This is a genomic window from Bradyrhizobium sp. CCBAU 25360 (assembly GCF_028128695.1).
GTDB classification, from domain to species: domain Bacteria; phylum Pseudomonadota; class Alphaproteobacteria; order Rhizobiales; family Xanthobacteraceae; genus Bradyrhizobium; species Bradyrhizobium ottawaense.
In genome coordinates, this window is sequence record NZ_LBJA01000001.1 from 57672 (window position 1) to 115342 (window position 57671).

Here is a 57671-nt window from a genome sequence, read left to right on the forward strand (position 1 = left end):
CAACGAGGTGCGGCCGCCGATGTGCCAGGACAGCCCCTGCTCCGTCAGCTCGAAGCGATGCGCCGAGCCGATCAGCGACGCCTTATAGGCATAGCTCGTGACTGACGTGACCTCGGCTTCCAAGACCTGCATCTCGATTCATCAATCCCGCCCGCGATCCGCTTGCGCGATCGCCCTCGCCCATCCTACAAGCGAGGCATGGCTGAGACGACCTTTTTTCCGCGCCGCCTGATTCTCGGCGCCGCCGTGATATCGGGCGTGCTGCTCGCGCTCGCGGTGCACATGCTGGGCGCGCGCTATGGGCTCGACCTCGGCGGTCTCTGGCGCTCCGACACGCACGAGTTCATACCCGCGGGCGCGGCGATCGCGTGGTGGCTGATCGCGACGGTCGGCTTCTCCGGCGGCTATTTCACGGCGACATTGATGCAGAGCGCCGCCGACGGCCAGATCCCGCAACGGATGCGGCAGTTCCTGATCGCGGTCGGCGTGCTGCTGCTCGCCGGTGCGGGCCAGGTGGCCTCGGCGCCGAGCCCGGTCCCGACCGTCTCGGGCGTGCTGGCCGGGCTCGCCGCGCTGTGCCTCGGCGCCGTCATGGCATTCTGCGGCGCCCATTTCGCCCTGCGCCGCGGCTAGAGCATCATCCGGAAAAGTGCGAAGCGGTTTTCCGAATAGATCATGCTCAAACAATAGGGTCCTCAAGCCGATGCAAGCAGCCGCGGGCGACCCAGCATGATCGTCACGTCGGAGGCGGGCCGCGGCTTGCTGAACAGATAGCCCTGCGCCTGGGTGCAGCCCTCGCGCCTGAGCAGCTCGAGCTGCGCGTCGTTCTCGACGCCTTCCGCGGTGGTGACGATGCCGAGGCTGCGGCCGAGACCGGTCACGGCGCGGATGATCGCCATGGAATCCTCGCGCGTCGCCAGCTCCGACACGAAGGAGCGGTCGATCTTGATCTTGTCGAACGGGAAGCTGCGCAGATAGCTCAGCGACGAATAGCCGGTGCCGAAATCGTCCAGCGAGATGCGCACGCCCATGGCGCGCAGATCATGCAGCGTGGTCAGCGTCGCCTCGCTATTCTGCAGCAGCACGGATTCGGTGATCTCGAGCTCGAGGCGGCGCGCGTCAAGTCCCGAAGCTGCGAGCGCCGCGATCACGGATGCGATCAGGTTCGGATTCTTGAACTGCACCGGCGACAAATTGACGGCGAGGTCGACATCGTCCGGCCATGTGGCGGCATCGGTGCAGGCCGAGCGCAGCACGAATTCGCCGAGCTGGACGATCAGTCCGGTCTCCTCGGCCAGCGGAATGAAGTCGATGGGCGCGATCAGGCCACGCTGCGGATGGTTCCAGCGCAGCAGCGCCTCGAAGGCGACGACGCGGCCGCTGGCGACGTCGCGGATCGGCTGATAATACGCCTCGAACTCGTCGCGCTGCACCGCCGCGCGCAGGTCCATTTCCAGGAGGCGCCGCGCCTGCGCGCGGGCATCCATGCCGGTCTCGAAGAAGCGATAGGTGCCGCGGCCATCCGCCTTGGCGCGGTAGAGCGCGAGGTCGGCGTTCTTCAACAATTCGCTCGGATCGCTGCCGTCTTGCGGCGACAGCGAGATGCCGATCGAGACGCCGATCACGATCTGATGGTCGTCGATCTCGTAGGGCGCCGAGATGACCTCGACGAGGCGGCCGGCAAGCGATCTCGCAGCGGTTTCCTCGGAGCGGCCGATCTGGACCACGGCGAACTCGTCGCCGCCCAGTCGCGCCACCGTGTCGCTCTCGCCGACCGTCGCCTTCAGCCTGCGGCCGACCTCCCTCAACAGCGCGTCGCCGATGGGATGGCCGAGCGAGTCGTTGATGTCCTTGAAGTGGTCGAGATCGAGACACAGCACCGCGAGCTGATCGCCCGACCTGGTCCGGCGCAGTCCCTGCTCGAGCTGCTCGTGGAACAGCACGCGGTTCGGCAGGCTGGTCAGCGCGTCATGGCGCGCCATGTGCGAGATCTTGGCCTGCGCCTCCAGCCATTCGGTGATGTCCTCGAAGGTCGCGACCCAGCCGCCGCCCTGCATCGGCTGGTTGACGACCCGGATGGAGCGGCCGAACCGGCTGACGATGTCGGTCGTGGTGCGCCCCTCGCGCGCGTCGGCCACGAGGCGGGCGAAGAACTCATCCGCGTCGCCCTGCCACTGGCCCTTGGCCTGCTCGTCCCTGAGCACGTCGACCAGCAGGCGGCCAGTCAGCGCAATGTCGGTGCGGCGGAGCATGGCGGCATAGCGCTCGTTGAACAGCATGACCTTGCCGTCCGCGTCGAACATGCACAGACCCTGCGACATGTTCTCGAGCGCCGTATCCAGCACCATTTGCTGGGCGCCCAATTCACTCCTGGCGCGGCGGTCGAGCAGCGCGGCCACGAGCGCGATCGCGATGATCGCAACCGCCGCACTGGCCGTGAGGAAGGACAGCGACGCCGGCGGGATCGACAGACCGCCGATCGCGAGCGTCGGATCCGGCGTCAGCAGCACCGCGCCCATTGCGGTGAAATGATGCGCGACGATAGCGACGGTCAGCAGGACCGTCGCCGTCAGCGCATGGAAGAGGTCGTCGCGCCGCGCGGCCACGAACAGTGCAAGTGCCGCAAAGACAATTCCTGACAGCACCGAGGCGGCGACCGTGCTTCCGATCCAGTCCACGCGCGCCGGTATCTCCAGCGCCGCCATGCCGGTGTAATGCATCGCCGCGACACCGGTGCCGACGATGGCGCCGCCGAGAACGATCCCGACCGCCCGCGAGGACGACACGGCGATGCTCAGCCCCACGAAGGTCACGGAGATCGCAAAGACCAACGACAGGATCGTCACCGGGATGTTGTAGGCGCCCGCGCCTCCCGGTCCGTAGGCCAGCATCGCGATGAAATGCGTCGCCCAGATGCCGCAGCCGCTGACAGCGGCGTCGAGGCCGAGCCAGGCCAGACGGCCGACGCCTTGCGTCGCGCGCGCCCGGTGGAACAGGCTGATGGCCGCCGCGCTGGCGAGCAGGCACACCGCGCCGCCAAGCGCGACGAGCCGCCAATCGTGCTCTTCGGTGAGACAGTAGAGAATTTGATGCATCGCAGGCCTCTGATGGACCCGCACTTGACCCGATCAATATGGACAGGTGGTAACCGGCTACGCGCCTGTTGCGGCAATGGTGAACGGAAGATGTGTTCATTCACTCGGATTGTTCATCCTCGCGCCGGCGCACCGAGGCCGATCGCGATGGCGGCGAGCAGCAGGACGGACGCGGACACGACCAGCGCTAGATGCAGGCCCGCCATGAACGCCCCCTCCGCGGCCACCAGTGAGCCGAACAGCGCGACGCCGAGCACGCTGCCCGTCTGCCGCGTCGCGTTCAGAACGCCCGCCGCGATGCCGGAGCGCGCTTTGTCGACGCTGCCCAGCAAGGTCGAGGTCAGCGGCGGAACCAGCAGCCCAAGTCCGCCACTGATCGCGATCATCTGCGCGCAGATCGCCCAATAGCTGGTGTCGGCTTCGATCCACAGCAGGCCGAGACAGCCGACCGCCGACACGCTGGCACCGACGACGATGGTCGGGCACGGGCCAATGCGCTCGGCGAGGCGCGGCGCCAGCAGATTGACCGGCAGCACCGCCGCCATCATCGGCACGAAGGCGAGCCCGGTCCACCACGCCGACAGCCCGTTGATCCGCTGGAAGTACAGGCTGAGCACGAAGATCAGGCCGTAGATCGCGATGTTGACGAGCAGGCCGACCAGCGAGGTCAGCGCGAACAGCCGGTGGCCGAACAGCGACAGCGGCAGCATCGGCTGCGCCGCGCGGCTCTCGCGCCAGATGAAGAGCGCGACGAGACCGGCGGCCCCGACGAAGGCTGCGACCACGACCGGATGATCCCACCCGAGCGCACCGCCTTCGATGATCGCGCCGGCCAGCGCCCCCAATGCCCCGATCGCGGCCAGCTGGCCGGGCAGGTCGATCTCGCGCGAGCGGGCCCGCGTGGTCTCGCTGGCGTATCGCCAGCTCAGCCACAGGCCGGCGAGCCCGATCGGCAGATTGACCAGGAAGATCGCGCGCCAGCCGACCAGCGTGATCAGCGCGCCGCCGACGAAGGGGCCGGCGGTGAGCGCAAGGCTCGCGCCGGCAGCCCAGACCGCGACGGCACGGCCGCGCGCGCGGTCGTCCGGATAGGCATGATTGAGCAGCGCGAGGGAATTCGGCACCAGGATCGCCGCCGCCAGCCCCTGCACCAGCCGCGCGCCGATCAGCACGGTCGCATCGGGAGACAGCGCGCAGGCGAGCGAAGCCGCGGTGAAGATGGCGAACCCCGCCATGAAGACGCGCTTGGCGCCGATGCGGTCGCCGAGCGCGCCTGCCGTCAGGATGAAGGCGGCAAACGCGATGGTGTAGGCGCTGACCACCCATTGCAGCTCGGCAACGCCGCCGCCGAGCGTCCGGCCCATCGCATCAAGCGCGGTGTTGACGATGGTGACGTCGAGCTGCACCACGCCGTAGCCGAGGCTCATCGCGGCGAGCGTGAGCGAGGTCGCAAGACGCGAACCGGCACGCGACGCGCCGGCTCCGTGGTCGAAGGTCTCATATTTGATGGTGCTTGCGCGCATGATGCCACCTCGGTTGCAGCCCCATGCGGAATATACGCTTCTAGCCTGCCGCCATGCTTCGATAACGACCGAACGATGACGTAGTGCATGCATGCAAACGCCGCGCGGATCACCGCGCGGCGCCATGCTGGTCAAGCCTAAGCTTAGCTGGCCGCGCGCAGGTTCACCTTGCTCTCTGCGAGCTTGGTGAGCTTCTGGTCGGTCGCCTTCTCCTCCTCCAGCGTCTTGGCGAGCACGGTCGCGCAGTCGTTGCGGCCGAGCTGCTTGGCCCAGGCGATCAGGCTGCCGTAGCGTACGATCTCGTAATGTTCTGCGGCCTGCGCCGCGTTGATCAGGGCGGCGTCGAGCACCGCCTTGTCGGCGACTTCGCCGGCGGTCTCGTCGGCTTCCTCGATGATGCCGTCGATCGCCGGACAGTCGACCGCCTTCACGGGGACGCCGTGCATCTTGAACACTTCTTCGAGCCGCGCGACGTGCTGCTTGGTTTCTTCGAGGTGCGTCAAAAAGCCCTGCTTCAGCTGCGGATCGGTGGCCTTACTGGCCATCTTCGGCAGCGCCTTGGTCAGCTGCTGCTCGGCGTAATAGATGTCCTGGAGCTGATGCACGAACAGGTCGTTCATGGTTTTGATGTCTTTTGTGAACAGTCCCATCGTTCCGTCCTCTTCCGGTTTTGTGGAACACGAAGGCAGCGGCTTGCACGAAAAGCCGCTTATTCCACCATGTTCGGTTGCTGATGGGGCCCCAACGAGCACGCGGTATCGACGTTCCAAAAAAGACCCGGCTGGCTTGCGCTGGAACAATGCGGACGGCGCCGGCATCTGAAATCATGTCGGCATACGAAACGCGCGGGGCCGAGCCGGTTTCACGACTCATATGCTTAACGCGCCGCCGATGTGAACCGCGTATGACAAAAGTGACCGGTCCGACGCAGAACCAATTGTTGTCAAGGGCTGCACAAGCCGGTGTTTTTGCCTTAAATGAGCTGGATCATGCCCAGCGATCGATGCCTGCTTTTGGCCGTGATCGTACCCGACTGGCCAATGTCTGGCCGGGTCGGTCTTGCCCCCCGCCGGGAGGATGAATGCACGGACTGCTGCCCGCGCTGAAACGCGGCTTCAAGAGATGGATCGGCTGGCGACGGCTCGGAGTTGCCGCGAGCATCTTCATTATCGCCTTCGCGATCACCTCGCTGGTGCGGACCCTCAAGGGCATCGATACCGGGGTCATCCTGACTGCGTTAACCGAGATTCCCCGCGGCAGCATCGGGCTGGCGGCGATCTGCGTGTTCTTCGCGTTCTGTACGCTGACCTTCTACGATTTTTTTGCACTGCGAACGATCGGCAAGAAGCACGTTCCGTACCGCATTGCGGCGCTCTCCAGCTTCACGTCCTATTCGATCGGCCACAACATCGGCGCCACGGTCTTCACCGGCGGCGCAATCCGCTTCCGGATCTATTCGGATTACGGGCTGAACGCGATCGACGTCGCCAAGATCTGCTTCCTGTCGGGCCTGACCTTCTGGCTCGGTAACATCTTCGTGCTCTCGATCGGCATGGCGATCCATCCGGATGCGGCGTCCTCGATGGACCAGCTCCCCTCCTCGATCAATCGGCTGATCGCGCTCGGCGGCCTTGCCTCGATCGGTGCCTATCTGGTCTGGCTCTGCATGGGCGAAAAGCGGCGCGAACTCGGCCAGAAGGGCTGGAAGGTCGTGTTGCCGTCGGCGCCGCTGACGCTGGTCCAGATCCTGATCGGTGTGGTCGATCTCGGCTTCTGCGCCACGGCGATGTACCTGCTGATGCCGGCCAATCCGCCGATCGACTTCATGTCGCTGGCCGTGGTGTTCATCCTGGCGACGCTGCTCGGCTTCGCCAGCCATGCCCCCGGCTCGATCGGCGTGTTCGATGCCGCCATGCTGCTGGCGCTGCCCGAATTCGGGCGCGAGCAGCTTCTGGCGACGCTGCTGGTGTTCCGCATCCTCTATTTCGTGATCCCGTTCGGCCTCGCCATCTCCATCATGGGCACGCGCGAGCTCTGGATGAACGTGGTCGAGCCCTGGCAGGAGCGGCGGCGGCTGGCGGAGGCCTGCGCGCAGGCCAATCTGCCCAAGCAGGTGACGCCGATGGAGCGCGAGCGGATACTGCGCCAGGCCAACAAGCGGTAGGCCACGATCTGGACCCGGAGGGGTTGCGGGCGGCGGAGCAATGCTCTCTTATTTCCGCCTCAACTTTGCCGTTGAAGACGCGGGCCATGACCCCTGTATTCCTTCGTACCCTCTCCGCAGGCGCCCTGTTGCTTGCCGGGATTCTGACGGCCATGCCGCCCGAGCGCGCGAGCGCTCAGGACGCCGGCGCCCTGCAGATCAATTGGGAGGTGCGTAACCGCTTCCGGCTGTTCCGCGAGGAGCGCGACTTCCTGCTCCATGTCGAGAACGCGCGCAACCGCAGCATCCTGGCGGCCGAGCAATCGCTGGAGCTCCAGAGCGAAGGCCGCGGGTGGGCCCGCAACATGGTCAATCGGCTCTGCATCGACCTCCAGGGCCGGGTCAACCAGCCCTGCACCCGCGACAACACCAAGGAAAACTACCTCACCCCGATCGATCACCCCGTCACCGTCCGTCTCGTTGGCGCGGTGCCGGTCGGCGCCACCTGCGCCTGGTCGTTCGACGACGGCGACGGGCCGCAGCAATCGACCTTCGACTGCGCCGAGCCGATCAATTTGCGCGTCCGCTACGGCAAGCAGACGGTCGCGACCGTCGACGTCTCCTCCGGCTCCGATCCGACCCAGCGCGTCCAGACCGAGATCCAGGTGCGTGACATCTTCGTCGCCGGCCTCGGGGACAGCATCGCGTCCGGCGAAGGCAATCCGGACCGGCCACTGGCGCTGTCGGACGAAGGATTTTGCTTCCGCTCCTATCTGGGCACCGCCGGTGCGCAGTACTACCGGCCGAGCCGCCACGGCTTCAAAGGCGGCCGCGCCTGCGAGGCGCCGGACACGCTCGCCAACTGGCAGCGCTACAGCGCGCTCTGGTTCAACTCGCCCTGCCACCGCTCGCTCTACAGCTACCAGACGCGCACCGCCCTCGCACTCGCGGTGCGCTACACCCACATCGCAGTGACCTACCTGCCGCTCGCCTGCACCGGCGCCAGCATCGGTGACGGCCTGCTCGGCTCGCAGCGCGCCCGCGAATGCCCACCCGGCAAGACCGGTGTCTGCAACACCAGCGTGAACGCACAGGTCGCCGAGTTGCGCGAGGCGCTCACCGCGGCGAAGAAGCGCCAGCCCGATCGCACGCTCGACCTCGTGCTGCTCTCGGTCGGCGCCAACGACGTCTATTTCTCCGGCCTCGTCGCCGACGTGATCGTCGAGACCGCGACCGAGCGCGCGCTGTTCCGCCGCTCCGGCGTGATGGCGAGCGTCGACGATTCCCGCGATGCGCTGGCGCGCGAACTGCCGCAGAATTTCGTCAAGCTGCGCGAGGCGCTCAAGCCGCTGGTCGGCGGCGACCTTTCGCATGTCGTCTATGTCTCCTACGCCAACCCCGCGCTCGCCGACGGCGGCGTACCCTGCCGCGGCGGCCGGGCCGGCTTCGACATACATCCGGCCTTCAACGCCGATCCGCAGCGCCTTGCCCGCGTCTCGACCTTCGTCGATACCGAGTTCTTGCCGCAGCTGAAGGGGCTTGCCACCTGCAGCCGCGGCGCGCTGTGCCGCGATCCCGAAGCCGACCGCATGACCTTCGTCGATGCGCATCAGGCGGCGTTCGCCGATCACGGCTTCTGCGCCCATTCGGGCAACGACCCCGAATTCGACCGCAGCTGCTTTGCGGAGAACGGCCAGAGCTTCAATCCTGATATCGTGAGCGCGGCGAGCCAGCCGATGCTGTGCGGCCGCGGCGCCTCGGAATACCGCGCCTATTTGCCCCGCGCGCGCTGGATCCGTGACGCCAATGACAGCTATTTTGCCGCGATGACCTATCCGCAGGGATTGCCGGCGGCGAGCCAGCCGACCGACATTCACGACGCGACCTGGGGCGTGCTCTCCGCCGTCTATGGCGGCGCGGTGCATCCGAGCGCGGAAGGGCATGCGGCGATGGCGGATGCGGCGCTGCCGGCCGCGAGCGCGGTGCTCGGGCTCGATGCCGTGCCGCCGGGCGTCACGCGCGGATTTCTGCCGCAGCTGTTGCCGAGCGCAAAGCAGTAGAAGCGCGATCCAGTACGCCGTGACGGCAGTGATTGAATCGAGACGCCTCGACGTACTGGATTCCCCGCCTTCGCGGAGAATGACGGCGGAGTGCGTGGTGTAGCGCGCTGCCACAAACTGCACTCGCGCAATCTCACTCCCTTACCATCGTTCCCCGCTACCTGCCGTTTCATCAATCCAAAAACGGTATCGATCGATACCCCCTTGAACTTGGACACTTTGCCGCGCGCGCCTCTAGGAGTCGGATCGAGGAAACATTTCGACTTGAGGAGGCGCCTGATGAGCGCAGTGGTGTCCGCAGCGGACGTGAGGAGGTCTCGCGTCAGGCTGTTCATCGTGACCATGTTGTTCCTGGTCACCACCGTCAATTATGCCGACCGCGCCACGCTGTCGATCGCAGGCCCCGCGCTGTCCAAGGAGCTGCATCTCGATCCCGTCGCCATGGGCTGGATCTTCTCGGCGTTCGGCTGGTCCTATGTCGCGGCGCAGGTACCGGGCGGCTGGCTGCTCGACCGTTATGGCTCGCGTCTCGTCTATGCCTTCAGCATCATCATCTGGTCGCTATTCACGCTGATGCAGGGCTGGGTCGGCTTCCTCAGCGCCGGCACGGCTGTTGTCGTGCTGTTCGCGCTCCGCCTCCTGGTCGGCGTCGCGGAGGCGCCCTCCTTCCCCGCCAACGCCCGCATCGTCGCGGCGTGGTTTCCGGGCAGCGAGCGCGGCACCGCGTCGGCCTTCTTCAACTCGGGACAGTACTTCGCGACCGTGATCTTCGCGCCGCTGATGGGCTGGATCGCGCACGCCTATGGCTGGCGCTTCGTGTTCTTCGTGATGGGCGCGCTCGGCATCGTCATGGGCTTGGTCTGGCTCAAGACCATCTACGGCCCGAAGGAGCATCCTTCGATCAACGATGCCGAGTTCGACTACATCAAGGAAGGCGGCGCGCTGGTCGATCTCGACGCGCCCAAGGATGATCTGCCGCGCGCGCGTGCGCCCGAGGCCGGCTCCGGATGGGACCACATCCGCCAGCTGCTCTCCAACCGCATGATGCTCGGCGTCTATCTCGGCCAGTATTGCATCAACACGCTGACCTATTTCTTCCTGACCTGGTTCCCCGTCTATCTGGTCAAGGAGCGCGGCCTGTCGATCCTGCAGGCCGGTTTCGTCGCGACGCTGCCGGCATTGTGCGGCTTCATCGGCGGCGTGCTCGGCGGCATCATCTCGGATGCGATCCTGCGCCGGACCGGCTCGCTGACCATGGCGCGCAAGATCCCGATCGTCGGCGGCATGCTGCTGTCGATGTCGATCATCGCCTGCAACTATGTCGACGGACAGGCGCTGGTGGTCGGCTTCATGGCGCTCGCCTTCTTCGGCAAGGGCATCGGTGCGCTCGGCTGGGCGGTCGTCTCCGACACCTCGCCAAAGGAAGCCGGCGGCGTCTCCGGCGGCCTGTTCAACACCTTCGGCAATCTCTCCTCGATCACCACGCCGATCGTGATCGGCTACATCCTGGCCGCGACCGGCTCGTTCAACGGCGCGCTGGTGTTCGTGGGCCTCAACGCGCTGGTGGCGGCGTTCGCCTATCTCGTCATCGTCGGCAAGATCGAGCGGGTGACGCTCAAACGTTCCTCCTGAGGGCTCCCGATGGGAGCTTGACCAGGCAACTCAACGGCGGCCCAAAAGCCGCCGTCTTTGTTTTGGGGATGATCGATGCTAGAAGTACCGGGGAAACGCCTTATCCATCTAAGGCATGTATCGATGTTCGACCTCAACCAGCTCCGCTGTTTCGTCACGGTGGCGGAGGAACTGCATTTCGGCCGCGCCGCGACGCGGCTGAACATGACCCAGCCGCCGCTGTCCCGGCAGATCCAGGTGCTCGAGCACATCATCGATGCGCCGCTGCTGGAGCGCACCAGCCGCTCGGTGCGCCTCACCCCGGCGGGGCGCAGCTTTCTGCCGGAGGCGCGGCGCATCCTCAAGCTTGCCGAGAGCGCCTCGCAGGTCGCCCGCCGCATCGCGCTCGGCAAGACCGGCTCGCTGAAGATCGGCTTCACCGCGGCCGCGGCCTATGGCTTCCTGCCGGAACTGGTCGCGGCCTGCCGCGCAAAACTACCCGAGGTCGACTTCTCGCTGAAGGAGATGGTGTCGGGCGACCAGTTCGAGGCGCTGACCTCGGGCCAGATCGACGCCGGCCTGCTCAGGCCGCCGATCGCGCGCCCCGAGCTCACCAGCCGCCGCGTCGTCGCCGAGCCCCTGCTCGCCGCGATCCCGAAGAAGCATCCGCTCGCCAATGCCGACAGCATCACCATCAAGGATTTCGACGACCAGCCCTTCGTGATGTATTCGCCCTATGAGAGCCGCTACTTCCACGATCTCCTGGTGGCGCTGTTCACCCGTGCCGACGTGCTGCCGCGTTACGTCCAGCATCTGAGCCAGATCCACTCGATCCTCGCCATGGTGCGCGCCGGCCTCGGCCTTGCCATCGTGCCGGCGGCGGCTGCGAGCCTGAAGATTTCCGACGTGCGCCTGCGCCCGCTGAAGCTGCGCACGCGCGTCCCCGTCGAGTTGTTCATGGTCTGGCGCCGCGACGACGAGAATCCGCTGCTGTCGGCGCTCGTCAAAATCGCGGGCGAACTGGCCTCTGCGGAGCCCGCGGAAGATTGATGCTGATTTCGCATCGGTCGATATAGGCTTTGGCTTGGACCCGCATCGAACGGTCTCCTAAACCACGGCGCATGGACGCGCAGCCTTCTGCTTGCGTCCTCCACAACACGCAATGAGGGAGCCGCGCCCATGAGCAAGATGACCCCGCAGGAAATGGCCCAGAAGATCGGATCTGGCCTCCTGTCTTTCCCCGTCACGCCCTTCAAGGCTGACTACTCCTTCGACGAGGCGACCTATCGCGCCAACATGGACTGGCTGTGCGGCTATGATGTCGCAGGCCTGTTCGCCGCCGGCGGCACCGGCGAATTCTTCTCGCTGACGCCGACCGAGGTCCCTGAAGTCGTCAAGGTCGCCGTCGACGAGACCAAGGGTCGCGTGCCCGTGCTCGCCGGCACCGGCTATGGCACCGCGATCGCCCGCGAGATCGCAATCGGCGCGGAGAAGGCCGGCGCGGACGGCCTGCTGCTGCTGCCGCCCTACCTCACCCACTCCGAGCAGGAGGGCCTTGCCGCCCATGTCGAGGCAGTCTGCGCCGCCGTGAAAATCGGCGTCATCGTCTACAACCGCGACAACGCGATCCTGCAGCCCGACACGCTCGCGCGGCTTGCCGAGCGCTGCCCGAACCTCGTCGGCTACAAGGACGGCATCGGCGACATCGAGCTGATGACCCGCGTCTACACCAAGCTCGGCGATCGTCTCACCTATGTCGGCGGCCTGCCGACCGCCGAGACCTTCGCGCTGCCCTATCTCGACATGGGCGTGACGACCTATTCCTCGGCCGTGTTCAATTTCGTGCCGGAATTCGCCACCAACTTCTACGCCGCGGTGCGCAAGCGCGACCATGCCACGATCCAGGCCGGGCTGAAGGACTTCATCCTGCCGCTGATCGCGATCCGCAACCGCAAGAAGGGCTATGCCGTCTCGATCATCAAAGCCGGCATGAAGGTGATCGGCCGCGACTCCGGCCCGGTCCGCCCGCCGCTCACCGACCTCACCCAGCAGGAGATCGCCGAAGTGACCGCGCTGGTGAAGAACCTGCCCGCCATCCGATCGACACAACAGGCGGCAGAATAGGGCGACAACAGCGAGGAGCGAGCGATGGCCGTGACCGATATCTCTGGCGCCCCTGTCGTCACGGCGATGCAGGTGATTCCGGTCGCGGGCCGCGACAGCATGCTCCTCAATCTGAGCGGCGCGCATGCGCCATTCTTCACCCGCAACATCGTCATCCTCACCGACAATGCCGGCCACACCGGCGTCGGCGAGGTGCCGGGCGGGCAGAAGATCTGGCAGACGCTGCAGGACGCGCGCGATCTCGTGATCGGCAAGACCGTCGGCGCGCTCAACAACATCCTCGCCGACGTCCGCACCGCCTTCGCCGACCGCGACGCCGGCGGCCGCGGCAAGCAGACTTTCGATCTTCGCGTCATGATCCACGCGGTCACCGCGATCGAATCCGCACTGCTTGATCTGCTTGGCCAGCATCTCAACCTGCCCGTCGCCGCGCTGCTCGGCGAAGGCCAGCAACGCAACAGCGTCGAGACGCTCGGCTATCTCTTCTTCGTCGGCGACCGGCGCAAGTCGAAGCTGAACTACGTCCAGGGCGAGACCGGCAAGGCGGAATGGTTCAATCTCCGCCATCAGGAGGCGATGACCCCGGAGACCGTGGTGCGGCTCGCGGAAGCCACCCACGACCATTACGGCTTCGCCGACTTCAAGCTGAAAGGCGGCGTGCTGCGCGGCGAGCAGGAGATCGAGGCCGTCACCGCGATCGCAAAGCGCTTCCCGAACGCGCGCGTGACGCTCGATCCCAATGGCGCCTGGTCGCTCGACGAGGCGATCCGCCTCTGCAAGGACATGCACGGCATCCTCGCCTATGCCGAGGACCCCTGCGGCGCCGAGGCCGGCTTTTCCGGCCGCGAGATCATGGCCGAGTTCCGCCGCGCCACCGGCCTGCCGACCGCGACCAACATGATCGCCACCGACTGGCGGCAGCTCTCCCATGCGCTGCGTCTCGGCGCGGTGGACATTCCGCTCGCCGATCCCCATTTCTGGACCATGCAGGGCTCGGTGCGGGTGGCGCAGACCTGCCGTGACAACGGCCTGACCTGGGGCTCGCACTCCAACAACCATTTCGACATTTCGCTGGCCATGTTCACCCATGTCGGCGCCGCCGCCCCCGGCAAGGTCACTGCGATCGACACCCATTGGATCTGGCAGGACGGCCAGGCGCTCACCAAAGAGCCGCTCCAGATCAAGGGCGGCAAGATTGCCGTCCCTGATAGCCCGGGCCTGGGTATCGAAATCGACAGGGCCGCCATCGACGCGGCGCATGACCTCTACAAGCAGCATGGACTCGGTGCCCGCGATGACGCTATTGCCATGCAGGACCTGATCCCCGGCTGGACCTTTGACGACAAGCGTCCGTGCCTCGTGCGTTAGACAAACTTCAGGCATGATCCCGGAAAAGTGGGCACCGGTTTTCCGATAGGGATCATGCCCCTTAAACGACTTGGAGGAATGAGATGACTGCGATCCTGAAGAACTTCATCGGCGGCGAATGGGTCGACGGCTCCGGCGTCACCAGGAACATCAACCCCTCCAACACCAACGACGTCGTCGGCGAATACGCCAAGGCCGACAAGGCGCAGACCGAGAAGGCCATTGCAGCCGCCAAGGCCGCCTTCCCCGCCTGGGCGCAGTCGACGCCGCAGGTTCGCTATGACGCATTGAACAAGATTTCCCTCGAGATCCTCGCCCGCAAGGAAGAGCTCGGCCGCCTGCTCGCGCGCGAGGAGGGCAAGACGCTCCCCGAGGGCATCGGCGAGGTCGCGCGTGCCGGCCAGATCTTTGCGTTCTTCGCCGGCGAGGCGTTGCGCCTGATCGGCGAGAAGGGCGCCTCCGTGCGTCCCGGCCTCGACGTCGAGCTCACCCGTGAGCCGGTCGGCGTCGTCGGCATGATCACGCCCTGGAATTTCCCGATCGCGATCCCGGCCTGGAAGATCGCGCCCGCGCTCTGCTACGGCAACACCGTGGTATTCAAGCCGGCCGAGCTGGTGCCGGGCTCGGGTCACGCGCTGGCCGAAATCATCACCCGCTCCGGCATTCCCGCCGGCGTGTTCAACCTCGTGGTCGGCTCCGGCTCGGTGGTCGGCCAGACCCTGCTCGACCACCCCGACGTCGCGGCGATCTCCTTCACGGGCTCGGTGCAGACCGGACGCAAGATCGCGCAGGCCTGCGTGCTCTCGAACCCGATGAAGAAGTTCCAGCTGGAGATGGGCGGCAAGAATCCGCTGGTCGTGCTCGACGACGCCGACCTCAAGACCGCCGTCGAGGTCGCCGTCAACGGTGCCTATTTCTCCACCGGCCAGCGCTGCACCGCCTCCTCCCGCCTGATCGTCACCGAAGGCATTCACGACCGCTTCGTCGCGGCGGTGGCCGAGCGCCTGAACGGCCTGTCGGTCGACGACGCGCTCAAGGCCGGCGTGCATATCGGCCCCGTCGTGGACCAGAGCCAGCTCGACCAGGACCTGCGCTACATCAAGATCGGCCAGGACGAGGGTGCGAAGCTGTCGTTTGGCGGCGAGTTGCTCAAGCGCGAGAACCCCGGCCACTACCTGCAGCCGGCGCTGTTCACCGAAGCCAACAACAACATGCGCATCGCGCGTGAGGAGATCTTTGGCCCCGTCGCCGCCGTCATCCGCGCCAAGAACTACGAAGAGGCGCTGGCGATCTCCAACGACACCGAGTTCGGCCTCGCCTCCGGCATCTGCACCACCAGCCTGAAATACGCCTCGCACTACAAGCGCAACAGCGAGTCCGGCATGGTGATGGTCAACCTGCCGACCGCCGGCGTCGACTATCACGTGCCGTTCGGCGGCCGGAAGGGCTCGAGCTACGGCGCCCGCGAGCAGGGCTCCTACGCGCGCGAGTTCTACACGACGGTGAAGACGGCTTATACGTTCCCGGGCTGACCACCGGGAAGATATCGTAGGGTGGGCAAAGCGAAGCGTGCCCACCGCTTACGTTCGGTATGAAGCATGGTGGGCACGGCGCGTTGCGCCTTTGCCCACCCTACGGCTTCGGAGGCAAGCGCAGATGGACCAGGACGTCGCAGCGAAAGAGCAGCCCCGCTACATCAAGCTCAACGAGCGCGACAATGTCGCGATCGTGGTCAATGATTTCGGGCTTCCCGCCGGCTCCCGCTTTGCCAGCGGCCTGACACTGCGCGCCTTCGTGCCGCAGGGGCACAAGACGGCGCTGGTCGACATCGCGCAAGATCAGCCGATCGTCCGCTACGGCGAGATCATCGGCTACGCGCTGTCGCCGATCCTGGCCGGCGAATGGGTCGACGAGGCACGCATTCGCATGCCGGATGCCCCCGACCTCGACAAGCTCGAGATCTCCACCGCAGTCCCCGCGCCGCTGCCGCCGCTCGAAGGCTTTACGTTCGAGGGCTATCGCAATCCGGACGGCTCGGTCGGCACCAAGAACATCCTCGGCATCTCCTCTTCCGTGCAATGCGTCAAGGGCACGATGGAATATGCAGTCAAGCGCATCCGCGCCGAGCTGCTGCCGAAGTACCCGAATGTCGACGACGTCGTGCCGCTGACCCATGCCTATGGCTGCGGCGTCGCCATCACTGCGCCCGACGCGGTGATTCCGATCCGCACCCTGCAGAACATCGCGCTCAACCCGAATTTCGGCGGCGAGATCCTCGTCGTCGGCCTCGGCTGCGAGAAGCTCGCACCGGAGCGGCTGGTGCCGGAAGGCGTCAGCCATGCCATCGTGCGCATGCAGGACGAAGCCTTCGACGGCTTCGGCGCCATCGTCGATGCGATCATGACGCAGGCGGAGGCGCGGCTGAAAATTCTCAACAAGCGCACCCGAGAGACCTGCCCGGCCTCCGATCTCGTCATCGGCCTCCAATGCGGCGGCAGCGACGCCTTCTCCGGCGTCACCGCCAATCCCGCCGTCGGCTTTGCCGCCGACCTCCTGGTGCGCGCCGGCGCCACCATGATGTTCTCTGAAGTCACGGAAGTGCGCGACGCCATCCAGCTGCTCACGCGCCGCGCCATCAACGAGGACGTCGGCCGCGCGCTGGTGCGCGAGATGGCCTGGTACGATTCCTATCTTGCCCGCGGCGGCGCCGATCGCAGCGCCAACACCACGCCTGGCAACAAGAAAGGCGGCCTCGCCAACATCGTCGAGAAGTCACTGGGCTCGATCGTCAAGTCCGGCTCGAGCGCAATCACCGGCGTGCTCTCCCCCGGCGAGAAGGCGACGCAGAAGGGCATGCTGTTCGCGGCGACCCCCGCCTCCGACTTCATCTGCGGCACGCTTCAGCTCGCCTCCGGCATGACGTTGCAGGTGTTCACCACCGGCCGCGGCACTCCCTACGGCCTTGCGGCCGCGCCCGTCATCAAGGTCGCGACCCGCAGCGAGCTGGCGCGGCGCTGGAAAGACCTGATCGACTTCGACGCAGGCCGCATCGCCACCGGCGAGAAGACCATCGAGGAGACCGGTTGGGACCTGTTCCGCCTGATCCTCGATGTCGCCTCCGGCCGCACCAAGCCATGGTCGGACCGCTGGGGCATCCACAACGATCTGACGCTGTTCAATCCCGCGCCGGTGACCTGAGGCCGCCAGCCGGCTTCACTGACCACCGATCAGATGCATGTCGTCCAGCGTGACGGGCAGGCTGCGCGTGATGAGATCCGCAATCGCCGCGCGCAGCCGTTCGCTCGAAGCCGGACCGTCAAACGTCCCGTCCACCGGCCCGCTCGGGCCGGCGATCCCTATGGTCCCGGTGTTGTCGAGCGGCGCGGCCGCCCTCTTCTCGATCACGTCGAACGTCTTGCCGTCGATGACGCGGACCTCGTACAGCGCGTGGATCAGGCCGTAGTCCGCAAGCAGCGTCCGGTATTCGGCGATCCCGACCCCCTCGACGTTACGACCGTTTCCGAGTTTCGATTTCGCGCGGGTAATGACGATGTACGCATCCAGTCCCTGGGGCGTGACGTCGGTGCGAACCAGCTCCTTGAACGGATCGCTCCGCAGCAGATTGACGGGCGTGACCGCCGAAGCTCTGACAGCAGCGAAGGCGGCGCGGGTGTAGTTGACGGCCTGAACGCGATAGCGTCCGCCTAGCAGCCGGGTGACCTGCTGGACGATCAGCTCATCCAGCCCCCATGCACTGATCGAGGCGCTTTGCCCGGTGGAGCCGAGCTTGGTAAGGCCTGCCTGTGAAAGGCTCATCTCTTCGCCGATGGCGGAGACGATGCCCACCGTCTTGATCGCCTGGAGCCGGCTCGCCCGCGTCTCGAACGCCGCCGCGGCGCCGAGGGCGACGCAAGCGGCTGCGAGGCCAATCCATAGAAAAGCAGTGCGACGCATGGTGACCTATCGGATCCTGAAATCGAACGAATACGACGCGCCGAGACCGACGGTGGTCTGGTTCGACGATCCCCGCAGCTTCACCAGCGGACTGTCCGCGGCATCGCCCAGCAGCTTCTCGTACTCGACATAGGCATGGACCTCCCACTGCGGATTGATGCGATAGGAGACCTGGCTGCCGAAGCCGACCGAGTGCGCGCCGCCCCTGGCGTTGTATGACGGCAATCCCGACGCCAGCGCCTGCGCGGCGTCGACGCCGAAATAGGGAGCGGTCGCCTTGGTGCTTTTCCAGGTGAAGCGCGGGCCGGCCGAGATCGTCAACCTCTGAATCAGCGGCACGATGACGTCGGCAGAGATGTCGGCGACGGTGCCGGTATGGCCGCCCACGCCCCGGCGCAGTTCGCTGCGCAGGCGGAGCCAGTCGACCGGATAATATTCGACGAAGCCGCCAAGCTCGTAGGCGGCCTTGACGTCGCCAAGGCCGGTCAGCTCGGCATATTTGTCGGCCTTGCGCGAGGCGACGTATTTGAACGCAGGCCCTGCGCGAAAATTGCCGACGTCGAGCAGCGCGATGCTGGCGCTGTCGCGCGGCCCGCGAAACTGGTCGATCGATCCGGCGCGGCGAATGGAGAAGATCGGGATCGGCATGAACCTGCCGTTCTTCGATCCGACGAAGTCAGGCATGTACTCGCCGCCGATGCCGACCATGACCGTCCAGTTGCCGGAAGGCGAAGGCAGCATCGGCAGCTCGAAGGGCGGCGCCGGCAGCGTGAACGCGGTCTGCGCCGATGCGGATTGAGGGATCGCCATGATCGCGCCGAGTGCGGTGAGCAAGGTGGTCGTGAGCCGCACATTCACCGTGAGGCGAAGAGCGGCGTCGTCAAAATGCTTCATTACAGGGCCCCGGACCGGCCTTCCTGGCCTGGTCGACTCGTGTGGTTGGAGCTCCAGTATGTGGTCCGGCAAAATTGCCCCAAGATTGCAAGCCGAAAACCGCCGCCCCACCATGCTCCCGGCGCGCACCTGGCGACGGCCGCCGAACCAACATTGCCCGAACATTGCCGCGCGGCGCTCACGCCGCCAAACTTTGACCGCCGGTGCCGGCCAGCGCCGTCACCGCTGCCTTTTATTCGCCAAGCTCGCTGCCTTTATGGGAACCCTGCGCAGGAGCCGAAACGCCAGACTTCGGCCAGGGAGCGTCACGCTCGGGGTTTTGTTGCCCAGCAGAGTCAAGGACGACCCGCGTGCGTTCCCTCGTAATCGAAGACGAACCGCAGATCGGCGCCTATGTCAGCCGCCTGCTCGGGCAATTGCACGGGATCGTCGATCTCGTCGGCTCGATTGCCGATGCCCGCCAGGCGCTGGACAATTTCAAATATGATCTCGCGATCGTCGACCGCATGCTGCCCGACGGCGATGCGCTCCAGGTGGTCACGGCGCTGAGCCGATCGCCGGAACGCCCCGCCATCATCATGTTGACCTCCAAGGACGCCAAGGAGGATGTCGTCGACGGCCTCAACAGCGGCGCCGACGATTATCTCGGCAAGCCGTTCGAGCCGCAGGAGCTGATCGCGCGGGTGCGCGCGGTGCTGCGGCGACCCCGGCTGCTCGCCCCTTCGGTGCTGTCGCTCGGCAATGTGGAGCTGCATCTCGGCAGCAACGAGGCGGTGGTTGCCGACACCAAGATCCTACTGCGGCGGCGCGAGGCGCTGATCCTCGGAGCTCTCCTGATGCGGCGCGACCGCGTCATCACCCGCGCCGCCCTGATCGAGGAGATCTATGGCTTCGACGACGAGATCGAATCCAACACGCTGGAAGCTCAGGTCTCGCGGCTAAGGAAGAAATTGCTCGAACTCGGCGGCGATGTCGAGATCCGCAGCATGCGAGGCATCGGCTACATCCTGCGGCTGGCGCCGCCGCGATGACGTCGATCGCCCGAACGTTTGCGCTGTCGCTCGGCATCGCCGCGACAATGATCTTCCTGATCATGGTCGCGATCTTCGTCTCGAGGTACCCGCTGGAGGAACGCGAGTTCAGGGCCTGCCGGGTCGTCGCCGCTGTTCTCGATCGCGCTACCGAGATCGATGGACGAAACCTGACGATACGCCCGACTTCCGCACTCGCGGAGTTGAAGGCCGACAGCCCGAACCTCTGGTACGTCGTGTCCGCAGGCGACATGGTCAGCGAGTACGGCAGCGAACGCCGGCCGGCCCTCCCCTTCGCCTTTCCCTATCACGGGCCTGTCGGCTCATCGGTCTTCAACACACTCGACCAGAAGAGCACCTTCTGCCTCGCCGTCGCGCAAAGGGGCTCATTGCAGCTCGCGATGATGGTCGGCGAGCCTCAGGTCCGCTTCGGACGAATGGCCGGGAACTTCCTCGTCAACAGGATTTTTTCGATCATCCTAGTAGCGCTGGCCTTTGCGGCGACCGTCGCCATCGGCTCGGCGCTTGCTGCACGTTTCGTCTCGCGCGGGATCGAACGGGTGGCGCTTCGCGCGCTCGCGATCGACCCGTCGGCACCGCAAGGTCTGATCTCCCTGTCCGAGGTCCCTCGCGAATTGAAGCCGTTGGTCGAGGCGCTGAACCGCGCCTTCGGCGAGATCGACGCCTATATCAGGATGCAGCGCCGCTTCCTCGGCAACGCCGCCCATCAGCTGCGCACACCGCTGACGCTGCTGCGCGCGAAGGTCGAGGACGTGTCCGAGCCGGCCCTGAAGGTCGAGCTGGTGCGCGACATCAGGCGCCTGACGTCGCTGGTCTCCGCCATGCTGGACCTGGCGCGGCTGCAAAATCATGCGATCGAAAAACGGCCGATCGATCTCGCCCAGATCACGCTGGACGTGCTGGCCGATTTCGGCCCCTCGGCACTGGACGCCGGCATCGAGCTCGCGCTGGAACAGGCCGAGAAAGGTCCGCTCCTGGTGCAGGGCGTGGATGCCGCGGTTCGCAGCGCGCTTGCCAATCTCGTCGGAAACGCGCTCATCCACGCCCATGGCGCGCGACGCATCGTCGCCACGCTCCGCCGCGACGGCGTCTCGATCGACGACGACGGCGCGGGCCTGCCCGATGGCGCGGAACACAAACTGCTCGAGCCGTTTCAGACCGGCAACACCGCCGGCGACGGCGCGGGCCTCGGCTTGTCGATCGTCCGCGAGATCATGGCGGCCCACGGCGGCGAGCTGATCACCTCCTCCACGCCTGGCCGCGGCACGAGCATGAGCCTGCGCTTTCCCGTCGCCGCCGCGCCGACCATATCTGCGCAGCTGGAGTTGCAGACAAGCTAGCTGCGAGCTGCTTCGATCGATGCGGCGAAACCGTCCGGAAACATTGGCGCCAAAAACTTCTTCCTCGTTTCGTCGTTGCGCATCAAGCAATCAATATGTTCGTCGACGGCCACGGGAATGTTCTCTCACAAGCGAACCTGGCCCGGCATCGCCACGACCAAACCTCCGATTGACACCTTCAACGGAGATTTTCCAATGCGTGTTCTCACAATGATTGCCGTCGCCAGTGCCGCGATTGCGAGCTCGACCGGTGCTTTCGCCAGTGAGCTTCCCTCTTACGAACTGAAGTCGCTGCCGATCTCGGCGATGCAGGTGCAGGTGCTCGGCGGCGCCGGCGTCGAGGAGCAGTCGACCGCGCCGGCGATGACCGTCGCCGGCATGCCCGCCTCGCCCGCACAGGTCTCGGTGTTGTCGCCGCGCGTGAAGCAGCTTGCGAGCGCCGGCTCGGGAAGCGAAGCGCGCTAAGCCTCCCCTTCGCCTTCGGCGCCTGCATCTGATGCGGGCGCCGTCAGCGTTTCAGGTCATGCTGCCCGGCATGAAACAGCGTACCCGCGGATGGCCGTCGATATAGTGCTTCCACACCATGGTGCGACCGATCTTGTTCGGCACGGTGATGACGGCACCGTCGGGCACCACGACCCACTCGTTGTCGATGCGGACGCGGAAGCGGCCGTGATCGGACTCCCAATCGACGTCGGCAATGACGTAGCCGTCCGCATCCGTGCAGCATTGCCCGTATTCGCTGTACAGGCTCTCGAACCAGGGCTTCAACGGCGAGTTGGCATAGCGTCCGTCATCGCGCGCCTGCGCCGATGTCGTCACGAGCGCGGCCAGGCCCAGCAAGGGCGCCGCATACAATCTTGCAGGTCGCAATCTTGGAAGTCGCAATCTTGCAAGCCGCAATCTTAGAGGTCGCATATCGTCTCCGCGGGTCGACGTGATCGCCGCGTGGGACAACGCACGCCGCCCGCCTTCCGCAGCTTGCGCGAAAGGCGCGGAGGGCAGCGACTCATTCCCCCAGCAGCTCTGCGGATAGCTATGCAAATCCGGCGCCAGCATGCATTCCGGGCAACTACTGGAGCGGGCCCGCGGCGCATTGGTCTTTCGGCGGATATGGCCGCCGCCGACTCTCCGTCGTCCCGCCTGCGCGAGGAATGACGACGATGTGCGGAGCTACTGCCGATCAGGCGGCCCAGCGCGCGACGGACACCCTTACTGCTTGGGCGCCGGCGCCATCATCGTGCCGCCACTCTTCTTCGTCGGCGCCGGCGGCTTGGTGGCCGCAGCCTGCGCGGGCAGATATTTTGCGACGATGGCGGGATCGACCTGGGCGATATTGGTGTCAGGCAGGCGCGTCCAGGCCTCGTCCTTGCCGAGCAGCGCGATGCCGAGATAGCCGCGCAGGGTCAGGGTCTGGCCATCAGGACTGACCTTCATGTTGGCCTTCCAGATCTGGCCGTCGCGCGGATTGAGAACGTTGCCGCCTTCGTACTTCAATCCGTCGCGCTTCATGTTGCGGACGAAGGAGATGCCGAGCACCGGTGCGTTCTTGCGATCGTCGGTGCACTTGGCGCAGATCTCGTTCGGATCATCGCCGGGCCGCGGGAAGGTCTTTGCGATCACGCCTTCGAAGATGCCGTTATGGTCGATGAAGAGGAACCATCCGACCGTCTTGCCGTCCTCGACCTTCTGCCAGAGGCCCGCCGCCGTGGGCTCGGCGATTTGTGCCGCAGACGGCGTCACCGTCGCGAGCGACAATGCGAGCGCGAGGAAGGGGAGCAGCCGAGAGCTGGAAAAAATCCGCATTAGGTCACCTTGTTATTCCACGACCGGAATGGCCGCAGACTACGGCGATTTCGCGAACGGTTCCAGCGCCAGAAACATGGGGCATCCCCTCCCCACCCCGCCGCCGTCAGTTGACACCGAGCTTCTTTTGCAGGCTGGAGGACGAGGTCGTGTACTGGAACACGAGCCGCTTCTCCGGATAGACGTAGCGATGGGCTTTTTGCGACATCAGCGCGCCCTCGTGGAAGCCGCACAGGATCAGCTTGATCTTGCCGGGATAGGTGTTGATGTCGCCGATCGCGAAGATGCCGGGAACATTGGTCTCGAATGCGGACGTCTCGACCGGCACCAGATTGTTCTCCAGCGCAATGCCCCAGTTCGCGACCGGGCCGAGCTTCATGGTCAGCCCGAAGAACGGCAGCATGGTATCGCAGACGACTTCCGTGACGCTGTTGTCGTTGCCCTTGATGGTGGCGCCCGTGAGCTTGCCCTCGGTGCCTGAGAGAGCGGTGACCTGGCCGAGCCGGAGATCCATCTTGCCGCCGGCGACCAGCGCGCGCATCTGCTCGACGCTGTGGGGCGCGGCGCGAAATTCGTCACGCCGGTGCAACAGCGTGATGCGCTTCGCGATCGGATGCAGATTGAGCGTCCAGTCGAGCGCGGAATCGCCGCCGCCGACGACCAGCACGTTCTTGTCACGGAACGTCTCCATCTTGCGCACGGCGTAATGGACTGAAGTGCCTTCATAGGCCTCGATGCCCGGCACCGGCGGACGCTTGGGCTGGAACGAGCCGCCGCCGGCCGCGATCACCAGCACCTTGCATTCGAACACCTTGCCCGCGTCGGTGATGCAACGAAAGGCGGGATCGCCGATCTTCTCCACGGTCTCGACCATCTCGCCGAGATGGAAGGTCGGATGGAACGGCTTGATCTGCTCCATCAACGCGTCGGTGAGGCCCTGCCCCGAAACCTGCGGAATGCCCGGAATGTCGTAGATCGGCTTTTCCGGATAGAGCTCGGCGCACTGGCCGCCGACCTTGTCGAGGATGTCGACGAAATGCGTCTTCATGTCGAGAAGGCCAAGCTCGAAGGCGGCGAACAGACCGCACGGGCCGGCGCCAATAATCAGCACATCGGTTTTGATCACGTCGCTCATGTCGTCTCTTTATCGGTCGTTATCGGTTGGACGGCGCCCGGCGGGCAGAGGTGACCCTGCCTGTCTAGCCAACGGGGATGGATCAGGGAAGGCATAAAAGCGGGAGCGCCCCGCAGCCGCGCCCACTTGCCGGGTCAGGATAACTGGGTTGTAACGAGGATGGATATGACGGAGATCAATCGGTGAACGCACCAAGCCGCCTCGACACGACGCCGCGTCTGGAGGACTTCCCCTTCCGCCTCAGCGACAATGTCCGCTTTGGCGATCTCGACCCCAACCAGCACGTCAACAACGCTGTCTACGCCACCTATTTCGAGACCGGCCGCGTCACGCTGATGAAGCTTCCCCAGTACGGTCTGACCCCGCCGGGCCTCGCCTGGATCATGGTGCGGCTCGACATGCATTTCCGCGCCGAACTGCACTGGCCAAACACGATCGAGCTCGGCCTCGGCGTAGTGAAGCTCGGACGGACGTCAGTGACCTTCGAGCAGGTCGTGTTCTCGGAGGGAACATGCATCGCCTCGGCGATTTCGGTCGGCGTCTTGCTCGACGAGGCGACGCGCCGGCCGGCCCCGCTGACCGCGGAGGTGATCGAGAAATTCAGACCCTGGCACAAGCGCGGCATCGAAGTCGCGCCGCCGAGCGCTTCGTAAATCGCAAGAAGGAGCAGGCTTGAAAGATCAGGCCTGGCGTTCCGGTGTCGTCACGACGAGACCGTCGAGATCGTCGGAGACCTTGATCTGGCAGGACAGGCGCGAATTCGGGCGCACATCGAAGCCGAAATCGAGCATGTCCTCTTCCATCGGCGTCGGGCTGCCGACCTTCTCACGCCAGGCTTCGTCGACATAGACATGGCAGGTCGCGCAGGCGCAGGCGCCGCCGCATTCGGCCTCGACGCCGGGAATGCTGTTGCGGATCGCGGCTTCCATCACGGTTGCGCCGTTCTCGATTTCCACCGTGCGGGTTTCGCCCTTGTGGTCGACAAAGTGAATCTTGGCCATGTGTGCTCGTGCTGCCGCGGTGCTGGGAATGAAGGAGGGTCCGGGCTGTCCTATAACGGGTCGATCAGCCCGGCGCCATAGGGTTTTCAGCCGAAGTGAATCCCGCTTTGCGGGAAGAAAACGCGTCAAAACAAGAGACTAGAGTCCGGCTCGGCCGCGTGGCCTCAAGGCTTCAGCATCGCCTCGATGGCGGCGCGGGCCTCGGTCACTGCCTCCTTCAGCGCGGCGAGGGCGTGGCGCTGGTCATGGCCGGTCTGGACCGCGATCTCCAGGCTTGCTGCGGCATCAGCCACCGCAAAGGCGCCGACCCCGCGGGCCGAGCCCTTGAGCTTGTGGGCCAATGCGCCGGCCTCGGCCGGCAGCGCCGCCATCGCCGCGATCAGGCGGACAGCCTGCTCGGCGAACATGGCGAGCACTTCCTGTTGCAGATCCGCATCGCCGAGCGTCATCCGGGAGAGATGGTCGAGGTCGAGCGGGCTGTCGATGGGTGCAAGCGGCGGCGAGGGCATCCAGTCCATCCGTTGCAGTTCAGGCGTCATGGCGCAGGCCCCGGCATCGCGCGACGGTTCCGCCGGTTCGGCGGTGAGTTCGCCTCACCCAAGCATGGAAATGGTTAACGAAATGTTGGGGGTCTTGAACGCAGTTCCGCCGGATTATTGACGAAAAGTTGCCGCAATCGGCCGAGTCCAGTGGAGAATTGCATTTATTGCTAAGGCGTTACGGCGCGATCCTGTTAACGATGATTAAGATTGTCTTAATCGCGGGCATTTCATTCGCGACGCTCTGCCAATAGGATGTTGCGGAAATTGGCGGACAAGCCGTCCGGGTGGGGACGGCTCGGAGATCCGCGCAAGCGGCATGATCCGGTCTGTGGGCTTGCGTAGCGCGCAGGGCTCGCGGGGGGACGCGTACAAGTAACGAGGGCTCGGACTGAACATGGCGAACACTCCGAAAAAGGTCAAAGACCCCACAGAAGTTGCGCTTTCTGCGATCCAGGAAGCCCTGAACATCAGCGACACGGCTGCCGACACCAGCCGCAACGCCGCGATGCGCAACGAAACCGCGCCTTCGGTGGCCCCGCCGCCCCCGATCTTCGACGAGCCGAGCTTCGAACCGCGCCCTGCCGCCAACGAACGCTCGACCGTGTTCGACCCGGTCGAGGAGCCGCGCTCTTCGCGCCGCGCCGCCAATGACGACCGCGAAACCATCGGCCAGCTGCTCCAGGCGCTTCAGAAGGGCCGCCCTGCCCGCAGCGTCTACACCTTCGCCACCATCTTCGCCGGCGTCTGGCTCGCCGCCTGCGCCGCGCTGACGTTCGGCTTCCTGCCCTCGATCCAGGCCGCCATGGGCCAGAGCGGCGGCGTGCTCGTCATCGCCGGCCTGATCGCGATGTTCTTCGCGCCGATCATGCTGTTCTACTTCCTTGCGAGCCTCGTCTGGCGCGGCCAGGAAATGCGCATGATCGCGCAGGCGATGGCGCAGGTCGCGATCCGCTTCTCCGAGCCCGAGGGTTCGGCCTCCGATTCCATGGTCACCGTCGGCCAGGCCATCCGCCGCGAGGTCGCGGCGATGGGCGACGGCATCGAGCGCGCCATCGCGCGCGCCGGCGAGCTCGAGACGCTGGTCGCCAACGAGGTCGCCGCGCTCGAACGCGCCTATTCCGACAACGAAGTGCGCATCCGCGCCCTGCTCCAGGACATCGCGCATCAGCGCGACAATCTGGTCGGCCAGGCCGAGCAGGTCCGCAGCGCCATCTCCGGCGTGCAGATCGATTTGCGCCACGACATCGCGCTGATCTCTGATGCGATCGCCTCGCGCGTCGACGAGGTCGCCAAGTCCATCACCGGCGCGCTGGAAGAGCGCGGCGCCCACATCACCAGCGCGCTGAGCAATGCCGGCGACAACATGATCCTGGCGCTCGGCGAGCGCGGCGGCGACCTGCTCGACCGTCTCGAGGAAGCCAGCAACGAGACCACGCGCGCCGTGCTCGATGCCAGCGAGCGGCTGACCACCAGCCTCAACTTCAAGACCGGCCACGTCCACGACGAATTCGTCGACCTCGCCGACCGCGTCCACGAGATGCTGAACGAGCGCATCGACCGCATCACCGGCGAGTTCGAGCAGCGCTCCGCCGCGATCGTCGACGGCATCTCCGAGCGCACCGAGCAGGTGCACGACAGCCTGAAGAATTCCTCGGACTCGCTGCTGCTCGAGCTCGAGCTGCGCTCCAACGACCTCTCCGCCAAGATCGACGACGCCGGCAACCGCCTCGCCGGCCAAATCCTGACGAGCGGCGACAAGGCGAGCGAGGCGCTCGACGCCACCGTCAACACCCTCGTCGCCAAGGTCGTCAGCCAGACCGAGACCGCGCACGATTCGCTGTCGCTGCAGATGAGCGCGTTCGACGAGCTGGTCAGGAACCAGGGCACCGAACTGGTCGAGAAGTTCGCCCGCGACTCCGGCACGCTGGGCGCGCTGATCACGCGCCACATCTCCGAGTTCGACCGCACCGTGAAGACCTTCGGCGGCGAGATCGTCGAGCGCATGGGCCAGCGCACGCAGGACATCCACGAGTCGCTGAAGACCTATGTCGAGAATTTCGACACCCGCTTCACCGCGAACGGCGGCGAGATCACGGCCGTGCTCGACCAGCGCCTGGTGCAGTTCGAGACCACGGTCGGCGAACGCGTCAACCACCTCGACGCCTCGCTGAACAGCAAGATCGCCAGCCTCGACGGCACGATCGATGGTCACATCAAGACCTTCGACGAGCAGCTCGTCGGCCGCGTCGCCGCGCTCGAACAGTCGTTCGACACCCGCGCGCAATCAATGACCGAGACCATCGACGGGCGCATCAACACGCTCGCGACCTCGCTGACGGATGGCGCCGCGCAGGCGATCCAGTCGATCGACTCCCGCCTCACCCACCTCACGACGTCGCTGACCGGCGGCGCTACGCAGGCCATCGAAACCATCGATGCGCGCCTCAACCACCTCACGAGCTCGCTGACCGATGGCGCCTCGCAGACCATCCAGTCGATCGATACGCGGCTGACCCATCTCACCTCGACGCTCACCGGCGGCGCGACGCAGGCGCTCGAGTCCATCGACTCCCGCCTCACCTACCTGACCACCGCGGTCACCAACGGCGCCTCGCAGGCCGTGCAGTCGATCGACACGCGCCTGACGCTCCTGACCTCCACCCTCACGGACGGCACCGCGCAGGCAATCGAGGCGGTCGACCGCCGCATCACCGGCGTCACCGAGATCATCGACGGCCGCAGCACGCACCTGACCGATACGGTGACGGCGCGCTTCCAGGAGATCCATCAGGTCATCGAGACCCGGGTCGGCTCGGTCGCCAGCGACATCGACGTGCGCGTGGCGCAGTTCGAGGACCTGCTCGGCTCGCGCGTCGAGGCCGTCGCCGGCCGCATCGAAAGCAGCGGCCGCCAGGCCAGCGAGGACATGATGTCCCGCGCCGAGATGATCTCGACCGCGATCCGCTCGCATGTCGAGGACGCCGAGCGCTCGCTCACCAACCTCGTCGTCAACACCAGCGAGACGATCCAGACCGGTGCGCGCACCGCCCAGCAGTCGCTGATGACGGTCTCCTCCGACGTCAACGCCCAGCTCAAGATGACCTCTGCCGAGGTCGAGCGCGCGCTGACCGCGGTCGGCACCGGTTCGGCGAACTCGATCCTGAGCAGCGCCCGCGAGGCGCAGTCGACGCTGGTCGCAGCCTCGGGCGAGGCCTCCAACCAGATCAAGGGGCTTGCGGCCGACGTCGAGCGTACGCTGTCGGCGGCAGGTTCTGCCACCGCAGCCTCGATCCTGGCCGGCGCCCGCGAGGTGCAGACCACCCTCGTCACGGCGTCCTCGGACGCGGCCAACCACGTCAAGACGCTCACCGCCGACGTGCAGCGCTCGCTGTCGATGGCCGGCACCACCACGGCGGAATCGATCACCGCCGGCGCTCGCGATGCGCAGAGCGCGTTGATCGCGGCCTCGAGCGAGACCGCCAATCAGATCAAGGCGCTCTCCTCCGACGTGCAGCGTTCGCTCACGATGGCCGGCACCTCGACCGCCGAGATCCTCACCAGCGGCGCGCGCGAGGCGCAGAACACGCTGGTTGCCGGGTCCTCGGATGCGGCGGCCCAGGTCAAGTCGCTCACCGCCGATGTGCAGCGCTCGCTCTCGATGGCCGGCACCTCGACCGCCGAGACCATCACCGCCGGCGCGCGAGAGGCGCAGAACATGCTGGTCACGGCGTCTTCCGAGGCGGCCAGCCAGGTCAAGTCGCTCGCGGCCGAAGTGCATCGTTCGCTATCGCAGGTCGGCCAGTCCACCGCCGAGACGATCACCACCAGCGCCCGCGACGCTCAGACCACCCTGCTCTCAGTCTCGGCCGAGCAGACCAGCCAGGTCCGTTCGCTCGCGGCCGAGATGCAGCGCGCACTGGCAACCGCCGGCGGCGCCACCATCGAGGCGCTCACCAGCGGCGTGCGCGAGGCTCAGGGCTCGCTGATCTCCGCCTCGACCGATGCGGCCAGCCAGATCAAGTCGCTGACCACAGACATCGAGCGCACGCTGACCGCGGTCGGTGCCGACACCGCCTCGACCATCCTCAACAGCGCGCGTGAGGCCCAGACCTCGCTGACCTCGACCTCGGCAGACGCCGCGAGCCAGATCCGCACGATCTCGACCGAGATCGAACGGACGCTGAGCGCGGCCACCGCGAACGCGACCAACGACATCCAGACCAGCGCGCTCAACGCCCAGAACGCGCTGATCTCGGCCTCCAACGAGGCGAGCTCGCGGGTCAAGTCGAGCTCGTCCGACGTCGAGCGTTCGGTGCTCGCCGCCAGCTCCAGCTTCGGCCAGGCCATGACCGGCAAGACCGACGAGATCGTCACCTACGTGCAGCAGCAGGCCGACCGCCTGTCGAACATGATCGACGCCAAGCGCGGCGCCCTGGTCGACGCGATCGGCTCCAAGACCAGCCAGCTCACGCTCGACATCGACCGCGTCACCTCGGACGCGCTCAAGTCGATCGAGACGCGCGGCCAGGCGTTCTCGCAGACCATGATGGGCAACGGCTCGGAAGTCGCGCGCACCATCAACGCGGCGAGCGAGATCGCCACCGGCGCGGTCGGCAAGTCGCTCAAGGACCTCGAGCAGGCCTCGCGCGCGGCGATCGACCAGTCGCGCCAGGTCTCGATCGCGGCCGTCACGGAGATGCAGGAGACCAGCAAGATCCTGCGTACCGACACCGTGGCGCTGTTCGAGCGTCTGCGCGAAGGCAACATCCTGCTTCAGGAGGTGCTGACCGGTGCGCACGACAACCTCAACTCGCTCGAGCGGGCGCTGGTGACGCGCGTCGCCGACTTCGTCTCGGCGATGAACGACGTCACCTCGCGCAACGGCGCGGCGACGCAGAACCTGGAAGAGCAGCTCAACGTCTTCAACAGCAAGACCACGAAGGCGCTGCAGGATCTCGGCGAGCTGTCGACCCAGTTCGACGCGCACGGCAAGGCCCTGGTCGACGCCGCGCAGGTCGTCGAGCAGAGCAACAAGAACACCACCGCCTCGCTCGCCGAGCGCAAGCAGGCGCTGGAATCGCTCGTCACCACGATCGACCTGCGCACGGCCGATCTCGACCAGCGCCTGTCGCGCTTCACCGGCCTGCTCGATGAATCGCTGGCGGCCGCCGAAGAGCGCGCCCGCGACATCGCCCGCGTCGTCGCCGAGACCGCCGGCGCAGGCTCCGCGGCGATCACCCGCCAGTTCGAGGCGGTGCGCGTCGCATCCGAGGAAGAGCACCGGCAGACCATCGAGGCCATGCACGACATCTACCGCCAGACCACGGACGAGGCGGACACGATGTTCAAGCAGTCGACCGAGAAGTTCACCAACCTCGTCTCCAGCATGAAGCAGATGGCCTTCGAGATGCACAACGAGCTCGAAGCCACCCGCAACGAGCTGCGCCGCGGCGTGCTCGAGATGCCGCAGGAGGCCGCCGAGAGCACTGCGCAGATGCGCAAGGTGATCGTCGACCAGATCGAGGCCCTCGCCGAGCTCAACCGCATCGTGGCCCAGCATGGCCGCGGCCTCGACGTCACCACGACGGGCCGTGCGTCCGTCGCGGTCCAGCGCCAGGAGGAGCCGATCATGGCAGCTGCGGGCGGACGTAGCGCCGAGACCCGCATGCGCGACACCGGCAGCGCTTCCACGCTGCCGCCGCCGGACCTCGGCATGCCGGCCGCGCGCCGCACCGATGCACCGCCGGTCGCGCCCGCCGGTAACGACCAGGGCCGTGACGGCTGGCTGTCGGACCTCCTCAACCGCACGGACGCCAATCAGGGCGCCCCGACCGGCCGTGAGGCTCCGCGTGGCCGCGCCGCACCCGCGCCGCAGCCGCAGGCGCCGCAGGCAAGTGGCAATCCGCTGGAATCGCTGTCGCTCGACATCGGCCGGCTGATGGACCGCAACCTCGCCGCCGAAATGTGGGACCGCTACCAGCGCGGCGAGAACAAGGCCTTCACCAAGCGCCTCTACACGCCCGCCGGCCAGAAGGCCTTCGACGAGGTCGCCCGCAAGTACCGCGCCGACCGCAACTTCAAGGGCACGGTGGACCGCTACGTCGCCGAGTTCGAGCGCCTGCTCGACGAAGTCGCCCGCGACGGCCGCGGCCCGCAGGAACTGCGCAGCCACCTGACCTCGGAGACGGGGCTGGTGTACACGCTGCTGGCGCATGCGGCGGGACGGCTGGGGTAAGCGACAAGACTCGCCAATCGCACGACGAAAAACGGAGGCCTCGCGGCCTCTGTTTTGTTTTGCGGGAAGAGTTCAGGTCGCGTTGGGCTGGCCGAACGACAGCCGCTCGGCGAGGACGGCGGCCTGGGTGCGCGAGCCGACGCCGAGCTTGCGCAGGATCGTCGAGACGTGGCCCTTCACGGTCTGCTCGGCGATGTCGAGCTCGCCCGCGATCTGCTTGTTGAGCTTGCCCTCCACGATCATCGCGAGAATGCGCAGCTGCTGCGCCGACAGCGAGGCCATGCGCGCGGCGAGTTCGACATCGGCGCTCTGGATCGAGCCGCGGCCGCCGACATTGGGCGGCATCCAGATCTCGCCGGCGAGAATCCTGGTGATCGCCTCGGCCATCTCGGGCAGGCCGAGCGATTTCGGGATGTAGCCTGAGGCGCCATAGGCGATGGCGCGGCGGATCGTGGTGGCGTCCTGCCGAGCCGAGATGATCGCCACCGGCACAGTCGGGAATTGCGCCGACAGGATGAACAGCGCGGCAAATCCCTGGATGCCCGGCATGGTCAGGTCCCAGAGGATCAGGTCGATCTCGCCCGACTGGGCCGTCAGCACGCCGATCGCCTCGTCCAGTGACTGGCAGGCAATGACGTCGAGATCGGGCAGCACGGCCGACAGCGCGCTGCGCAAGGCGGCCTGCACCAGCGGATGATCATCGCCGATCAGGATGCGCATCGTCAGGAAGTCCTCTGTTTCGTCCCGAGCTGCCGACTCAAGGCTTCGCTGCCGAGGAAGCGCCGCAGCGCCGCCGGCTTGACCGGCTTTGACAGGATCTCGCAGCCGCGCGCCCTCGCTTCCTTGCGGACCGCTTCGCTGCGATCACCGGTGACGACCAGGGCGCGAACCTCGCGGCCCGCCTTCTGCCTGAGTTCGTCGAGAAAGTCCAAGCCGTTGCGGCCGCCATCGAGATGGTAATCGAGCAGCACGACGTCCGGCACGTCGGCCGCCGCCGCTTCCATCGCCCCGGCGGCGTCTGGTGCGACCAGCACGCGATGTCCCCAATCACCCAGCAGCGCCGTGAGGCCGTCGAGGATGGTCGCGTCATTGTCCAGGCACAGGATCGTCAGAGGCCGCTCCGCCGCCACCGGCGCGGCAATTGCCGGACCGCGCTGAAGCGGCTGGCCCGGTCCGCGCGCAAGCGGCACCGTGACGGCAAAGCACGAGCCATGTCCCGGACGCGAACGGACATCGACCGCATGGCCCAGCAGCCGCGACACGCGATCGACGATGGCGAGCCCGAGGCCCAATCCCTTCTCCGATCCGGGCGCGAGGCGCTGGAACTCCTCGAAGATGCGCTTCTGGTCCTCCGCCGCGATCCCGACACCGGTGTCCCAGATCTCGATGCGCAGCGCGCTGCCCCGCCTCCGGCAGCCGAGCAGGATGCGCCCCCTCGGCGTGTAGCGAAGCGCATTGGACAGCAGGTTCTGCAAGATCCGGCGCAACAGATGCGGATCGCTGCGCACGGCGAGGCCGCAATCGACGACGCGAAGGACGAGCCCGCGTTCACGTGCCATCGCCGAGAACTCGACGTTCAACTGCACGAAGAGATCGGCAATCGGGAAGTCGAAGACCTCGGCGCGAACGGCACCGGCATCGTAGGAGGAAATGTCGAGCAGCCTGTCGAGCACATGCTCGGTGGAGCGCAGCGCCGTGACCGCGCTGCTCGCCAGGGCGCGCTCCTTGTCGGCGTCAGCCGTGCGCGACGAAACACTCAGGCTCTCGTCGAGAGCTGACAGGAACAGACGGGCCGCGTTCAGCGGCTGCAGCAGATCGTGGCTGGCCGCGGCCAGGAAACGGGTCTTGCCGAGATTGGCCTGCTCGGCTTCTGCCTTGGCCTGTTCGAGCGCCTCGGTCCGCTCGCGGACGCGCAGCTCGAGCCCCTCATTGGCGCGTCGCAGGGCTTCGGCGGCCCGGTGGCGCTCGGTCACGTCGGTATAGGTCGAGACATAGCCGCCCTCGGCGGTGCGGTCATAGACGATTTCGAGCACCGTGCCGTCCGGCCGCTTGCGCTCGTAGAGATAGGGCCAGATCTGCGTGGCGACGTCACGGTTGACCAGGAGCGCTGCGAATTCGGAGGCGGCATACTCCCCCCGCTCGACGTTGAAGGCGATCAGCTCCGCCAGCGGAAGCCCCACGCGCACGAAATCCGGCGGCAGGTCCAAGAGCGCGATGAAACGGCCGTTCCAGGCCGTGATGTTGAAATCGGCGTCGAACGCGCAAATGCCCTGCGGCACGCTCTCGAGCGTGCTCTGCAAGAGGCTGCGGTTGAAACGCAGTGCCTCCGAGGCTTCGTCGAGCATCGCCATCGCCTCCCGCCGCGACAGCGAGTGCCCTTCGAGCGACGCCGCGATCACCACCCGCGCGGATGCCGCACCGATCGCGCCGGCGAGCAGGTTTTCGGTGAACCGGATCGAGTCGAGATCGACGAGCCCCGACGGATCGAGGCGCGGCCCGGTGCCGGAGACACGAGCGGCAAGATAGCCGTCAAAGGACGCCGCACCGCGCTCGGCGCCGACAAAACGCAGCGCCAGCGCCCGGAGATCGTCGAGACGGACCAGCACGCGCGAGGACAGCTTCGGGATCGTTTCGCGAACGACACCGTCGGCGAACGCGGCAGCCTGGTTGCGCTCGACGGTCGATTGCCGTCCGAACGCCGAAAACACCAGGAAGCAGACGAGATTGGCACCGAGACTCCAGAGCGTGGCGTGCGAGATCGGATCGATACCTTCGAGACCGAACAGCGCGTTCGGCTTGAGCCAGCCGAGTTGCCAGGGGCCGTTGCGAACGATCTCCGCGATCCCAGGCCAGAGCGGCGCGGCCGAGGGCAGCAGCAGCGTATAGGCCCAGATGCAGAAACCCGCCGCGATCCCGAGCGAGGCGCCGGCCTTGTTGGCCCGCGGCCAGAACAGCCCTCCGACGAATGCCGGGCCGAATTGCGCGACCGCGACGAACGACAGCAGACCGATCACGGTGAGCGGATAGGACTGGTTGACCAGACGATGCATCAGATAGGCGAGCAGCAGGATGCCGAGGATCGAGAACCGGCGCACCGCGACCAGGACCGAGGTCATCGGCCGGCTCCGCGCGCGCAGGCCGAAGACGCGCGAGCGCAGCAGCAGCGGCATGATGACGTCGTTGCAGAGCATGGTGCTGAGCGCGACGGATGTCATGATCACCATGCCGGTTGCGGCCGACAGCCCGCCGAGGAAGGCGATCAGGCTGACGGTGCTCGCATCCGCAGCGATCGGCAGCGAGATGACGTAGGTGTCGGGGTCCATCATTGCGCCGAACCGGGTCAGCCCGGTCGCAGCGATCGGCAGGATCAGCAGGCTGAACAGCGCGAGATAGGCCGGATAAAGCCACGCTGCGGTGCGCGTGTGGCTCGGGCTCTCGTTCTCGACGACGGCGACATGGAACGCCTGCGGCAGGCACAGAAAGGCGATGCCTGAGATGATGATCGTCGCTGGCCACACCGGCTGCGTCGGATCGAAGCTCAGAATCCCCGCCAGTTGCGGCTCGGATTGAAATTGCGACAGCAGTGCGGCCGGCCCGCCCGATAGTCCGAACAGCACGAACAGCGCGACGATCAGGAAGGCGAGCAGCTTGACGACGCTCTCGAAGGCGATCGCGAGCATCAGGCCGCGATGATGCTCGCTGGCATGGACGTGCCGGACGCCGAACACGATCGCAAACAACGCCATCGACGCCGCCACGCCGAACGCCGAATCCTGCCAGAACCGCAGGGCCTCGCCGCCTGCGCGCTCAGGCTGGAGGATCAGATAGTCGAAGCTCTTGCCGACGGCTTTGAGCTGGAGCGCGATATAGGGAAGCACGCCAAGCACCGATGCGAGCGTCACGAAGGCCGCCAGCACCTGGCTCTTGCCGTAGCGCGCGGCGATGAAGTCCGAGATCGAGGTGACGTTCTGCGCCTTGGCGATCGCGATCACCTTGGACAGGAGCCTCTGGCCGAACAGCAGCACCAGCGTCGGGCCGATATAGATCGTGGCGAAGTCCAGCCCGCTGGTGGCGGCACGCCCGACCGATCCGTAAAAGCTCCACGAGGTGTTATAGACCGCAAGCGTCAGACAATAGCTGATCGCGGCCGTCCTGGAGTTTGGCAAGACCAGTGGCCCACCGGCGCTCCGCCGGTCGCCCCACCAGGCCACCAGGAACAGCGTGGTCACATAGCCGGCAGCGACCGCAAGAACGAACCACGCCTGCAAGACATCCTCACCCGAGACCGTCAGATCCGCCCGCGACGAGCGGGGTCGGAGCAAGGGCAGATACTAAAACGTTTTCAATCGCATGAAAGACTGTTCATTCCGAACGAGAGCGGCGGCCGGAGGATCGCCGGCCGCCGCTCGCAGGTCACCTCAGGCCGCCTCGCGGGAGAGCCGCTCCTGCGGCGTGCGCTTGAGCACCAAATTGACCGCGACGGCCACCACGATGTTGAGCGCGAGCGCCAGCAGACCTGTGTAGATCGCAACCGGGCCAGCACCGAGGTCAATGCTGTGCAGCGGCTTCAAGCCGTCCGACCAGGCGAGCCAGGATCCGCCTGCAAGGCCGACGGCCCAGCCGGCCAGCAGCGCCGTGCTCGAGAACCAGTTCAGATAGAGACCGAACACCAGCGCCGGCAGCGTCTGCAGGATCCAGAGGCCTCCGAGCAGCTGCAGGTCGAGCGCGAACTGCGTCGGCATCAGGAGGATGGCGAGCAGCGCGCCGACCTTCACCAGCATGGAGGTGATCTTGGCGACCTTCGCCTCACCTGCCGGCGTCACCTTCGGATCGACCCACACCTTCCAGAAGTTGCGGGTGAACAGATTGGCCGCGCCGATGCTCATGACCGCGGCCGGCACCAGTGCGCCGATCGCAATCGCGGCGAAGGCAAAGCCCGCGAACCAGCTCGGGAACAGCATCTTGAACAGCTCGGGCACGACGTCGTTGTTGCTGGCGAGCTTGAGGCCCGCAGCATGGCCCATGTAGCCCAGCAGCGCGAGCAGGCCGAGCAGCAGCGTGTAGGCCGGCAACAACATCGCATTCTTGCGGATCGTGTTGCCGCCGGACGACGCGAAGATGCCGGTCAGCGTGTGCGGGTACATGAAGGCGGCGAGCGCCGAGCCCAGCGCCAGCGAGGCATAGGGCACGATCTGCGCCGGCGACAGCAGGATGCCACCCGAACCCTTCTTGGCGAAGGCCGCATCCGCCGCGGTGAAGATCGCACCGTAGCCGCCGAGCTTGGACGGCACGATCGCGATCGCGGCGATCACCACGATGTAGATCATGATATCCTTGACGAAGGCGATCAGCGCCGGCGCGCGCAGGCCCGACGAATAGGTGTAGAGCGCCAGCACCAGGAAGGCGAGAACGAGCGGCACTTCGCCGTGCAGGCCCAGCGCCTTGATCGCCACCTCCATGCCGATGAGCTGGAGCGCGATGTAGGGCATCGTCGCCAGCACGCCGGTGGCTGCAACGGCAAGCTCGAGCCCGCGCGATCCGTAGGCGCCGCGCACCACGTCGCCGGCTGTGACGTAGCCGCGCTCCTTGGCGACCTTCCACAGCACCGGCATCACCGCGAACACGAAGGGATAGACGATGATGGTGTAGGGAAGCGCGAAGAAGCCGTAGGCGCCGACCGCGTAGACCAGCGCGGGAACGGCGATCACGGTGTAGGCGGTGTAGAAGTCGCCGCCGACCAGGAACCAGGTGATCCAGGTCCCGAACTTGCGGCCGCCGAGGCCCCACTCGTCGAGATGGGCGAGCGTCTCCGGCTTGCGCCAGCGCGAGGCGACGAAGCCCATGCCGGTGACGAGGACGAACAGTGCGAGGAATACGGCGAATGCCGCGCTATCGACATTAGTCAGCACGGCGCGCGCTCCTGTAAACGATGTAGGTGAGGAGCGAGGTCAGCGGCACCCAGGCGAGCTGATACCAGTAGAAGAAGGGAAAGCCGAACAGATGCGGCTCCCCGATATTGTAGAACGGCACGATCATCAGGCCGATGAACGGCAACAACAGCAACAGGCGTACCACGCGCTCTCCTCCCCTGTGTGTGAAGTCGACGCGCTTTTTCGTGAGCGCGACTTGAGCGCGATATAGCGGACAATGACGGCCAGCCCCTCCCCCTACCTTGGCTCGGCCAGACCCCCATACTTTCGTATCGGCCCTGTCATTGCGAAGAGAGGTCTAACCCGTCACCCTGATTGAGGGATGACGGAATCGATAACGGGGCGGACACGCCAATCGTCGTTGCGAGGAGCGAAGCGACGAAGCAATCCAGATCGTCCCCGCAGAGACAGTCCGGATTGCTTCGCGGAGCCTGTCATCGGTCCGCGCTACGCGGACCCGTTGGCTCGCAATGACGAGTGGAGAGGTCCGTGGACGACGCGCTGCTACCGCCTGCGCTCCGGCGCGGCCGGCCTCGGCGGCTCGGGCGGCGGAGGCGGTGGGGCGCTGCTGTTGCTGGCGCCGAACAGCACGCGGGTGGGGTTGCGGTCGAAATTGTTCACGGCGCGGCTGATGTCGCCGAGGGTGCGGCGGCCGTCGCTCATCAACGCGCCGGAGCGCTTGTCGAAATCGTCGGCCAGCTCGCGGATCGACTTCACCGCCTGGAACAGCTCGCCGCCGTCCTTGCCGCCGGCGAGCGTGTTGAGGCCGAGCATGAGGTTGTCGGCCTTGAGCATGACGCCGTCGACCTTGGCCATGACGCCGTCGATCTTCTCGGAATTGCGCGCGAGCGAGTTGGTGAAGGTCTCCAGATTCTTCAGCGAGTTCTTCACCGATTCCTGATTGTCGGCGACGATCTTGTTGATGTTCTGCAGCGTGCCGCGGATCGCCTCGGTGACGTCCTGGAGCTTGTTGGGGTCGGCCGTCAGCGTCGGGATGCCGTCCTGGTCGAGCGGCGGCGGCGCCGCGGCCTCGTCTCCGCCCTTCAGCGAGATGGCGGCGACGCCGGTGAGGCCCTGGAATTCGAGGCCGACCAGGGTGTCCTTGCGGATCGGGGCGTTGTTCTCGATCATGGCGAGTGCGATAACCCGCCGCGGGTTGTCGAGCTTCACCGAGACCACCTCGCCCACCCGGATACCGTTGAAGTTGACGCTACCCCCGTTGCGCAGGCCCGCCGCCGGGCCCTCGAACACGACGCGCAGGGGGCTGCGCTGCTTGGTGGTGTGCAGCGACTGGAACCAGAGCACGAAGCCGATCGCCGCGGCGATCACCGCCAGCGTAAACGACCCGATCAAGACGTAGTTTGCCCGCGTTTCCATCAGGTGCTCCGGCTACTCATCACAGCTACTCAACCCCGCCACTCAACCCATGACCGCGCGGGCGCGCTTGCCATGGAAATATTGCCTCAGCCAGGGATGCTGCGAGGCCTGCATGTCGGCGATCGACCCTGCCGCTATGATCTTACCGTTCCCTAAAACGGCGATGCGGTCACACGCTGTGTAAAGGCTGTCGAGGTCGTGGGTTACCATGAAAACGGTGAGCCCCAAAGTGCGCTGGAGCGTCCTGACCAGCTCGTCGAAGTCGCCAGCGCCAATCGGATCGAGGCCCGAGGTCGGCTCGTCCAGGAAGACGAGGTCCGGATCGAGCGACAGCGCGCGCGCCAGCGCGACGCGCTTGATCATGCCGCCGGAGAGCTCGGACGGGAAGCGCTCGGCAACCTCGGGCTTGAGGCCGACCATGGTGAGCTTGGCCATGGTGATCTCGTCCATCAGCCGCTGCGAGACCCGAAGATATTCGCGCATCGGAAACTGGATGTTCTGCCGCACGGTCAGCGAGGAGAACAGCGCCCCCTGCTGAAACAAGACGCCCCAGCGCCGCTCCACGTTGCGGCGCTGCGACGTGTTGGAGGAATCCAGGTCGACGCCGAACACCTCGATGGAGCCCGCGACCTTCGGCACGAGACCGATGATGGTGCGCGTCAGCACCGACTTGCCCGCACCGGAAGGGCCGACGAAGCCCAAGATCTCGCCGCGCCTGACGTCGAGGTTGAGGCCGTCGAGCACGCGCGTGGAGCCGAACTGCACGGTGATGTCGCGCACGCGGATGATCGGATTTTGGATCTCGGGAGCCATCGTCACATCCCGATCGAGGCGAAGAAGATGGCGAACACGCCATCCATGACGATGACGAAGAAGATGCCCTTCACCACCGAGGCCGTGGTGTGCTGGCCCAGCGATTCCGCGCTGCCCTGCACGGCGAGGCCCTCGACACAGGCGACGATGCCGATCACGGCCGCCATGACCGGCGCCTTGACGATGCCGACGATGAAATGGTCGATCGAGATGGCGTCGCGCAAGCGGAGCAGGAAGGCCTCGGGCTCGACCCCGCCATAGAGCCAGGCGACGAGCCCGCCGCCATAGAGCGCGGCCATCGCGCCGAGGAAGGCCAGGATCGGCAACGCCAGCACCAGCGCCATCATGCGCGGCAGCACCAGCACCTCGATCGGGTCGAAGCCCATGGTGCGCAACGCGTCGATCTCCTCGCGCATCTTCATCGAGCCGAGTTCGGCGGTGTAGGCGCTGCCCGAGCGGCCCGCGACCATGATCGCGACCAGCAGCACGCCGATCTCGCGCAGCACCAGCACGCCCAGCATGTCGACCACGAAGATGTCGGCGCCGAAGCGGCGGAAATGAAAGATGCCCTGTTGGGCGATGATGCAGCCGATCAGGAAGGTGATCAGCACGATGATCGGCACCGCGCGCCAGCAGACCTGCTCCATGTGATGCACGGTCGAGGTCAGGCGAAACGAGCGCGGATGGATCAGGACGCGAAATCCTGCCGCGAGCACGGCGCCGAGCATGTCGACGAGACCCGCGACCGTGCCGCCCACGCCGGCCACGGCCCGGCCGATCTGCTCCAGCATGCCGGTGATGGTCACGGTGCCGCCGTCGACCACGGCCGTCGCCCTGACCCGCCGCACCTCGTCCACGAGGCTGGAATAATTGGCCGAGAGACCCGCGATCTGCGCCTCGACGGCGCCCTGGGTCAGGCTGCGGCGCAGCCGCTCAATCAGCCAGGCGCCGAACGTGTCGAGCTTGGCGAGTTCGGAGACGTCGATGAAGATGCTTTGCTGGCCGCCGGCGAGCTTCTCGGCGTCGGCCACCATCCGCTCCAGGACCGGCGCGAAGCTGGCCGTCCACGTCCCGGTGGCGCAGAGTGCCAGCGCGTTGCCCTTGGCAATCCGTTCCAGCTTCGGATCGCTATTCAAGATGTCCGCTCCCGTGCCGGGGCGGAGAAAATCAGATAGTTGCGCACGCGCCCTTACCCAGAGAAGGTATCCCCAAGTGGTTAATGTTAGTTGCTAGAGGTAACTAGCAGGTTCAGATTTCGCCAGAGTTCAAAATGACTTCCATGAAATTTGCTGCCCTGGCGGCGCGAATCGAGCGCTTCCCGATCGCGGGCAGCTTTACCATCAGCCGGGGCGCCAAGACCGAGGCCGTGACTATCGTAGCGGAGGTAAGCCGGGACGGGCTGACCGGCCGCGGCGAGTGCGTGCCCTATCCCCGCTATGGCGAGACGCCCGAGGCGACGCTGGCGGCCATCCAGGCCATGCAGCAGGCCGTCGCGGACGGGCTGACGCGGCAAGCCCTGCAGGCCGCCATGGCGCCCGGTGCGGCCCGCAATGCCCTGGACTGCGCCCTGATCGACCTGGAGGCCAAGGCGGCGGGCCTGCGGGCCTGGAACCTGCTCGACCGGCCGGTGCCGGGCGAGCGCACCACGGCGTACACGATCTCGTTAGGGACCCCCGAGGCCATGGAGGCCGCCACCGCCAAGGCGGCGCACCGGCCGCTGCTCAAGATCAAGCTCGGCGGCGACGGCGATCCCGAGCGGATCGCCGCGGTGCGCAAGGCGGCTCCCGAATCCGAGCTGATCGTCGATGCCAACGAGGCCTGGACCGAGGCCAATCTGGCGCACAATCTCGCCGCCTGCGATGCCGCCGGCGTCACCCTGGTGGAGCAGCCGCTGCCGGCCGGCCGGGACGAGGCGCTGGCACGGATCAAGCGCCCGCTCGCGGTCTGCGCCGACGAGAGCGTGCATGACCGCTCCTCGCTGGTCCCCTTGCGCGACCGCTACGACGCCGTGAACATCAAGCTCGACAAGACCGGCGGCCTCACCGAGGCCCTCGCGATGGCGGACGCCGCGCAGGCGCTCGGCTTCGAGATCATGATCGGCTGCATGGTCGCAACCTCGCTGTCGATGGCCCCCGCGATGCTGGTGACGCCACAGGCGCGCTTCGTCGATCTCGACGGCCCCTTGCTGCTGGCGCGCGACCGCGATCACGGCCTGCGTTACGATGACAGCCTCGTCTATCCGCCGGACGTTTCGCTCTGGGGCTGAGGCTTGAGCCGGTGCCGCGCCGACCAGATCAGAAGCGCGCCGGCCGCCGCCATCGCAGCCATCACGTAATACAATCCATCGCCGATGCGGGCGTAGATCGCACCTGACGCGATCGAGGTCGCGGCGCCGAGCAGTCCGTTGCACGCGGCGTAATAGCCCTGCCCCCGCGCGATCTGATGCGAGGGCACGCGCTGCACCAGGAGATTCATCGTGCCGACGATGGTCATGCCGAAGCTGAGGCCGTGGCCGAGCTGGACGATCGCCAACAGCGCGAGCGGCGGCTCATTGGCAGTGACGATCCAGCGCAGCACGGCGCTGAGACCCCCGATCGCGATCATGGTGGACGGATGCAGCGAGAAGCGCGGCGACAGCGCGAACACCACGATCTCCGCGATCACGCCCAACGTCCACAGGCCCGCGATCGTCAGCCCACTGATCCCATGGAGCTGCCAGTTGATGGCGGAGAAGGTGTAGTACGCGACGTGGCTGCCCTGAATCAGCGCGGCCGAGACGATGACGGCCCAGAAGCCGGCATCGCGCAGCAGCGCCTTGCCGGCATGCCTCTCCGTGGTTTTGCGCCTGACATCGTCCAGCGGCTGAAGCAGCAGGCCGGCGGCGACCGCAACGACGGCCCATGCGACGATGACCCAGATCAGGTCGCGCGCGGCGATGTGGTCTACGAGATAGCCGCAGGCGAGCGAGCCGGCGGCGAAGGCCGCCGAGCCCCACAGCCGCAAGGGTCCGTAATCGAGCCCGTAACGAGCGACGCCGCGCAACGCATAGGCATCGGTCAGCGGCATCGTCGGCGTCCACATCATGCAGGTCAGCGCGTAGATCAGGAACAGCGCCAGCGGCTGCTGCTGCAGGCCGACCGCCGTAAAACCGATCGCGGTCGCCAGCACCGACACCATCATGCCGGCGCGAATGGCATGTCGCTTTTCGGCGAAGGACGTCACTTGCGGCAGCGTGGTGAAGCGCGTGATCGCCGGCAGCGCGTTGATGAGGCCTATCCAGGCCGCGTCGATGCCGATCGCCTTCAGCCACACCGGAAAGAACGGCAGATGCGTGCCCGAGACCGCGAAGACGGCCGAATAGAACAGGGCGAGGCTGACGGCGAATCGCCGTTTCGCCGATGCTGGCGTGGGGATTTGTGATTCGGGTGCCATCAAACCAATTGCGATTCGGTCGATATCGTGGTGATCGTTACTGTAACGCGCGGTGATTTGCGCGACGAGATCGCAATGGCCAACGAAGCATTCGCCCTTTCGCCCATGTCTGCCCGCGCGGCCGAGCCGAACGAGCAGGATTACGACGCGATCCGCGAAGCCTTCATGGAGACGGCGCGCGGCCGCTGGTTCCTCGGCGAATACGCCAAGCGCAACCGCAACGCCGACACGAGCATGGTGCTCGACGCGGTCGCGAAAATCGAAGAAACCCTTGCGGCACAGCGGCAACCCGTCGTCGAGGACCGCCTGCCCGAAGCCCTGATCGAGATTCGCCGCGCGATCCGCGAGGCCGAGACGATCGCCATCGCCGCCTTCGATCCCGCCGCGATCGAGACGAGCCTCGCCGCGATTCCGCGCGGCGTGCGCATCATCAAGGAGATCTCCTGGCGCTGGCGCGAGATCGGTGCCGACGGGCGAATCTGCGACCTCATTGATTCGCAGCTCGCCTCGATCGAAGCCGCCTGCGGACAGATTTCGACCATCGACCCCCGCGTCGAGCTCAAAGCCGCATTCGATCTGCTCAGGGATCGGGTCGAGCAGACCGACGGCGACGCAACGCCGCAGGCGGCGGCTCCCGCGTCCGCTCCGGTGCAGGAGGCGCCGTCATTCGCCGCCGAAGCTCCGCCTGCCGAGACCGCGCCCGCTGCGATGGCGAGCGAAGCACCCGTGGCCTTTACGGAGCCACCGCAGGATCTCGCCGAGGCTGCCGAGCCCGAAGCAGCCGCTGACGCGACCGTCGCCACCGAAGCGTTCGCCGAGGCGGAACAGGCAATGGACGCGGCTGTTACGCCGGCGATTGCGGCCGAGAGCCAGATGGCTGTCGAGAGCACCGCGCTCGACCAAGTCGCGCCTGAAGACGTCGCGCACGAAGCCGTCTCGTTCGAAGAGCCGGCCCCTGAACCCGTCGGCTTCGCGGAAGTCGCTGACGCGTTCGCGCTCGATGCAGCCGCGCAAGCCGAGGACGACGCCGTGCTCGAGGCCATCGCGCTCGAGATGGCCGCGCCCGATCCTGATTTCGACGAGATCATCGCGCCGGTCGAGATGGAAGCGGCCATTGCGGAGTTGATGGTGGCGGAGGCCGCAGCGCCCGATGCCGCGGAGCTTTCCGAACCGATCGCGGAAGAGCCGGTCGTCGCAGCGGTGGCGGAGGAGCCCGCCGCCCACGCGCCGATCGCAATGGATTCGCTCGCGCGCCTCACCGACGCCATTGCGGAGGCCGCCGCCGAGGTGATGGAGCAGCAGGCCCCGGCCATGGCCGCGACGGCGAATTTCGCCGCAGCGCCGACAACGTCGCTGCCCACGCCCACGCCCTTGTCTGCTTCCTTGCCCGAGACCTCGCTCGGCGCCACCATCCTCGCCAGCGGCATCCTGCAAAAGCCCCGCGCGCCGGCCAACGATCCCCTCGCCCCGATCCGCCGCATGACCCAGGCCGAGAAGATCGCGTTCTTCTCGTAAGGGGGAGCATCGTGTCCCGGACAAGCTGCAACGCGCCAGCGTTGCAGCGCAGAGCCGGGACCCAGAGGCTATGCTCTCCGCTGCCACATGGGCCCCGGCTCAGCAGCGCACCGCTGAAGAAGCGCTGCGCTGCGTCCGGGGCACGAGTAAGCGAGAAGGCGCGCACACTTTCTCCGCATCGTCATTGCGAGCGCAGCGACGACGCGATCAGCTGGTCACCCGCAATTCCACACCGCCCCAATCGGCGTGCGCGTCCAGCACGGACCAAAACTGCCGCCATTGTAGCGGCCGCCGTTGAAGCCGGGGCGGCCGAAATAGTGCCACTCGCCGTCCCAGCGGTAATATTGCGGCACCGGATCGATGTACCAATGGCGCCGGTCGGCGCGCGACATTCGGCGCATCGCTTCCTTTTGCTTGTAGAGCGGAATGCTGTTGCTCAGCGGCTGACGATAGCCCGGCAGGAAGCCGTAGCCCTTCCAGACGGGCTTGGGACGCTTTTGAACGGGCTCAGCGGACGCCACAGTCGGCAGCAGCGATAGGATGATGGCAACGAATAGACACACAAAGCGGGACATGGAGAAACCATAGACAGTCAGTTCCCGCCGCGCCATTCAAATTCGAGTGCGGGACGTTTCGCCGCTTCTGCCGAGCGGCCGCTCTCGATAAGCTCGCAACGCGCAGCGTGAACGCGGCGCGGACCGCTTGCATGTGCCGGAGTGACCGAATGCCTGAGAGCCCGCGCGTCGGCGCCTTTGCGATCGTTCCCAGCAACGATCTTCCCGCCGCAATTCCGTTCTGGGAACGGCTCGGCTTTGCGCGCATCGGCGGCGATGCCGGCTATGTCATCATGAGCGGCTGGGGATGCGAGGTGCATCTCACGCAAGCCGGCGATGGCCCGTGGCGCGTGCCGGAGCACAATCCCTTTGGCATTTTCATTCGCACGCCCGAGGTCGAGGCCATTGCCGCGCGCGTGGACGATCTCATCATCCGGCCCGGCGGCGTGCTGCGCCACCGCGAATGGGGCATGTATGAAGTCGGCATCAACGGCCCCGACGGCCTTCTCGTCCGGGTTGGCTGGCCGTCGGAGCTGATGCGCCAATCCGGCTAGCCGATCACGCCCTTCCTGATCAGGAAGCAGCCGTAACCCCTGCTGTCCCCCACCTGCACGACACCAAACCCCGCCGCCGCCGCGCGGTAAAAATCCGGACGCGAGAGCTTGCCGGGAGCAACGGCGCGTCCGACCGCACGCTCGATCTCGGCCAGCACGGCGCGCTGCACGTCGGGCACGCGGTCGGGATCGTCGACCGGCGCCATCACGCGCACCGGGTCGGGATCGAAATCGTCGAGCGGATAGAGCGTCATGATGGCTCGGACGGCCGTCTCCATCGTCATGCCCGGCAGCTGGATCAGGCGCTGCGACGAGGTGCTGCGGGCGATGTGCGTGGCCGGGTGGTTGGCGTCGACGACCACGAGATCGTCGCCGTGGCCCATGGAGGCCAGCAGCCAGAGCAGGTCGGGCGTCAGGATCGGATCGATCGATTTCAGCATGTGACGGCAGTTCCCCTTATCGATCGCTCACCGTAGCAGGTTCCGAGCGTGATTCAGATCACGCAAGGCCAGCATGGTGAGGGGGATCACGGACCTCAAGCTCGAACGCGGCGAGGCTCCCCGGCAACCAATCTCGCATCGAGATCAGTGCCAAAGGAGCACGCCATGTTCCGCCTAAAGCCTTTCCTGATGACAGCCAGCCTTGTGGGAAGCCTGTTCGGCTTCGCCTGCGGCCCTGTTTCCGCGCAAGTTGCTCCGGTCGAGCCGGCCCCCACCGCGCTGCAGGGCCCAGAGCAGCGGGTGGCGCTGGTGATCGGGAATTCGAACTATAAGAACGCGCCGCAACTCGCCAATCCCGACAATGACGCCGAGTCGATGGCGAAGTTCCTGAACTCGGCGGGGTTCGAGGTGGTTGCCGCGACCGACCTGACCCAGAACGACATGCTCCGTGTGGTCCAGGACTTCTCCGCCAAGGTGTCCGCGCGCGGTCCGAACACGGTGGCGATGGTCTATTACGCCGGTCACGGCGTGCAACTCGCCGGCGAGAACTATCTCGTTCCCGTCGACGCCAAGGTGTCGAGCCAGACCGAGCTCGTCAATAATTCGGTGCGGCTGGTCGACGTGATGTCGACGCTGGAGACGATCCCGAGCCGCATGCGCATCGTCATCCTCGATGCCTGCCGCAACAACCCGTTCCCTGATGTCAATGACGCCGGCCGCGGCCTGGCCATCGTCGATGCGCCGAACGGCTCGATCGTCGGTTACTCGACCGCGCCGGGCGCCGAAGCGCTCGACGGCACCGGCGGTCACAGCCCTTACACGCAGGCGTTCCTGAACGTCGCGCGCGAACCCAACGTGCCGATCGAGCAGTTGTTCAAGCGCGTCCGCCTGCAGGTGAACCAGTCCACCAGCGGCGCGCAGATCCCGTGGGAGAGCTCCTCGCTGACCTCGGACTTCACCTTCTTCGGCGACACCGCGGTTGCCGCCAACCGCGCGCCCGTCAGGGCGCCGGTGGTGCAGATGGCCTCCAACCTGCCGAGCCGCTCGACGCGTCAGGCCTATGACTACGTCGTGTCCGAGGGCCGGCCGGAATATTATCAGGAGTTCATCCAGATGTATCCGCACGACCCGCTGTGCGACCACGTCCGTTGGCTGCTCAACAACATCCTGCTCTCGCAGGCTTGGCACAAGGCGGTGCTGGTGAATTCGCCGGTTGCCTACAAGAGCTTCTACGACAGCTACGGCAACAGCCCTTATGCGCAAATGGCGCTGAAGCTGCAGACGCAGCCGAAGCAGATCCCCTTGATGCAGGCGACCAAGTTCCTGGCTCCGCAGAACATTGCTCCGACCTTCAAGATCGGCAATCTCGGCCAGCCCAAATACATGCCGCTGCAGCAGGGTAATGGCAACCAGATCAACGGCAATCTGCCGATCGTGCAGAAGCCGGTCGACGGTAACGTGATCGGCAAGCTCGGCAATGGCGGCCAGATCGGCAATCTGCCCTCAAGCAACAACCAGCCGAACGGCACGCCGTCGCAGACCCCGGGCAAGATCGTCACCCTGCCTGCGCCGACCAACACGACCACCAGCAATGGCGGCATCGGCAAGATCGTGACCCTGCCCGCGACCAACAACAAGCCGGACGCCGGCAACGGCACCCCCGGCAAGATCGTCAGCGTGCCGGTGAATGTCGGCAAGGGCGGCCCGAAGATCGAGACGAAGCCGGTCAACGTCCAGACGCAGAACAACCCGATCCGCGTCAACAACGGTAACACCGGCATCGTGAAGCCCAACAACAACCCGGTGAACAAGGTGCAGGTCCAGAACAACAACCGTCCGCAGTTCAACGCCACGAACCGCAACGTCAACAACGGCGGCAACAACTTCCGCCAGTCGATGAACCAGGCCCCGAGCACGGGCGGCGGCAATAACCACCGCGGCTTCATGCGCTGATCGCAGCGAGCCACACAACGAAGAAGGGGCAGAGCGGAAACGCTCTGCCCCTTCTTCATGTCGACCCTCGACGATCGTCATTCCGGGATGCGCCGTGAGGCGCAGGCCCGGAATCCATTGTGCGGCAGAGACGGCGGAGAAGTGGATTCCGGGTTCTTGCTTCGCGAGCCCCGGAATGGCGGCTAGGCGACCAACTCCGCAAACAAATCCGCATCGACATTGCCGCCGGAGAGCACGATCACGACGTTCTTGCCGGCCACATCGAGACGCCCCGCCAGCAGCGCCGCAAGACCCACCGCACCGCCCGGCTCCACCACGAGCTTCAGCTCGCGATAGGCGAAGGCAACGGCGGCGCCGACTTCCTTGTCCGACGCGGTAACGCCGCGCGCCAGCAGCTTGCTGTTGATCGCAAACGTCATCTCGCCGGGAATCAGCGCCATCAGCGCATCGCAGATGGTGCGGCCCGCCGGCGGATGCGGCTCGCGATGGCCTGCGCTCAGCGAAATGCCGTGATCGTCGAACGCCTCGGGCTCGGCCACCACGATTTCGGCTAGCGGATAGCGCGCCTTCACGGCGGTTGCGACGCCCGCGATCAGGCCGCCGCCGGACGCCGGCGCCACCACGATGTCGGGGCTGAGACCGAGCGTTGCCATGTCCTCCGCGATCTCGCGGCCGGCAGTGCCCTGCCCTGCGATCACGAACGGATCGTCGTAAGGCCTGACCAGCGTCGCGCCGCGCTTCTCGGCGATGCCACGCGAGATCGCCTCACGGTCGTCCTTGTCGCGATCATAGAGCACGACCTCGGCGCCGTAGGATTTGGTGCGCTCGCGCTTCGACAGCGGCGCATCCGCCGGCATCACGATGGTCGCCTGCATGTCGAGAATCTTTGCCGCCGCCGCCACGCCCTGGGCGTGGTTGCCGGAGGAGAACGCGACGACACCGCCGGCGCGCTTGTCCTGCGGGATCGAGAACACCTTGTTGAAGGCGCCGCGGAACTTGAACGAGCCGGTGCGCTGGAGCATCTCCGGCTTCAGGAAGACCTTGGCGCCGACGCGCTCGTTGAGCACGGGAAAGGACAACAGCGGGGTGCGGATGGCGTAGGGCGCGATCACGCGCGCTGCGGCGTCGATATCGGCAGGGCCGATCGGGAGGAGCTGTTCGGTCATGTCAGATCTTATCGCGGCCACCGCAGCGCGGGCAAGACACCTCCGCGCGAGGATTTTTCTCTTCAGGCGACGAAGCGCGGCTGTTCCGCGGCGTTCCGGCCAGGCAGCACCGCGCCGACCGCCTCAATGCTGGCCACAAAGGCCCTCGCCGAGGCTTCCCAGGTGTAATTGGCGGCGAACGCGACGCAGTCCTGCCGGGAGATGTCCAGCGCCGCGAAGCAGGCGCTGCGCAGGTCGTGATCGAGTGCGCCGACCGGGGCATCGCCGATGACGTCGCGAGGACCCTTCACCGGGAAAGCGGCCACCGGCAGGCCGCTCGCGAGCGCTTCCAGCAGCACCAGGCCGAACGTGTCGGTCTTGCTCGGAAACACGAAGACGTCGGCGGCCGCATAGATATCCGCCAGTTCCTCGCCGTGCTTCTCGCCGAGGAAGATCGCGTCGGGATAGGCCTCTTCGAGCGAGGCGCGCGCGGGGCCGTCACCAACGATGACCTTGGTCCCGGGCAGCTCGAGATCGAGGAAGGCCTCGAGATTTTTCTCCACCGCGACGCGGCCGACCGATAGGAACACCGGTCCCGGCAGGCAAAGGTCGATGGCGCGGGGGTGGAACAGATGGGTGTCGACGCCGCGCGGCCACAGCACGACATTGTCGAAACCACGCTCGGTCAGCTCGCGGGCGAGCGCAGGCGTTGCCGCCATCACGGCGCGGCTGGGCGCGTGGAAGCGGCGCAGTGCCCGCCAGATCAGCGAGCCCGGCACCGGCACGCGGGCGCGGACATATTCGGGAAAGCGGGTGTGGAAGCTGGTCGTGAACGGCAGCTTGCGCTGGCGGCAATAGCGGCGGACCATCAGGCCGATCGGCCCTTCGGTCGCGATGTGGATGCTTTCGGGCCGCGCCCCCTCGATCAGCTTCGCAATCCGTGCGGGGCGGGGCATCGCCAGCCGCACGTCGCGATAGCTCGGCATTGCAAAGGTGCGGAAGGATTGCGGCGTCAGGAACGTGAATTCGACGCCGAGGCTTTTGCCGGCGTCGGCGAGCTTGGTCAGCGTCCGAACCACACCGTTGACTTGCGGGTGCCAGGCGTCGGTCGCGACCAGGATGCGCATCACGCGGCCTCTCCTACGCAGCTCTGGCTGCAACCTGCGGGACGGCTGCCGGCTTCTGCAAATGATCCGCCCAGGTGATGATCTCGAAATGACCGTCGTCGTGCTCGACCAGCGCCGTGCAGCTCTCGACCCAGTCGCCGCAATTCATGTAGCGAATGCCGCCCTCGTCGCGGATCACGGCGTAATGGATGTGGCCGCAGATCACGCCGTCGGCGTCGTGGCGCCGCGCCTCGGCGGCGAGCGCCTGCTCGAACGCGCCTATGTAATTGACGGCGTTCTTAACCTTCTGCTTGGCCCATTGCGACAGCGACCAATAGGGCACCTTGAACAAGCGGCGGAAGAAGTTGACGAAGCGATTCATCTGGATCGCGAAGTCGTAGGCCTTGTCGCCGAGATGGGCGAGCCAGCGCGCGTTTTGCACCACGAGGTCGAAGATGTCGCCATGGATGACGAGATAACGCTTGCCGTCCACGCCGGTGTGGACCGTGTTCTCGACGACGTCGATGCCGCCGAAATGCGTGCCGTAATAGTTGCGCAGGAACTCGTCGTGATTGCCGGGGATGTAGACGACCTTGGCGCCCTTGCGCGCCTTGCGCAGCAGCTTCTGCACGAGGTCGTTGTGGGATTGCGGCCAGTTCCAGCTCGATTTCAGCGCCCAGCCGTCGACGATGTCGCCGACGAGATAGATCGTGTCGGCATCATGGTAGCGTAGGAAGTCGAGCAGAAGATCGGCTTGAGAACCGCGGGCTCCGAGATGAACGTCGGAGATGAACAACGTGCGAAAGCGCCGCTCCGGGCTCTCGTCACTCACATCGTAACTTCCCATGCGCCAGCCTGTAACAATGTCCCGTGACAGGGGGATGACCAATTGAACTTTTGAGGCACCCTCAGATACGAATCACGCCATTGCCTCGCCTGCCTGCGAATATCAGCCGCATGCGACAATCAGGCGACATGGCGCCGCAGGAGGCGCCGGGACCCTACTCTTCCCTGAGGCCATCTCCCCCGCGGCACATCCTTCGAGACGCCCGCCGTTGGCGGGCCTTCAGGATGAGGGCGGAGTGCGCGGCTACAAATTCAAAGCGGACCGACGCAGTTCAGCCTCATCCTGACGAGACCGCGAAGCGGTCGTCTCGAAGGAGAGCCGCTTGCTCGATGTAGCCACAAGGCATTGGGGACGATGAAGCCAGCGCTCAACGGATCGATGGCCGCGCTCGCGCGGACGGCCCGCCTCAGTAGAACCTGTGGAAATGATGGACCGGGCCGTGGCCGTGCCCGACGCTGAAGCGGTCGGCGGCTGCGATGGCCGCGCTGATCCAGGACTTGGCGTTGCGCACGGCAAGCTCCAGATCTTCGCCCTTGGCCAGTCCAGCCGCGACCGCCGAGGACAGCGAGCAGCCGGTGCCATGGGTGTTGCGGGTCGCAACGCGCGGCGCGGCGAGCGCGATCGTGTTTTGGGCATCGACGAGATAATCGATGCTCTCGGCGCCCTCGCCGTGTCCGCCCTTGATCAGGACCGCACGGCAGCCGAGCGCCAGCAGGCGACGCCCCTGGCTTTCGATCTCGGCCTCGCTTGCCGCGACCGGCTCGTCGAGCAGAGCCGCGGCTTCCGGCAGATTGGGCGTGATCACCGACGCCAGCGATATCAGTTTTGTGCGGAGCGCGTCGACGGCCTCGGATGCCAGCAGGCGGTCGCCGGAGGTTGCCACCATCACGGGATCGAGCACGACATGCCGCGGCGACCAGCGCGACAGCGCGGCCGCGACCGCATCGATGCCGGCGACCTCAGCCACCATGCCGATCTTCACCGCGCCAATGTCGAGATCGGAGAACACCGCATCGATCTGCGCGGTGACGAATTCGGCCGGGACCGGATGAATGCCGGTAACGCCACGCGTGTTCTGCGCCGTCAGCGCCGTGATGGCGGAGGCACCATAGACGCCGAGCGCGGCAAAGGTCTTCAGGTCGGCCTGGATGCCGGCACCGCCGCTCGAATCGGAGCCGGCGATGGTGAGTGCGACCGGGGTCGTCATCGCCGGGCACCTTTGCTGGATAAGGACACCGCCATGGCCTGTCCTAGCGCGGCCGTGGAACACCGGCAAGCGCGCCGAGCCGTGTTCGACAGTGATTCGCGACGCCGTGTATTCCCTGCGAATCAGGCAAGCAGCGGGCCGGCACGCCCCGCAATCGTGCGGACTTGAAAATGCAACCGCGCCGGACCCTTGGTATAGTCTCGAACCTTACCTGCTTCGCCGGAGCGCGAGGTGAGAGTGGAACTGTCCAGCGACACCCATGTTGCGGGCTCCCGGCCCGCAAGCCGCCTGGAACGGAATCTTGGGGTGGAATGATGTGGGCCTTTTTTGAACGTCTCCTCGACTCGTCCATGCTGTCGCCGCACGGCATCTGCCTGTTGTGGGAGCCTGAGCTGATCTGGCTTCACGTCGTTTCCGACGCCTGCATCGCCGCCGCCTATTTTTCGATTCCGTTTGCCCTTGCGATTCTGGTCACCAAGCGGCGCGACCTCAAGTTCGGCTGGGTCTATTGGGCCTTCGCGATCTTCATCATGGCGTGCGGCCTGACCCACGTATTGTCGATCTACACGCTCTGGGTCCCGGTCTATGGCATCGAGGGCATGGTCAAGGCGGCGACCGCGGTGGCATCCGTGGTCACGGCGGGCGCGCTCTGGCCGCTGCTGCCGAAGATCCTGACGATCCCCTCGCCGTTCGAGCTGCGGCAGGTCCAGGCCGCGCTCGAGGAGGAGGAAATCAAGAGCCGGGACGCGACGCTCCTGCTCCAGCAGGTCAGCGACGCCCAGCGCGCGATGCGCGAGAGCGTGGCGCGCCTCACCGCGATCGTCGAGACCGCGGTCGACGGAGTCATCCTGCTCGACGCGCAGGACCATATTCTGCTGTTCAATCCGGCCTGCGAGCGCTTGTTCGGCTACTCTGCCGACGAGGTCATGGGCCGGAACGTCAGGATGCTGATGCCCGAGGCGGGCACCGCGCCCGACAGCCACGCAAGGCATTTCGCGACCGCCGGCGAGGCCATCGGCCTGCGCAAGGACGGATCGACCTTTTCGATGGACGTGTCGGTCGGCCGGACCCGGCAGGACGGCGAATTGATCTTCGTCGGCATCGTCCACGACCTGACCGCGCGCAAGCTGACTGAGCAGCAGCTCCAGCAGGCGCAGAAGATGGAGACGGTCGGTCAGCTCTCCGGCGGCATCGCCCACGACTTCAACAACCTGCTCACCGTCATCATCGGCAACGCCGAGCACCTGAGCGAGCAGCTCAAGGCGAGGCCCGATCTGCGCCGCTTTTCCGAGGACATCTGCCAGTCGGGCGAACGGGGTGCCGAGCTGACGCAGCGCCTGCTCGCATTCAGTCGCCGCCAGTTGCTGCAGCCCCAGACGATCGATTGCCGCGGCCTGCTCGAGTCCATGTTCAAGCTGCTCAAGCGCACCTTGCGCGAGGACATCGAGATCAGGACGGCCTCCAGGCCCGGCACGATCGTGGCCTTCGCGGATCGGGCCCAGCTCGAATCCGCCGTGCTCAACCTTGCGCTCAATGCGCAGGATGCCATGCCGGCCGGTGGCCACCTGAGCCTGAGCACGGAGTTGACGACACTCGACGACGACTATCGCGCCCTTCACCCCGAAGTCGCATCCGGCAGCTACGTGTTGATCTCGATCACCGACGACGGCGAAGGCATGATGCCCGAGGTCACCCGGCGCGCCTTCGAGCCGTTCTTCACCACCAAGGAGGTCGGCAAGGGCTCGGGCCTTGGGCTCAGCATGGTCTATGGCTTCGCCAAGCAATCCAATGGCCACGTCTCGATCTACAGCGAGCCGGGCCTTGGGACGACGGTCCGGATCTATTTGCCGCGCGCGGACATCGGATCATCGCACGCCGAGCTTTCCGATGGCGAGGACGCGGCGCCCCGAGGATACGAGACGATCCTGATCGCCGAGGACGATCCGTTCGTTCGCTCCTCCGCCATTCGCAGGGTGGAAGCTCTCGGATATCGCGTCGTTGCCGCGGTCAACGGCAAGGAGGCCTTGCAGCAGCTGCGCACCGAGCCCGGTATCGACATGCTGTTCACCGACATCGTGATGCCCGGCGGCATGAGCGGCTGGGAGCTCGCCGACCAGGCGCGGCGGATTCGCCCCGGTCTGCCGGTCCTGTTCACCTCGGGCTACGCGCTGGAGACCCTGGTCGAGCAGGGCCACGCGCATGCGCAGGCGATCGTGCTGACCAAGCCCTATCGCAAGGTCGAGCTTGCCCAGCGGCTCAGAGACGCATTCGCCGCGGCCGTGGTGACCTCCTAGGCGCCGGACCGACATCTGGTGGCCGGCAAGTCCGCTTGCTAAATGGTGCCGGGTTTGGCCTATTAGCCGCCAGATACGCTTTCGGAGTGCCCGCGATGGTTCCTTTTTTCGTCCAGATCAAATGCAAGCTCGGCCAGTCCTATACGGTCGCCAATGCGCTTGCCGAAGCCGAGATCGCTTCCGAGATCTACTCCACGGCCGGCCAATACGACCTCCTGGTGAAGTTCTACGTCGACAAGGACACCGACATCGGCCATTTCGTCAACGAGAAGGTGCAGGTGCTGCCGGGCATCCAGGACACCCTCACCATCATCACCTTCAAGGCGTTCGGCGCCAGCTGAGCTAACCCGCTTCCTTGCGCTTGGGCCGCGGCGGACCGTCGACCGGCGGCAGCGATTTGAGATAGTCCGCCATCGCCGCAATATCCGCGTCGGACAATTGCGAGGTGTTCTTGATCACTCGCTTCATCGCGCCGCCGACGCTGTCGCCGTCGGGCAAGTCGCCGGTCTTGAGGAAGTAGGCAAGATCCTTCGCGCTCCACTCGCCGAGGCGCTTCTGCGTGATATTCGGCACCCAGCCCTCGCCTTCCGGATTGGGCCCGCCGGCAAAGCGCTGGCCCTGGATGATGCCGCCAAGCGCGTTGCGCGGGCTGTGGCATTCGGCGCAATGGCCAAAACTATTGACGAGATAGGCGCCGCGATTGAATTGCGGCGACTTGGTGCCGTCGGCAACGAGCGGTTTGTCGTGCAGAAACAGGAATTTCCAGACGCCGATGTTGCGGCGGATGTTGAAGGGAAAGCCGACGTCGTGGTCGCGCACCTTGCCTGCAACGGGCGGCAGCGTCTTCAGATAGGCGAAGAGATCGAGCACGTCCTCGCGCCTTGCGTGCTGATAGGACGTATAGGGGAAGGCGGGAAAATAATGCTGCCCGCCTGGCGAAACCCCGTGCATCACCGCGGCGACGAAGTCGGCGTCGGTCCATTTGCCGATGCCGTCGTTCGGATCGGGGGAGATGTTCGGCGCGTAGAACGTTCCGAACGGCGACTTGATCGCGAGGCCGCCACCGAGCCTGACACGGTCGGGCTGGTTGGGCGTGGCATGGCACGAGGCGCAGCCCCCGGCGTTGAACATGGCCTCGCCGTTGGCGAGGTTTGCCACATGCGCCGGCGCGTTGCCCACAGCCGCCACCACCGGCGCGCTGAGCCACCAATAGACGACGCCGGCGGCGACGGCGGCGAGCAGCCCCCCGAGAATTGTTCGTTGCAACATGGGTATCCATTCACTCGACACGGCGAACCTAAGACCAATGTCGCCGCGGCTCCAGCCACGAAGAATTTAGCCCGCCTTGGCCGGAAACGGGAATAAACTGAAATGCCGGCTGTTGAAAGTTTGGCAGCCCGAACGGGTTCAGCAGGGAGAATGTCATGAACAAGACCGTCATTGCCGCCTTAGCACTCGGTGCCGTTGCTTTTGCAGGTCCGGCCAGCGCCGAAAAGCTGAAAGCAACGCTCGACGGCAAGTCCGAAGTGCCGGCAACGACCAGCAGCGGCACCGGAACCGCCGATCTGGACTATGATGCCGCCAGCAAGAAGCTGTCCTGGACCGTCACCTACTCCGGGCTCTCCGGTCCCGCCACCGCCGCCCATTTTCACGGCCCCGCGGAGGCCGGCAAGAACGCCGGCGTCGCGCTCGCAATCCCGAATGCGACCGCCAGCCCCGTGAAGGGCGAAGCGACGCTGACCGACGCGCAGGCCGCCGATCTGCTCGGCGGCAAGCTCTACGTCAACATCCACACCGCGGCCAACCCGGGCGGCGAGATCCGCGGTCAGGTGACGAAGTAAGCCGCGACGCTGCTTCGTTGCGTGAAGGCCGGGCGCAGGAGGGGCGTCCGGCCTTTTCGATTCCGGCCGCGCTTAAAGCGCGATGCGATCAGGATGAATCGTCATCGCGCTCTAGGTTGTTGTTCAAGCATGATCTTTTCGGAAAACCGCTGCGCACTTTTCCGGATCATGCTTTAAGCCGCGTTCAGCGCCTGCGTGAGGTCGGCAATCAGGTCGGAGGGATTCTCGATGCCGATGGACAGCCGGATCGTGGAATCGAGCACCCCGATTTTCCGGCGGATGTCGGCGGGAACGCCGGAATGGGTCATGGTCGCGGGCAGGCTCGCGAGCGACTCCGTGCCGCCGAGACTCACCGCCAGCTTGAGGATCTGCAGCGCGTTGAGGAATTTGACCGCAGCATCCTTGCCGCCGACGATGTCGAACGAGAAGGTGGATCCCGCCCCCAGGCATTGCCGCGCGAACACACGCCCGGCCGGCGAGTCCTCCTCGTGATGACCGAGGTAGTGGACCTTGGCGACCTTGGGGTGGTCGCGCAAATAATCCGCCACGAGGCGCGCATTGGCATCGGCTTTTTCCATGCGCAGGCTCAGCGTCTCGAGCGAGCGATTGATCATCCAGCAGGAATGCGGATCGAGCTGGGTCCCGATGGCGCCCCGGAGCGCCTTGATGCCTTTCATCAGCGCCTTCGAGCCGAGCGCGGCGCCCGCGATCAGGTCCGAATGACCGCCGACATATTTCGTGAGCGAGTATAGGGAAATGTCGGCGCCGTGCTCGATCGGC

48 protein-coding genes (2 of these 48 cut by a window edge) are annotated in these 57671 nt (G+C 66.0%); 21 read left to right on the forward strand and 27 right to left on the reverse strand.

The features are described from left to right. Window positions 1-132 carry the beginning of a hypothetical protein gene (locus XH81_RS00235; protein WP_028144326.1) on the reverse strand. It extends 456 nt beyond the left edge of the window, so the window shows 132 of its 588 coding nt (coding positions 1-132); its start codon is at window positions 130-132; the stop codon falls past the left edge of the window. 66 nt (window positions 133-198) lie between these two features. Between XH81_RS00235 and XH81_RS00240 the strand changes: the two genes are divergently transcribed. Further along, entirely contained in the window at window positions 199-633 is a 435-nt protein-coding gene (locus XH81_RS00240; RefSeq protein ID WP_028144325.1) for a hypothetical protein, read from the forward strand. A 62-nt stretch (window positions 634-695) separates the two neighbouring features. Here the strand turns inward: XH81_RS00240 and XH81_RS00245 are convergent, their stop codons facing one another. The 3 genes from XH81_RS00245 to XH81_RS00255 form a co-directional block, all read right to left on the reverse strand. After that, the gene (locus XH81_RS00245; RefSeq protein WP_152102688.1) at window positions 696-3095 is read right to left on the reverse strand and encodes an EAL domain-containing protein; all 2400 of its coding nucleotides are present in this window, start codon (window positions 3093-3095) and stop codon (window positions 696-698) included. Between the two features lie 113 nt (window positions 3096-3208). Further along, the gene (locus XH81_RS00250; RefSeq protein ID WP_028143272.1) at window positions 3209-4618 is read right to left on the reverse strand and encodes an MFS transporter; all 1410 of its coding nucleotides are present in this window, start codon (window positions 4616-4618) and stop codon (window positions 3209-3211) included. Between the two features lie 143 nt (window positions 4619-4761). Then, a complete protein-coding gene (locus tag XH81_RS00255; RefSeq protein ID WP_028143273.1) occupies window positions 4762-5268 on the reverse strand; it encodes a YciE/YciF ferroxidase family protein in 507 nt (168 codons plus the stop codon). Between the two features lie 431 nt (window positions 5269-5699). Here XH81_RS00255 and XH81_RS00260 point away from each other — a divergent pair, with 431 nt between their 5' ends. The 8 genes from XH81_RS00260 (at window position 5700) to garD (ending at window position 17122) form a co-directional block, all read left to right on the forward strand. Continuing rightward, window positions 5700-6782 (forward strand): lysylphosphatidylglycerol synthase transmembrane domain-containing protein, encoded by a 1083-nt coding sequence (locus XH81_RS00260; protein WP_028143274.1) that lies wholly within the window; start codon window positions 5700-5702, stop codon window positions 6780-6782. Between the two features lie 86 nt (window positions 6783-6868). Beyond that, complete coding sequence (locus XH81_RS00265) at window positions 6869-8821, forward strand: hypothetical protein (RefSeq protein WP_028143275.1); 1953 nt, start codon at window positions 6869-6871, stop codon at window positions 8819-8821. A gap of 279 nt (window positions 8822-9100) precedes the next feature. Next, window positions 9101-10453: an MFS transporter gene (locus XH81_RS00270; RefSeq protein ID WP_028143276.1), complete on the forward strand. Its 1353-nt coding sequence runs from the start codon at window positions 9101-9103 to the stop codon at window positions 10451-10453. A 123-nt stretch (window positions 10454-10576) separates the two neighbouring features. Continuing rightward, entirely contained in the window at window positions 10577-11482 is a 906-nt protein-coding gene (locus XH81_RS00275) for a LysR substrate-binding domain-containing protein (RefSeq protein WP_018317334.1), read from the forward strand. A gap of 129 nt (window positions 11483-11611) precedes the next feature. Then, window positions 11612-12556 carry a 5-dehydro-4-deoxyglucarate dehydratase gene (gene kdgD / locus XH81_RS00280; RefSeq protein WP_028143277.1) on the forward strand — a complete coding sequence of 315 codons (945 nt, stop codon included), beginning with the start codon at window positions 11612-11614 and terminating at the stop codon, window positions 12554-12556. Between the two features lie 24 nt (window positions 12557-12580). Continuing rightward, the gene (gudD, locus tag XH81_RS00285) at window positions 12581-13924 is read left to right on the forward strand and encodes a glucarate dehydratase (RefSeq protein WP_271595624.1); all 1344 of its coding nucleotides are present in this window, start codon (window positions 12581-12583) and stop codon (window positions 13922-13924) included. Between the two features lie 83 nt (window positions 13925-14007). Beyond that, window positions 14008-15456: an aldehyde dehydrogenase family protein gene (locus XH81_RS00290; protein ID WP_028143279.1), complete on the forward strand. Its 1449-nt coding sequence runs from the start codon at window positions 14008-14010 to the stop codon at window positions 15454-15456. Between the two features lie 124 nt (window positions 15457-15580). Beyond that, window positions 15581-17122: a galactarate dehydratase gene (gene garD / locus XH81_RS00295; RefSeq protein WP_271595625.1), complete on the forward strand. Its 1542-nt coding sequence runs from the start codon at window positions 15581-15583 to the stop codon at window positions 17120-17122. Between the two features lie 15 nt (window positions 17123-17137). On the opposite strand, the gene XH81_RS00300 is transcribed toward garD, so the two are convergent. Continuing rightward, window positions 17138-17878, reverse strand: a complete 741-nt coding sequence (locus tag XH81_RS00300) for a hypothetical protein (RefSeq protein ID WP_028143281.1) — start codon at window positions 17876-17878, stop codon at window positions 17138-17140. A gap of 6 nt (window positions 17879-17884) precedes the next feature. Then, a complete protein-coding gene (locus tag XH81_RS00305) occupies window positions 17885-18772 on the reverse strand; it encodes a MipA/OmpV family protein (protein WP_028143282.1) in 888 nt (295 codons plus the stop codon). 350 nt (window positions 18773-19122) lie between these two features. Between XH81_RS00305 and XH81_RS00310 the strand changes: the two genes are divergently transcribed. From XH81_RS00310 to XH81_RS00320, 3 genes are all read left to right on the forward strand, one after another. After that, the gene (locus XH81_RS00310; RefSeq protein ID WP_028143283.1) at window positions 19123-19803 is read left to right on the forward strand and encodes a response regulator transcription factor; all 681 of its coding nucleotides are present in this window, start codon (window positions 19123-19125) and stop codon (window positions 19801-19803) included. Further along, window positions 19800-21164 carry a sensor histidine kinase gene (locus XH81_RS00315; RefSeq protein ID WP_028143284.1) on the forward strand — a complete coding sequence of 455 codons (1365 nt, stop codon included), beginning with the start codon at window positions 19800-19802 and terminating at the stop codon, window positions 21162-21164. Before XH81_RS00310 ends, XH81_RS00315 begins: the two co-directional genes overlap by 4 nt. Window positions 21165-21359: 195 nt before the next feature. Continuing rightward, window positions 21360-21629, forward strand: coding sequence for a hypothetical protein (locus XH81_RS00320; protein ID WP_028143285.1), 270 nt, complete (start codon window positions 21360-21362; stop codon window positions 21627-21629). 51 nt (window positions 21630-21680) lie between these two features. On the opposite strand, the gene XH81_RS00325 is transcribed toward XH81_RS00320, so the two are convergent. The 3 genes from XH81_RS00325 to XH81_RS00335 all read right to left on the reverse strand — a co-directional run bounded on the left by XH81_RS00325 (window position 21681) and on the right by XH81_RS00335 (window position 24105). Then, a complete protein-coding gene (locus XH81_RS00325; protein WP_028143286.1) occupies window positions 21681-22037 on the reverse strand; it encodes a hypothetical protein in 357 nt (118 codons plus the stop codon). A 339-nt stretch (window positions 22038-22376) separates the two neighbouring features. Continuing rightward, window positions 22377-22970 carry a DUF2147 domain-containing protein gene (locus XH81_RS00330; protein WP_028143287.1) on the reverse strand — a complete coding sequence of 198 codons (594 nt, stop codon included), beginning with the start codon at window positions 22968-22970 and terminating at the stop codon, window positions 22377-22379. Window positions 22971-23076: 106 nt separating this feature from the next. Then, window positions 23077-24105: an NAD(P)/FAD-dependent oxidoreductase gene (locus XH81_RS00335; protein ID WP_028143288.1), complete on the reverse strand. Its 1029-nt coding sequence runs from the start codon at window positions 24103-24105 to the stop codon at window positions 23077-23079. A 182-nt stretch (window positions 24106-24287) separates the two neighbouring features. On the opposite strand from XH81_RS00335, the gene XH81_RS00340 reads away from it, so the two are divergent. Next, the gene (locus tag XH81_RS00340; RefSeq protein ID WP_028143289.1) at window positions 24288-24758 is read left to right on the forward strand and encodes an acyl-CoA thioesterase; all 471 of its coding nucleotides are present in this window, start codon (window positions 24288-24290) and stop codon (window positions 24756-24758) included. A gap of 27 nt (window positions 24759-24785) precedes the next feature. Here XH81_RS00340 and XH81_RS00345 read toward each other — a convergent pair whose 3' ends face one another. Together XH81_RS00345 and XH81_RS00350 are read right to left on the reverse strand one after the other, a co-directional pair. Beyond that, entirely contained in the window at window positions 24786-25106 is a 321-nt protein-coding gene (locus XH81_RS00345) for a 2Fe-2S iron-sulfur cluster-binding protein (RefSeq protein WP_018317347.1), read from the reverse strand. Window positions 25107-25270: 164 nt separating this feature from the next. Then, entirely contained in the window at window positions 25271-25645 is a 375-nt protein-coding gene (locus tag XH81_RS00350; protein WP_271595626.1) for an Hpt domain-containing protein, read from the reverse strand. A gap of 397 nt (window positions 25646-26042) precedes the next feature. Here XH81_RS00350 and XH81_RS00355 point away from each other — a divergent pair, with 397 nt between their 5' ends. After that, window positions 26043-31883: a negative regulator of septation ring formation gene (locus XH81_RS00355; RefSeq protein ID WP_038949073.1), complete on the forward strand. Its 5841-nt coding sequence runs from the start codon at window positions 26043-26045 to the stop codon at window positions 31881-31883. 72 nt (window positions 31884-31955) lie between these two features. Here the strand turns inward: XH81_RS00355 and XH81_RS00360 are convergent, their stop codons facing one another. The 7 genes from XH81_RS00360 to XH81_RS00390 all read right to left on the reverse strand — a co-directional run bounded on the left by XH81_RS00360 (window position 31956) and on the right by XH81_RS00390 (window position 41139). Beyond that, on the reverse strand, window positions 31956-32609 hold the full coding sequence (locus tag XH81_RS00360; protein WP_038949071.1) for a response regulator: 654 nt from the start codon (window positions 32607-32609) through the stop codon (window positions 31956-31958). Beyond that, complete coding sequence (locus tag XH81_RS00365; RefSeq protein ID WP_271595627.1) at window positions 32606-36151, reverse strand: hybrid sensor histidine kinase/response regulator; 3546 nt, start codon at window positions 36149-36151, stop codon at window positions 32606-32608. Before XH81_RS00365 ends, XH81_RS00360 begins: the two co-directional genes overlap by 4 nt. A 150-nt stretch (window positions 36152-36301) precedes the next feature. After that, window positions 36302-37792, reverse strand: coding sequence for a monocarboxylate uptake permease MctP (mctP, locus tag XH81_RS00370; protein ID WP_038949069.1), 1491 nt, complete (start codon window positions 37790-37792; stop codon window positions 36302-36304). Beyond that, window positions 37782-37958: a DUF3311 domain-containing protein gene (locus XH81_RS00375; RefSeq protein ID WP_028143295.1), complete on the reverse strand. Its 177-nt coding sequence runs from the start codon at window positions 37956-37958 to the stop codon at window positions 37782-37784. Before XH81_RS00375 ends, mctP begins: the two co-directional genes overlap by 11 nt. Window positions 37959-38317: 359 nt before the next feature. After that, on the reverse strand, window positions 38318-39190 hold the full coding sequence (locus tag XH81_RS00380; protein ID WP_271595628.1) for an MlaD family protein: 873 nt from the start codon (window positions 39188-39190) through the stop codon (window positions 38318-38320). A gap of 42 nt (window positions 39191-39232) precedes the next feature. Next, window positions 39233-40003: an ABC transporter ATP-binding protein gene (locus XH81_RS00385; RefSeq protein WP_271595629.1), complete on the reverse strand. Its 771-nt coding sequence runs from the start codon at window positions 40001-40003 to the stop codon at window positions 39233-39235. A 2-nt stretch (window positions 40004-40005) separates the two neighbouring features. After that, window positions 40006-41139: an MlaE family ABC transporter permease gene (locus XH81_RS00390; protein ID WP_271595630.1), complete on the reverse strand. Its 1134-nt coding sequence runs from the start codon at window positions 41137-41139 to the stop codon at window positions 40006-40008. A gap of 134 nt (window positions 41140-41273) precedes the next feature. On the opposite strand from XH81_RS00390, the gene dgcA reads away from it, so the two are divergent. Beyond that, window positions 41274-42269: an N-acetyl-D-Glu racemase DgcA gene (dgcA, locus tag XH81_RS00395; protein WP_028143299.1), complete on the forward strand. Its 996-nt coding sequence runs from the start codon at window positions 41274-41276 to the stop codon at window positions 42267-42269. On the opposite strand, the gene XH81_RS00400 is transcribed toward dgcA, so the two are convergent. Further along, on the reverse strand, window positions 42239-43435 hold the full coding sequence (locus tag XH81_RS00400; RefSeq protein ID WP_028143300.1) for an MFS transporter: 1197 nt from the start codon (window positions 43433-43435) through the stop codon (window positions 42239-42241). The genes dgcA and XH81_RS00400 overlap by 31 nt on opposite strands. Before the next feature lie 75 nt (window positions 43436-43510). Between XH81_RS00400 and XH81_RS00405 the strand changes: the two genes are divergently transcribed. Then, the gene (locus XH81_RS00405) at window positions 43511-44950 is read left to right on the forward strand and encodes a hypothetical protein (protein ID WP_028143301.1); all 1440 of its coding nucleotides are present in this window, start codon (window positions 43511-43513) and stop codon (window positions 44948-44950) included. Between the two features lie 215 nt (window positions 44951-45165). On the opposite strand, the gene XH81_RS00410 is transcribed toward XH81_RS00405, so the two are convergent. After that, on the reverse strand, window positions 45166-45525 hold the full coding sequence (locus tag XH81_RS00410) for a hypothetical protein (protein ID WP_038971722.1): 360 nt from the start codon (window positions 45523-45525) through the stop codon (window positions 45166-45168). 149 nt (window positions 45526-45674) lie between these two features. Here XH81_RS00410 and XH81_RS00415 point away from each other — a divergent pair, with 149 nt between their 5' ends. After that, a complete protein-coding gene (locus tag XH81_RS00415) occupies window positions 45675-46058 on the forward strand; it encodes a glyoxalase (protein WP_028143303.1) in 384 nt (127 codons plus the stop codon). Here the strand turns inward: XH81_RS00415 and XH81_RS00420 are convergent. Beyond that, window positions 46055-46498, reverse strand: coding sequence for an RbsD/FucU family protein (locus XH81_RS00420; RefSeq protein WP_028143304.1), 444 nt, complete (start codon window positions 46496-46498; stop codon window positions 46055-46057). The two genes, XH81_RS00415 and XH81_RS00420, sit on opposite strands and share 4 nt — an antisense overlap. A gap of 165 nt (window positions 46499-46663) precedes the next feature. Here XH81_RS00420 and XH81_RS00425 point away from each other — a divergent pair, with 165 nt between their 5' ends. Then, window positions 46664-48451, forward strand: coding sequence for a caspase family protein (locus XH81_RS00425; protein WP_028143305.1), 1788 nt, complete (start codon window positions 46664-46666; stop codon window positions 48449-48451). 182 nt (window positions 48452-48633) lie between these two features. Here XH81_RS00425 and XH81_RS00430 read toward each other — a convergent pair whose 3' ends face one another. From XH81_RS00430 to thiD, 4 genes are all read right to left on the reverse strand, one after another. After that, entirely contained in the window at window positions 48634-49617 is a 984-nt protein-coding gene (locus tag XH81_RS00430; RefSeq protein ID WP_028143306.1) for a threonine/serine dehydratase, read from the reverse strand. Between the two features lie 62 nt (window positions 49618-49679). After that, window positions 49680-50723 carry a glycosyltransferase family 4 protein gene (locus XH81_RS00435; protein ID WP_028143307.1) on the reverse strand — a complete coding sequence of 348 codons (1044 nt, stop codon included), beginning with the start codon at window positions 50721-50723 and terminating at the stop codon, window positions 49680-49682. A 13-nt stretch (window positions 50724-50736) separates the two neighbouring features. After that, window positions 50737-51549, reverse strand: coding sequence for a UDP-2,3-diacylglucosamine diphosphatase (locus tag XH81_RS00440; RefSeq protein ID WP_028143308.1), 813 nt, complete (start codon window positions 51547-51549; stop codon window positions 50737-50739). 406 nt (window positions 51550-51955) lie between these two features. Next, a complete protein-coding gene (gene thiD, locus XH81_RS00445; RefSeq protein WP_097668505.1) occupies window positions 51956-52756 on the reverse strand; it encodes a bifunctional hydroxymethylpyrimidine kinase/phosphomethylpyrimidine kinase in 801 nt (266 codons plus the stop codon). Window positions 52757-53067: 311 nt separating this feature from the next. Here thiD and XH81_RS00450 point away from each other — a divergent pair, with 311 nt between their 5' ends. Together XH81_RS00450 and XH81_RS00455 are read left to right on the forward strand one after the other, a co-directional pair. Then, window positions 53068-55050 carry a PAS domain S-box protein gene (locus XH81_RS00450; protein WP_049801768.1) on the forward strand — a complete coding sequence of 661 codons (1983 nt, stop codon included), beginning with the start codon at window positions 53068-53070 and terminating at the stop codon, window positions 55048-55050. Window positions 55051-55145: 95 nt separating this feature from the next. Next, window positions 55146-55391, forward strand: coding sequence for an Lrp/AsnC ligand binding domain-containing protein (locus XH81_RS00455; protein ID WP_018317369.1), 246 nt, complete (start codon window positions 55146-55148; stop codon window positions 55389-55391). Between the two features lies 1 nt (window position 55392). Here the strand turns inward: XH81_RS00455 and XH81_RS00460 are convergent, their stop codons facing one another. Further along, window positions 55393-56319, reverse strand: a complete 927-nt coding sequence (locus XH81_RS00460; protein WP_028143310.1) for a c-type cytochrome — start codon at window positions 56317-56319, stop codon at window positions 55393-55395. A 155-nt stretch (window positions 56320-56474) separates the two neighbouring features. On the opposite strand from XH81_RS00460, the gene XH81_RS00465 reads away from it, so the two are divergent. Further along, a complete protein-coding gene (locus tag XH81_RS00465; protein ID WP_028143311.1) occupies window positions 56475-56891 on the forward strand; it encodes a CHRD domain-containing protein in 417 nt (138 codons plus the stop codon). 173 nt (window positions 56892-57064) lie between these two features. On the opposite strand, the gene XH81_RS00470 is transcribed toward XH81_RS00465, so the two are convergent. Further along, a protein-coding gene (locus XH81_RS00470; protein ID WP_028143312.1) for a cystathionine gamma-synthase family protein crosses the window boundary here: on the reverse strand, window positions 57065-57671 show its final stretch. It continues 677 nt past the right edge of the window; the window shows 607 of its 1284 coding nt (coding positions 678-1284); its start codon lies off the right edge, out of view; it ends in the stop codon at window positions 57065-57067.

Coding starts and splice junctions, on each gene's coding strand:
- XH81_RS00355 (WP_038949073.1), top strand. CDS start 26,043: ATGGCGAACACTCCGAAAAAGGTCAAAGACCCCACAGAAGTTGCGCTT.
- XH81_RS00240 (WP_028144325.1), top strand. CDS start 199: ATGGCTGAGACGACCTTTTTTCCGCGCCGCCTGATTCTCGGCGCCGCC.
- XH81_RS00335 (WP_028143288.1), bottom strand. CDS start 24,105: ATGAGCGACGTGATCAAAACCGATGTGCTGATTATTGGCGCCGGCCCG.
- XH81_RS00400 (WP_028143300.1), bottom strand. CDS start 43,435: ATGGCACCCGAATCACAAATCCCCACGCCAGCATCGGCGAAACGGCGA.
- dgcA (WP_028143299.1), top strand. CDS start 41,274: ATGACTTCCATGAAATTTGCTGCCCTGGCGGCGCGAATCGAGCGCTTC.
- thiD (WP_097668505.1), bottom strand. CDS start 52,756: ATGACGACCCCGGTCGCACTCACCATCGCCGGCTCCGATTCGAGCGGC.
- XH81_RS00435 (WP_028143307.1), bottom strand. CDS start 50,723: ATGCGCATCCTGGTCGCGACCGACGCCTGGCACCCGCAAGTCAACGGT.
- XH81_RS00305 (WP_028143282.1), bottom strand. CDS start 18,772: ATGAAGCATTTTGACGACGCCGCTCTTCGCCTCACGGTGAATGTGCGG.
- XH81_RS00425 (WP_028143305.1), top strand. CDS start 46,664: ATGTTCCGCCTAAAGCCTTTCCTGATGACAGCCAGCCTTGTGGGAAGC.
- XH81_RS00460 (WP_028143310.1), bottom strand. CDS start 56,319: ATGTTGCAACGAACAATTCTCGGGGGGCTGCTCGCCGCCGTCGCCGCC.
- XH81_RS00255 (WP_028143273.1), bottom strand. CDS start 5,268: ATGGGACTGTTCACAAAAGACATCAAAACCATGAACGACCTGTTCGTG.
- XH81_RS00350 (WP_271595626.1), bottom strand. CDS start 25,645: ATGACGCCTGAACTGCAACGGATGGACTGGATGCCCTCGCCGCCGCTT.
- XH81_RS00315 (WP_028143284.1), top strand. CDS start 19,800: ATGACGTCGATCGCCCGAACGTTTGCGCTGTCGCTCGGCATCGCCGCG.
- XH81_RS00245 (WP_152102688.1), bottom strand. CDS start 3,095: ATGCATCAAATTCTCTACTGTCTCACCGAAGAGCACGATTGGCGGCTC.
- XH81_RS00450 (WP_049801768.1), top strand. CDS start 53,068: ATGATGTGGGCCTTTTTTGAACGTCTCCTCGACTCGTCCATGCTGTCG.
- XH81_RS00440 (WP_028143308.1), bottom strand. CDS start 51,549: ATGGGAAGTTACGATGTGAGTGACGAGAGCCCGGAGCGGCGCTTTCGC.
- XH81_RS00275 (WP_018317334.1), top strand. CDS start 10,577: ATGTTCGACCTCAACCAGCTCCGCTGTTTCGTCACGGTGGCGGAGGAA.
- XH81_RS00455 (WP_018317369.1), top strand. CDS start 55,146: ATGGTTCCTTTTTTCGTCCAGATCAAATGCAAGCTCGGCCAGTCCTAT.
- XH81_RS00345 (WP_018317347.1), bottom strand. CDS start 25,106: ATGGCCAAGATTCACTTTGTCGACCACAAGGGCGAAACCCGCACGGTG.
- XH81_RS00330 (WP_028143287.1), bottom strand. CDS start 22,970: ATGCGGATTTTTTCCAGCTCTCGGCTGCTCCCCTTCCTCGCGCTCGCA.
- XH81_RS00290 (WP_028143279.1), top strand. CDS start 14,008: ATGACTGCGATCCTGAAGAACTTCATCGGCGGCGAATGGGTCGACGGC.
- XH81_RS00420 (WP_028143304.1), bottom strand. CDS start 46,498: ATGCTGAAATCGATCGATCCGATCCTGACGCCCGACCTGCTCTGGCTG.
- kdgD (WP_028143277.1), top strand. CDS start 11,612: ATGAGCAAGATGACCCCGCAGGAAATGGCCCAGAAGATCGGATCTGGC.
- XH81_RS00405 (WP_028143301.1), top strand. CDS start 43,511: ATGGCCAACGAAGCATTCGCCCTTTCGCCCATGTCTGCCCGCGCGGCC.
- XH81_RS00320 (WP_028143285.1), top strand. CDS start 21,360: ATGCGTGTTCTCACAATGATTGCCGTCGCCAGTGCCGCGATTGCGAGC.
- XH81_RS00430 (WP_028143306.1), bottom strand. CDS start 49,617: ATGACCGAACAGCTCCTCCCGATCGGCCCTGCCGATATCGACGCCGCA.
- gudD (WP_271595624.1), top strand. CDS start 12,581: ATGGCCGTGACCGATATCTCTGGCGCCCCTGTCGTCACGGCGATGCAG.
- XH81_RS00410 (WP_038971722.1), bottom strand. CDS start 45,525: ATGTCCCGCTTTGTGTGTCTATTCGTTGCCATCATCCTATCGCTGCTG.
- XH81_RS00380 (WP_271595628.1), bottom strand. CDS start 39,190: ATGGAAACGCGGGCAAACTACGTCTTGATCGGGTCGTTTACGCTGGCG.
- XH81_RS00250 (WP_028143272.1), bottom strand. CDS start 4,618: ATGCGCGCAAGCACCATCAAATATGAGACCTTCGACCACGGAGCCGGC.
- XH81_RS00265 (WP_028143275.1), top strand. CDS start 6,869: ATGACCCCTGTATTCCTTCGTACCCTCTCCGCAGGCGCCCTGTTGCTT.
- XH81_RS00260 (WP_028143274.1), top strand. CDS start 5,700: ATGCACGGACTGCTGCCCGCGCTGAAACGCGGCTTCAAGAGATGGATC.
- XH81_RS00385 (WP_271595629.1), bottom strand. CDS start 40,003: ATGGCTCCCGAGATCCAAAATCCGATCATCCGCGTGCGCGACATCACC.
- XH81_RS00415 (WP_028143303.1), top strand. CDS start 45,675: ATGCCTGAGAGCCCGCGCGTCGGCGCCTTTGCGATCGTTCCCAGCAAC.
- garD (WP_271595625.1), top strand. CDS start 15,581: ATGGACCAGGACGTCGCAGCGAAAGAGCAGCCCCGCTACATCAAGCTC.
- XH81_RS00465 (WP_028143311.1), top strand. CDS start 56,475: ATGAACAAGACCGTCATTGCCGCCTTAGCACTCGGTGCCGTTGCTTTT.
- XH81_RS00270 (WP_028143276.1), top strand. CDS start 9,101: ATGAGCGCAGTGGTGTCCGCAGCGGACGTGAGGAGGTCTCGCGTCAGG.
- XH81_RS00300 (WP_028143281.1), bottom strand. CDS start 17,878: ATGCGTCGCACTGCTTTTCTATGGATTGGCCTCGCAGCCGCTTGCGTC.